Origin of the sequence: Leptospira yanagawae serovar Saopaulo str. Sao Paulo = ATCC 700523, assembly GCF_000332475.2 — a bacterium.
Classification (GTDB): domain Bacteria; phylum Spirochaetota; class Leptospiria; order Leptospirales; family Leptospiraceae; genus Leptospira_A; species Leptospira_A yanagawae.
Window position 1 is genome coordinate 344,392 of sequence record NZ_AOGX02000015.1, and the last position, 57,671, is coordinate 402,062.

General features: G+C 38.6%; 55 protein-coding genes (2 of these 55 only partly in view). 32 read left to right on the forward strand and 23 right to left on the reverse strand.

The window, feature by feature from the left end:
- Together LEP1GSC202_RS05255 and LEP1GSC202_RS05260 are read left to right on the forward strand one after the other, a co-directional pair.
- Nucleotides 1-1,488 carry the 3' portion of a [protein-PII] uridylyltransferase family protein gene (locus tag LEP1GSC202_RS05255; protein WP_015676840.1) on the forward strand. 1,065 nt of this gene lie to the left of the window's left edge, so only the last 1,488 of its 2,553 coding nucleotides appear in the window; the start codon falls outside the window, past its left edge; it ends in the stop codon at nucleotides 1,486-1,488.
- Between the two features lies 1 nt (nucleotide 1,489).
- Nucleotides 1,490-3,118, forward strand: a complete 1,629-nt coding sequence (locus tag LEP1GSC202_RS05260; RefSeq protein ID WP_015677573.1) for an alpha-glucosidase — start codon at nucleotides 1,490-1,492, stop codon at nucleotides 3,116-3,118.
- Between the two features lie 87 nt (nucleotides 3,119-3,205).
- Here the strand turns inward: LEP1GSC202_RS05260 and LEP1GSC202_RS05265 are convergent, their stop codons facing one another.
- From LEP1GSC202_RS05265 to LEP1GSC202_RS05275, 3 genes are all read right to left on the reverse strand, one after another.
- Entirely contained in the window at nucleotides 3,206-4,966 is a 1,761-nt protein-coding gene (locus tag LEP1GSC202_RS05265; RefSeq protein ID WP_015676729.1) for a hypothetical protein, read from the reverse strand.
- Nucleotides 4,967-5,308: 342 nt separating this feature from the next.
- On the reverse strand, nucleotides 5,309-5,725 hold the full coding sequence (locus tag LEP1GSC202_RS05270) for an acyl-CoA thioesterase (RefSeq protein WP_015677039.1): 417 nt from the start codon (nucleotides 5,723-5,725) through the stop codon (nucleotides 5,309-5,311).
- Between the two features lie 12 nt (nucleotides 5,726-5,737).
- Nucleotides 5,738-6,073 (reverse strand): Zn-ribbon domain-containing OB-fold protein, encoded by a 336-nt coding sequence (locus tag LEP1GSC202_RS05275; protein ID WP_039928208.1) that lies wholly within the window; start codon nucleotides 6,071-6,073, stop codon nucleotides 5,738-5,740.
- 161 nt (nucleotides 6,074-6,234) lie between these two features.
- Between LEP1GSC202_RS05275 and LEP1GSC202_RS05280 the strand changes: the two genes are divergently transcribed.
- On the forward strand, nucleotides 6,235-6,441 hold the full coding sequence (locus tag LEP1GSC202_RS05280) for a hypothetical protein (RefSeq protein WP_015677189.1): 207 nt from the start codon (nucleotides 6,235-6,237) through the stop codon (nucleotides 6,439-6,441).
- On the forward strand, nucleotides 6,438-8,072 hold the full coding sequence (locus LEP1GSC202_RS05285; protein ID WP_015676779.1) for an N-6 DNA methylase: 1,635 nt from the start codon (nucleotides 6,438-6,440) through the stop codon (nucleotides 8,070-8,072). The genes LEP1GSC202_RS05280 and LEP1GSC202_RS05285 overlap by 4 nt, the downstream gene beginning before the upstream one ends.
- Here the strand turns inward: LEP1GSC202_RS05285 and LEP1GSC202_RS05290 are convergent.
- From LEP1GSC202_RS05290 to aroC, 7 genes are all read right to left on the reverse strand, one after another.
- A complete protein-coding gene (locus LEP1GSC202_RS05290; RefSeq protein WP_208597385.1) occupies nucleotides 8,069-8,797 on the reverse strand; it encodes a hypothetical protein in 729 nt (242 codons plus the stop codon). The two genes, LEP1GSC202_RS05285 and LEP1GSC202_RS05290, sit on opposite strands and share 4 nt — an antisense overlap.
- 327 nt (nucleotides 8,798-9,124) lie before the next feature.
- A complete protein-coding gene (locus tag LEP1GSC202_RS05295; RefSeq protein ID WP_015677350.1) occupies nucleotides 9,125-10,339 on the reverse strand; it encodes an acetyl-CoA C-acetyltransferase in 1,215 nt (404 codons plus the stop codon).
- A gap of 71 nt (nucleotides 10,340-10,410) precedes the next feature.
- Nucleotides 10,411-11,373: a hypothetical protein gene (locus LEP1GSC202_RS05300; protein WP_208597386.1), complete on the reverse strand. Its 963-nt coding sequence runs from the start codon at nucleotides 11,371-11,373 to the stop codon at nucleotides 10,411-10,413.
- A 157-nt stretch (nucleotides 11,374-11,530) separates the two neighbouring features.
- Nucleotides 11,531-12,058 carry a NuoI/complex I 23 kDa subunit family protein gene (locus tag LEP1GSC202_RS05305; protein WP_015677382.1) on the reverse strand — a complete coding sequence of 176 codons (528 nt, stop codon included), beginning with the start codon at nucleotides 12,056-12,058 and terminating at the stop codon, nucleotides 11,531-11,533.
- A complete protein-coding gene (locus LEP1GSC202_RS05310) occupies nucleotides 12,045-13,493 on the reverse strand; it encodes an NADH-quinone oxidoreductase subunit G (protein WP_015676635.1) in 1,449 nt (482 codons plus the stop codon). Before LEP1GSC202_RS05310 ends, LEP1GSC202_RS05305 begins: the two co-directional genes overlap by 14 nt.
- 54 nt (nucleotides 13,494-13,547) lie before the next feature.
- Nucleotides 13,548-14,288, reverse strand: a complete 741-nt coding sequence (locus LEP1GSC202_RS05315; protein ID WP_015677385.1) for a response regulator — start codon at nucleotides 14,286-14,288, stop codon at nucleotides 13,548-13,550.
- A gap of 15 nt (nucleotides 14,289-14,303) precedes the next feature.
- Complete coding sequence (gene aroC / locus LEP1GSC202_RS05320; protein WP_015676808.1) at nucleotides 14,304-15,440, reverse strand: chorismate synthase; 1,137 nt, start codon at nucleotides 15,438-15,440, stop codon at nucleotides 14,304-14,306.
- On the opposite strand from aroC, the gene LEP1GSC202_RS05325 reads away from it, so the two are divergent.
- From LEP1GSC202_RS05325 to LEP1GSC202_RS05340, 4 genes are read left to right on the forward strand one after another with little or no spacing between them, the layout of a single operon-like run.
- Nucleotides 15,434-15,997 (forward strand): LIC_10042 family TonB-like protein, encoded by a 564-nt coding sequence (locus LEP1GSC202_RS05325; RefSeq protein WP_015677171.1) that lies wholly within the window; start codon nucleotides 15,434-15,436, stop codon nucleotides 15,995-15,997. The two genes, aroC and LEP1GSC202_RS05325, sit on opposite strands and share 7 nt — an antisense overlap.
- Nucleotides 15,984-16,523 (forward strand): UpxY family transcription antiterminator, encoded by a 540-nt coding sequence (locus tag LEP1GSC202_RS05330; protein WP_015676434.1) that lies wholly within the window; start codon nucleotides 15,984-15,986, stop codon nucleotides 16,521-16,523. Before LEP1GSC202_RS05325 ends, LEP1GSC202_RS05330 begins: the two co-directional genes overlap by 14 nt.
- The gene (locus tag LEP1GSC202_RS05335; RefSeq protein WP_015677040.1) at nucleotides 16,520-17,494 is read left to right on the forward strand and encodes a KpsF/GutQ family sugar-phosphate isomerase; all 975 of its coding nucleotides are present in this window, start codon (nucleotides 16,520-16,522) and stop codon (nucleotides 17,492-17,494) included. The genes LEP1GSC202_RS05330 and LEP1GSC202_RS05335 overlap by 4 nt, the downstream gene beginning before the upstream one ends.
- 6 nt (nucleotides 17,495-17,500) lie before the next feature.
- Nucleotides 17,501-18,217 carry a type I 3-dehydroquinate dehydratase gene (locus LEP1GSC202_RS05340; RefSeq protein WP_015676582.1) on the forward strand — a complete coding sequence of 239 codons (717 nt, stop codon included), beginning with the start codon at nucleotides 17,501-17,503 and terminating at the stop codon, nucleotides 18,215-18,217.
- Nucleotides 18,218-18,353: 136 nt separating this feature from the next.
- On the opposite strand, the gene LEP1GSC202_RS05345 is transcribed toward LEP1GSC202_RS05340, so the two are convergent.
- The 3 genes from LEP1GSC202_RS05345 to LEP1GSC202_RS05355 are packed head-to-tail and all read right to left on the reverse strand — an operon-like array spanning nucleotide 18,354 to nucleotide 22,106.
- A complete protein-coding gene (locus tag LEP1GSC202_RS05345) occupies nucleotides 18,354-19,937 on the reverse strand; it encodes a tetratricopeptide repeat protein (RefSeq protein WP_039928214.1) in 1,584 nt (527 codons plus the stop codon).
- A gap of 44 nt (nucleotides 19,938-19,981) precedes the next feature.
- The gene (locus LEP1GSC202_RS05350; protein ID WP_015677203.1) at nucleotides 19,982-21,589 is read right to left on the reverse strand and encodes a GMC family oxidoreductase N-terminal domain-containing protein; all 1,608 of its coding nucleotides are present in this window, start codon (nucleotides 21,587-21,589) and stop codon (nucleotides 19,982-19,984) included.
- Nucleotides 21,590-21,599: 10 nt separating this feature from the next.
- Nucleotides 21,600-22,106, reverse strand: a complete 507-nt coding sequence (locus LEP1GSC202_RS05355; RefSeq protein ID WP_015676772.1) for a hypothetical protein — start codon at nucleotides 22,104-22,106, stop codon at nucleotides 21,600-21,602.
- Between LEP1GSC202_RS05355 and LEP1GSC202_RS05360 the strand changes: the two genes are divergently transcribed.
- The 4 genes from LEP1GSC202_RS05360 to LEP1GSC202_RS05375 are packed head-to-tail and all read left to right on the forward strand — an operon-like array spanning nucleotide 22,048 to nucleotide 26,805.
- On the forward strand, nucleotides 22,048-23,472 hold the full coding sequence (locus tag LEP1GSC202_RS05360; protein WP_039928590.1) for a peptidoglycan recognition protein family protein: 1,425 nt from the start codon (nucleotides 22,048-22,050) through the stop codon (nucleotides 23,470-23,472). The genes LEP1GSC202_RS05355 and LEP1GSC202_RS05360 overlap by 59 nt on opposite strands.
- Nucleotides 23,473-23,485: 13 nt before the next feature.
- Nucleotides 23,486-26,128 carry an aminopeptidase N gene (pepN, locus tag LEP1GSC202_RS05365; RefSeq protein WP_015677414.1) on the forward strand — a complete coding sequence of 881 codons (2,643 nt, stop codon included), beginning with the start codon at nucleotides 23,486-23,488 and terminating at the stop codon, nucleotides 26,126-26,128.
- A 12-nt stretch (nucleotides 26,129-26,140) separates the two neighbouring features.
- A complete protein-coding gene (locus tag LEP1GSC202_RS05370) occupies nucleotides 26,141-26,464 on the forward strand; it encodes a TRL-like family protein (RefSeq protein ID WP_015676911.1) in 324 nt (107 codons plus the stop codon).
- Nucleotides 26,461-26,805 carry a TRL domain-containing protein gene (locus tag LEP1GSC202_RS05375; protein ID WP_015677278.1) on the forward strand — a complete coding sequence of 115 codons (345 nt, stop codon included), beginning with the start codon at nucleotides 26,461-26,463 and terminating at the stop codon, nucleotides 26,803-26,805. Before LEP1GSC202_RS05370 ends, LEP1GSC202_RS05375 begins: the two co-directional genes overlap by 4 nt.
- Here the strand turns inward: LEP1GSC202_RS05375 and LEP1GSC202_RS05380 are convergent.
- On the reverse strand, nucleotides 26,802-27,725 hold the full coding sequence (locus LEP1GSC202_RS05380) for a glycerophosphodiester phosphodiesterase (protein ID WP_425256018.1): 924 nt from the start codon (nucleotides 27,723-27,725) through the stop codon (nucleotides 26,802-26,804). The two genes, LEP1GSC202_RS05375 and LEP1GSC202_RS05380, sit on opposite strands and share 4 nt — an antisense overlap.
- Nucleotides 27,726-28,120: 395 nt before the next feature.
- Here LEP1GSC202_RS05380 and LEP1GSC202_RS05385 point away from each other — a divergent pair, with 395 nt between their 5' ends.
- A complete protein-coding gene (locus tag LEP1GSC202_RS05385; protein ID WP_015677067.1) occupies nucleotides 28,121-28,609 on the forward strand; it encodes a helix-turn-helix domain-containing protein in 489 nt (162 codons plus the stop codon).
- Between the two features lie 14 nt (nucleotides 28,610-28,623).
- Here the strand turns inward: LEP1GSC202_RS05385 and fliG are convergent, their stop codons facing one another.
- On the reverse strand, nucleotides 28,624-29,637 hold the full coding sequence (gene fliG / locus LEP1GSC202_RS05390) for a flagellar motor switch protein FliG (RefSeq protein WP_004785217.1): 1,014 nt from the start codon (nucleotides 29,635-29,637) through the stop codon (nucleotides 28,624-28,626).
- Between the two features lie 175 nt (nucleotides 29,638-29,812).
- Here fliG and LEP1GSC202_RS05395 point away from each other — a divergent pair, with 175 nt between their 5' ends.
- Nucleotides 29,813-30,388, forward strand: coding sequence for a TetR/AcrR family transcriptional regulator (locus LEP1GSC202_RS05395; protein ID WP_039928593.1), 576 nt, complete (start codon nucleotides 29,813-29,815; stop codon nucleotides 30,386-30,388).
- Nucleotides 30,389-30,518: 130 nt separating this feature from the next.
- Nucleotides 30,519-31,574, forward strand: a complete 1,056-nt coding sequence (locus tag LEP1GSC202_RS05400) for an MBL fold metallo-hydrolase (protein WP_015677520.1) — start codon at nucleotides 30,519-30,521, stop codon at nucleotides 31,572-31,574.
- 9 nt (nucleotides 31,575-31,583) lie between these two features.
- Here LEP1GSC202_RS05400 and LEP1GSC202_RS05405 read toward each other — a convergent pair whose 3' ends face one another.
- Nucleotides 31,584-32,207: a hypothetical protein gene (locus LEP1GSC202_RS05405; RefSeq protein WP_015677361.1), complete on the reverse strand. Its 624-nt coding sequence runs from the start codon at nucleotides 32,205-32,207 to the stop codon at nucleotides 31,584-31,586.
- Here LEP1GSC202_RS05405 and LEP1GSC202_RS05410 point away from each other — a divergent pair.
- Nucleotides 32,206-33,246 (forward strand): hypothetical protein, encoded by a 1,041-nt coding sequence (locus tag LEP1GSC202_RS05410; RefSeq protein WP_015676567.1) that lies wholly within the window; start codon nucleotides 32,206-32,208, stop codon nucleotides 33,244-33,246. The genes LEP1GSC202_RS05405 and LEP1GSC202_RS05410 overlap by 2 nt on opposite strands.
- Here the strand turns inward: LEP1GSC202_RS05410 and LEP1GSC202_RS05415 are convergent.
- A complete protein-coding gene (locus tag LEP1GSC202_RS05415) occupies nucleotides 33,226-34,200 on the reverse strand; it encodes a M23 family metallopeptidase (protein ID WP_015676754.1) in 975 nt (324 codons plus the stop codon). The two genes, LEP1GSC202_RS05410 and LEP1GSC202_RS05415, sit on opposite strands and share 21 nt — an antisense overlap.
- 12 nt (nucleotides 34,201-34,212) lie before the next feature.
- Complete coding sequence (locus LEP1GSC202_RS05420; protein ID WP_039928222.1) at nucleotides 34,213-36,669, reverse strand: sensor domain-containing protein; 2,457 nt, start codon at nucleotides 36,667-36,669, stop codon at nucleotides 34,213-34,215.
- 238 nt (nucleotides 36,670-36,907) lie between these two features.
- On the opposite strand from LEP1GSC202_RS05420, the gene LEP1GSC202_RS05425 reads away from it, so the two are divergent.
- Genes LEP1GSC202_RS05425 through LEP1GSC202_RS05440 form a run of 4 tightly spaced genes read left to right on the forward strand, consistent with a single transcriptional unit; the run spans nucleotide 36,908 to nucleotide 40,915 of the window.
- Entirely contained in the window at nucleotides 36,908-37,453 is a 546-nt protein-coding gene (locus LEP1GSC202_RS05425) for an LIC20153 family lipoprotein (protein ID WP_039928594.1), read from the forward strand.
- Nucleotides 37,454-37,459: 6 nt separating this feature from the next.
- A complete protein-coding gene (locus tag LEP1GSC202_RS05430; RefSeq protein WP_015676926.1) occupies nucleotides 37,460-38,119 on the forward strand; it encodes an HmuY family protein in 660 nt (219 codons plus the stop codon).
- Nucleotides 38,119-40,296: a TonB-dependent receptor plug domain-containing protein gene (locus LEP1GSC202_RS05435; protein ID WP_015677029.1), complete on the forward strand. Its 2,178-nt coding sequence runs from the start codon at nucleotides 38,119-38,121 to the stop codon at nucleotides 40,294-40,296. The genes LEP1GSC202_RS05430 and LEP1GSC202_RS05435 overlap by 1 nt, the downstream gene beginning before the upstream one ends.
- Entirely contained in the window at nucleotides 40,271-40,915 is a 645-nt protein-coding gene (locus tag LEP1GSC202_RS05440) for a hypothetical protein (protein WP_015676660.1), read from the forward strand. Before LEP1GSC202_RS05435 ends, LEP1GSC202_RS05440 begins: the two co-directional genes overlap by 26 nt.
- On the opposite strand, the gene LEP1GSC202_RS05445 is transcribed toward LEP1GSC202_RS05440, so the two are convergent.
- Both LEP1GSC202_RS05445 and LEP1GSC202_RS05450 read right to left on the reverse strand, forming a co-directional pair.
- Entirely contained in the window at nucleotides 40,912-41,436 is a 525-nt protein-coding gene (locus tag LEP1GSC202_RS05445; protein WP_015676467.1) for a DUF3015 domain-containing protein, read from the reverse strand. The two genes, LEP1GSC202_RS05440 and LEP1GSC202_RS05445, sit on opposite strands and share 4 nt — an antisense overlap.
- 14 nt (nucleotides 41,437-41,450) lie before the next feature.
- Nucleotides 41,451-41,672 carry a hypothetical protein gene (locus tag LEP1GSC202_RS05450; RefSeq protein WP_015677108.1) on the reverse strand — a complete coding sequence of 74 codons (222 nt, stop codon included), beginning with the start codon at nucleotides 41,670-41,672 and terminating at the stop codon, nucleotides 41,451-41,453.
- 188 nt (nucleotides 41,673-41,860) lie between these two features.
- On the opposite strand from LEP1GSC202_RS05450, the gene LEP1GSC202_RS05455 reads away from it, so the two are divergent.
- Together LEP1GSC202_RS05455 and LEP1GSC202_RS05460 are read left to right on the forward strand one after the other, a co-directional pair.
- On the forward strand, nucleotides 41,861-42,784 hold the full coding sequence (locus tag LEP1GSC202_RS05455) for an FAD-binding oxidoreductase (RefSeq protein ID WP_015677197.1): 924 nt from the start codon (nucleotides 41,861-41,863) through the stop codon (nucleotides 42,782-42,784).
- 1 nt (nucleotide 42,785) lies between these two features.
- Nucleotides 42,786-43,007: a transcriptional coactivator p15/PC4 family protein gene (locus LEP1GSC202_RS05460; protein ID WP_015677575.1), complete on the forward strand. Its 222-nt coding sequence runs from the start codon at nucleotides 42,786-42,788 to the stop codon at nucleotides 43,005-43,007.
- 16 nt (nucleotides 43,008-43,023) lie between these two features.
- Here LEP1GSC202_RS05460 and LEP1GSC202_RS05465 read toward each other — a convergent pair whose 3' ends face one another.
- Nucleotides 43,024-44,670, reverse strand: a complete 1,647-nt coding sequence (locus LEP1GSC202_RS05465) for an anti-sigma factor antagonist (protein WP_015677148.1) — start codon at nucleotides 44,668-44,670, stop codon at nucleotides 43,024-43,026.
- Between the two features lie 75 nt (nucleotides 44,671-44,745).
- Here LEP1GSC202_RS05465 and LEP1GSC202_RS05470 point away from each other — a divergent pair, with 75 nt between their 5' ends.
- From LEP1GSC202_RS05470 to LEP1GSC202_RS05510, 9 genes are all read left to right on the forward strand, one after another.
- A complete protein-coding gene (locus LEP1GSC202_RS05470; RefSeq protein ID WP_015676672.1) occupies nucleotides 44,746-45,456 on the forward strand; it encodes a 7-carboxy-7-deazaguanine synthase QueE in 711 nt (236 codons plus the stop codon).
- Complete coding sequence (locus tag LEP1GSC202_RS05475) at nucleotides 45,456-48,299, forward strand: DEAD/DEAH box helicase (protein ID WP_015677447.1); 2,844 nt, start codon at nucleotides 45,456-45,458, stop codon at nucleotides 48,297-48,299. The genes LEP1GSC202_RS05470 and LEP1GSC202_RS05475 overlap by 1 nt, the downstream gene beginning before the upstream one ends.
- A 44-nt stretch (nucleotides 48,300-48,343) precedes the next feature.
- On the forward strand, nucleotides 48,344-49,612 hold the full coding sequence (locus tag LEP1GSC202_RS05480) for a dicarboxylate/amino acid:cation symporter (protein ID WP_015677175.1): 1,269 nt from the start codon (nucleotides 48,344-48,346) through the stop codon (nucleotides 49,610-49,612).
- Nucleotides 49,612-50,463, forward strand: coding sequence for an SGNH/GDSL hydrolase family protein (locus tag LEP1GSC202_RS05485; protein ID WP_015676659.1), 852 nt, complete (start codon nucleotides 49,612-49,614; stop codon nucleotides 50,461-50,463). Before LEP1GSC202_RS05480 ends, LEP1GSC202_RS05485 begins: the two co-directional genes overlap by 1 nt.
- Before the next feature lie 2 nt (nucleotides 50,464-50,465).
- Nucleotides 50,466-51,278 (forward strand): hypothetical protein, encoded by an 813-nt coding sequence (locus LEP1GSC202_RS05490; protein ID WP_015677084.1) that lies wholly within the window; start codon nucleotides 50,466-50,468, stop codon nucleotides 51,276-51,278.
- A gap of 6 nt (nucleotides 51,279-51,284) precedes the next feature.
- Nucleotides 51,285-51,611, forward strand: a complete 327-nt coding sequence (locus tag LEP1GSC202_RS05495; protein WP_015676419.1) for a TRL-like family protein — start codon at nucleotides 51,285-51,287, stop codon at nucleotides 51,609-51,611.
- A complete protein-coding gene (locus LEP1GSC202_RS05500) occupies nucleotides 51,608-51,853 on the forward strand; it encodes a hypothetical protein (protein WP_015677476.1) in 246 nt (81 codons plus the stop codon). Before LEP1GSC202_RS05495 ends, LEP1GSC202_RS05500 begins: the two co-directional genes overlap by 4 nt.
- Before the next feature lie 85 nt (nucleotides 51,854-51,938).
- Entirely contained in the window at nucleotides 51,939-52,283 is a 345-nt protein-coding gene (locus tag LEP1GSC202_RS19605) for a TRL-like family protein (RefSeq protein WP_244147639.1), read from the forward strand.
- A 21-nt stretch (nucleotides 52,284-52,304) separates the two neighbouring features.
- A complete protein-coding gene (locus tag LEP1GSC202_RS05510; RefSeq protein WP_039928227.1) occupies nucleotides 52,305-52,727 on the forward strand; it encodes an Ig-like domain-containing domain in 423 nt (140 codons plus the stop codon).
- Nucleotides 52,728-52,861: 134 nt separating this feature from the next.
- On the opposite strand, the gene LEP1GSC202_RS05515 is transcribed toward LEP1GSC202_RS05510, so the two are convergent.
- Complete coding sequence (locus LEP1GSC202_RS05515; protein WP_015677209.1) at nucleotides 52,862-55,009, reverse strand: sodium-translocating pyrophosphatase; 2,148 nt, start codon at nucleotides 55,007-55,009, stop codon at nucleotides 52,862-52,864.
- A 209-nt stretch (nucleotides 55,010-55,218) separates the two neighbouring features.
- Between LEP1GSC202_RS05515 and LEP1GSC202_RS05520 the strand changes: the two genes are divergently transcribed.
- Nucleotides 55,219-56,250: a tetratricopeptide repeat protein gene (locus LEP1GSC202_RS05520; protein WP_015676528.1), complete on the forward strand. Its 1,032-nt coding sequence runs from the start codon at nucleotides 55,219-55,221 to the stop codon at nucleotides 56,248-56,250.
- Nucleotides 56,251-56,259: 9 nt separating this feature from the next.
- Here LEP1GSC202_RS05520 and acs read toward each other — a convergent pair whose 3' ends face one another.
- A protein-coding gene (gene acs / locus LEP1GSC202_RS05525; RefSeq protein WP_015677285.1) for an acetate--CoA ligase crosses the window boundary here: on the reverse strand, nucleotides 56,260-57,671 show its 3' portion. 553 nt of this gene lie beyond the right edge of the window; only the last 1,412 of its 1,965 coding nucleotides appear in the window; its start codon lies off the right edge, out of view — the gene reads right to left on this strand; its stop codon occupies nucleotides 56,260-56,262.

The following is a 57,671-nucleotide window of genomic DNA, read 5'->3' on the forward strand; positions in this document are numbered from 1 at the left end:
GATGATTTTAAAAATCAAAAATCTGTACTTGATTGTTTTTTAGGAATGCTTCGACACAAAAAACGCATAGGACATACCCTCACTTTAATGCATGAATGCAATGTATTAGGGAAATTGATTCCGGAATTTGGAGCATGTACAAACTTTCCATTGTTTAGTTACCACCACCAATACACAGTTGACGAACACACCTTACTCATCTTACGAGAATTAGATGTTTTGATTGCTGATTTATGGGAAGACCCACAAGTCCAAGAAGTATTTAATGTCTGTGAAAAAATCGAAATTTTAGCACTTGCTATCCTCATCCATGACGCAGGGAAAGTGAAAGAAGGGGACCATTCCCAATACGGAGCAGAACTTGCTCTCATCATTGCAGAACGATTCCGTTTATCAGAAGAAGATACAGAACTCCTACGTTTTTTAGTCGCCGAACATATCATCATGTCGGAACTTTCTTCCAAACGAGATATCTATGATCCAAACCTCATCTCATCGTTTGCAAAACAATTTTCAAACCAAAACACCTTACGTTTATTATATGTGCTTACCATCATAGATACAAAATCGGTTGGCCAATCCGTCCTCACCAATTGGAAAAAAGAAATTTTGCATTTTTTATTTACCTCAACCCTCACTTACTTACAAAACAAAACCAATGTATCCGACACCCAAGAGAGGATCGAAACTACTTTAGAAACATACTTAATCGAAAAAGAAGGACTCACATCCGAACAAGCGGAGCAAATCGTAAACTTTGGCATGCAAATTCGACCAAGTTCCTATTTAAACTACAATACACCTCGTAGAGTGTACCAACATTTTATTTTATTACACGAATGGATTCAGTCTGGCGCACCGTTCCGATTGTTATCCGAAAAAGAACCAGCTTTTGTAACCTTGTCGATTTTTGCCAATGCAGACAAACGAATGTTATTGTATCTTTCGGGAATTATTTCTTCACTTGGGCTCAGTTTGGTGGGACTCCGGCTTTTTCGCACAAACAACGAACATCTAATTTTACAGGCACAAATCACAGATGAATTTGGAAGTGGGGAAATCGCCGAACTACAAATAAACGAAATTGAAACCACTCTTGGACAATGCATCGAAGGCAGTGTAAATATTGAAGACTTGGCATCAACAACCAATATATGGAAAACATTACCCCAAATTCCAGATGGAATGGTGGAAGAATTGGTTAAGTTTGCAAATGACTTATCGGATACGTATTCTGTTTTAGAAGTAAGAGTCCCCGACTCAATTGGGTTAGTGTATCGAATTTTAAAAACATTAATCGATTTTGAATTGGAAGTAATCTTTGTTAGAATCTCAACCAGTGCTGATTTTGCATATGACTCCTTTCACATCCAAACTAAAAATGGTAAAAAAATAGAAGATACAGGCCTTCTTCTTGCAATCAAAGAAAAAATTCTTTCTGTTGCAAGAGTCAAAGAAAACCAAGGTATCATGGAGATTAGTTTTTAATATGGCATGGTGGAAAGAAGCAGTCATCTATCAGATTTATCCACGAAGTTTCCAAGATTCTAATGGTGATGGAATTGGTGATTTAGATGGAATCACCGAACGATTGGATTATTTAGCTGGTTCCAAAGATTCCCTTGGGATTGATGCCATATGGTTATCACCAGTGTATCCATCTCCAATGTTTGATTTTGGATATGACATTTCTGATTACGAAGAAATTGATCCTGTATTCGGAACCATTCAATCGTTCAAACGTTTGTTAAAGGAAGCCCACAAACGAGGAATCCGCATCATTATGGATTTGGTTGTCAACCATACTTCACACTTACATCCATGGTTCATTGAATCCAGATCTTCAGTCAACAGCCCCAAACGTGATTGGTACATTTGGAAAGAACCTAGCCATAATGGACCACCTAACAATTGGTTGGGTGCCTTTGGGGGTTCAGGATGGGAATATGACAAACGAACTGGTGAATATTACTTCCATTCCTTTTTAAAAGAACAACCTGATCTCAATTGGCGTAACCCCGATGTGGAAGACGCCATCTTTCGTATGATGAAGTATTGGCTAGATATGGGAGTTGATGGGTTTCGTTTGGATGTTGTTAATTTATATGTGAAAGATGAATTCTTTCGAAACAATGCTTCTTATTTTATGAAAGGCCCAAGGCCTTACGACAAACAAGTACATACTTATGACCGGGACCGCCCAGAAATGCACGGCATTCTACGTCGCATGCGAAAACTTCTAGACTCTTATTCCGAAAAACGCATGTTTGTTGGTGAAATCATGCAAGATTTCCCTGGAAATGTTTTGTTACCAGCTACATATTGTGGCCGCAATGACGAACTCCACCTTGCATTTAATTTTATGTTTTTATTTTCATCTTGGAAAGCAGAACGATTTTTCCAAATTGTAAAAGATTTTGAATCTGCATTAGGAGAAGACAACTGGCCTAATTATACATTATCCAATCATGATTTCCCTCGTCACATCACTCGTTACGAAAAAGGGGAACATACATTGGATCGAGCAAAACTTGCCGCCTGTATGATGTTAACCTTACGGGGAACACCTTTTCTGTATTATGGTGAAGAAATTGGAATGAAACGCCAAAAAGTTCCATTTAATAAAATCCAAGACCCTGTTGGAAAACGGTATTGGCCATTCCATCCTGGCCGAGATCCAGAACGTATTCCAATGCCATGGGACGGTTCCGAAACGACAGGTTTCACTACCGGAAAACCATGGTTACCCCTTTACGCTGAAGCAAGTACTGTCAATGTAGAATCACAAAAACAAAATCCAGATTCTCTATTTTATACTTATAAAAAATTAATCCAAATCCGAAAAGATCGCAAATCACTTAGAAAGGGAAAACTAAAAATCTTACTAAGTGCCGACAAACAAGCATTATACTACAGAAGGAGAGAAGGAAAGGAAGAAACTTATATTTTTTTGAACTTTTCTTCCAAACCAGTTAGTGTTTCGTATCCGAGGAAATGGACACTCAATCAAATTTTATTCAGTTCCAAGAATCGAAATGCATCCTTTGAACTAGATAAAGAGCTCGATACAGGAGATTTAGTATTACTTCCCAATGAAGCAGTGATTTTTGGGAAGTAATATCCTTACACTACAAAGAAAGTTTTGGTATCACAACTTCCTGTGCAAATTTATGGGTTTCATCATAACAAATAGTGTGGAATCCAATCATTCACCACCACTCTCACCTTTGTATTTTTTTGAATCGAATACCAAACGATTGATGTACTGGCAAACGGAAGATTCATTCTGAAGCTCTATATCAATCCTCGGTTTATCAGATCGTAAGTCCGAGGCAGGAAAGGTGATATAAATCGTATCAGGACCCAATTCTTCAAAACACAACTCTTCTTCCCTTTTCGGAGTTTCTCCACTTTCCCCATTACATCCCGCATAAACTCCTGATACATAAAATTGACCCTTTGGTTGACGCCACTGGAAATCATTAAAACAAGTTCCATCACTAGCACTTCCATAACTTGTCACAAAAGAACCACTGGATTCTTTATCACGTTTGATATTGGGATGTGACCGAACAATTTCATAAACCATCCAATAACGATCCTGTGTCGACAAACGATACTGCATTTCACCAATCTCTTCATTGAAGCCACCTTCACCAAATTTGGCGGCAACGAGTACAACTGCTTTTTCATAAGGATTGGTTTTAAAAATTTCTTTGTAATCTTTTGGGATGGTTGCCAAAAATTCTTTGAAACCTTGGCCCGAAGTGAGGAGATAATCTGTTGTGGCAAGGGGTGTTAGGATCACTTCTCCTGCTTTTAATTTGATGCGAAATCCAATGGATCCACCTGATTCTTCTGCTATGATCGAAAGTACTTCTAATGTTTCATCCGAACCTAAATTGCCAGATCCATCCATTTGTGTGATGTGTAAAAAAACACCTTCGTTCTCTTTGAACTCTAACTTTCCATTGGCGACAACAGACAATGGATCAAAGTTTGTTTGGAATTTTTTCACAATGTCCATTGCAGATTGTGAAGAGTCTGAAAGGGAAAGGTATTGGAATGGCAAACCCTTTGCCGAATACGCACCATCTTTCGCAATCAATTGGAATAACATCTCGGGGATTAGATAATGATTTTTGAATTTATTAAACTGAACCACAAGACCCTTATATGAATTTGCTCTTACAGCAAACTCTGAATAAAGTTGTTTTTCCATTACATCTTTTTGGAGTTTCCAATTCTCAATTAAATAAGATTCAGCTTCAGGTAATATCAATCCCGATCCATCTTTTCCTGTTTCACGTAGTGCCGCGAAACGTTTCACAACGGCTGCATGCCTCGGATCTTTCGGTGAAGTTTGGCCTACTAAATTGGGCAACAAAACCAATTCGTTCACAACTTTTAATCGATCATCTGGTTTAGGAAATTCCAAAGCCAAGGCAATGTTAAAAATTCCCGCATTTACTTTTGATAGATCAATTGATTTGATTTTTTCTGGAGTTAGCAACCACTGTCTGATAGAATTGATCACCTCATAATCCGTTTTACCAACAATCGTTCCCGCAGCTTTTTCAGATACAAAAGCTTTCCCCGAGTCAAGAAGCCCTGCAACATAATGAGTATCCACTCTGGATGTACTCGGAAAATAAGCCTTACCATCCTCACATTGTGCTTTCAATCTGTCTGGACAATTCACTTGGAAGTAAGTGAACGTAGTATCTTTTTCTGTTACCTCTACATAAGCCGTAATTTCCACGTTGTCTTTGGCGTTTACCTTACCAATTGCGATTCCTGGTAACTTTGTTTCTTTGATTAATTCCAATTCAAGGTTCGATTGGAAAAAGTAAAAACGCATCGCCGGTTCCACTGGCTTTACTTTTCGTTTAGAACAATTGGAAAATGCCAAAAGTAGAATGGCACTTGCGAACAAAGATCGCATGACAATGGAAGAATGGTTCATAGGGATATCCTGTGATGATAAGTTTGTCACGCATCTTAATCTGAAATAAATTGACAAGTCAAATCAAAAACAAATTCTGAACAATTTGTCCAGTATACCAGATTGTATATAATTGATTTCGAATGAAGTGATCTGAACTTTCTAATATAAATTTAATTAGTATGGATTCATGAATCAGGACGATTTGTTTCTATGGGGCGCCTCGAAATGGTTTTCGCATTTCAATTCATTTGTATCACGATCCCGCTTTCCGCTGCAATCTTTCCCATTTGCTTATGCATTAAAATTACTTTGTGTAAGGAAAGGATTTCCGCTCCAATCGGTGGCGCATAAGATCAATTTCTATTGTTCTTTTTTTTTCCATTGCAACAATTGGATCACTTCCTCTGGTATTGATACAATTTTTTTAGTTACATGGCTCACAGTGATATAAGTTAAGATGCCAGAACAAATTCTTTTTTCACCGATCTTCATCTGGAACTCCCAAAATACTTTAGAAGATTGGTAACTTGGTTCCAATTGCACTTCCATTACTTCATCAAACTTTGCTCCATTGCGATAGTCAATGAGCGATTGGATCACATGGAAATCCAACTGGTATTTTTCCATAAATTCAGTGTAGGAAATCCCTTTTGCACGAAAGTACTCGGTGATGGCCACATCTAGATAATTGAGATAATTGGCATTAAAAACAATGCCTTGGGTATCGACTTCTGAATATCGTATGCGAAGTTGGTAAACAAATTGATTTTGTTTCATAAGAAAATTAGTTTAGTATTGAAACAAGGGACCGATCGCTTCATCATTCGTTTTGAATCGAACTTTATCACCAATTTTTACAGAATTAAAATCAAGGACACCATCAATCACAGTTGTGAGTTTTACATTTTCTTCTGTTTGAACGATGGCAAGTACATAAGGAGCTCTTTTCGCCATATGCCCAAATCCAACGTGCACAACTGTAAAAGATACAATACTTCCCGTCTGTTTGAGTTCTACAGTTTCGATCGATTCGCTACCGCAAGATGGGCATCCATCTAACACTTCTGCTACTTTGAAGTTACATTGATTACAAATTGTGCCGGCGAATGTTTGAACTATGCTCATAGTACATTTCTCATATTTTCATAAAATAAAAGCAATACGTTAAAATACCCATTTGCTGTGACTTCACGATCATTAGATAATCGGTAGCAGAAAGTTTAAGTTAATAAAAACCTTATTGACAAAATCCCTATATTACATATGTTATATTACAAGAGATTCAGATGTCTAGAGGAAATTCAGGTAGAATAGTTTTAGAAATTGATCCTGCACTAAAAGATAAGTTGTACATTGCATTAGCTAATGAAAAACTTACACTTAAAGACTGGTTTTTAAAGCAATGCAATGAATATTTAGATAACGTAAGCCAACCTAAATTATCTTTTGGAAAGGTTACTAAAAATACTAATAAAAATAGAAAAGATAAATGAATACAGCAAAAGTCATATTAGAAAAGAAATTTCGCGGAGGTTATTATACTCCATCCGATGTGGCATCGGCTATTACTAATTGGGCAATAAATTCACCAAATCAGACTATATTAGAACCTAGCTTTGGGGATGGTGAGTTTATAAAAGCAATCATTTCAAGAAAAAAAACATTAGGTGAAAATATAAAGGAAATTAATAAATCCTTATTTGGAGTTGAGATAGATTTCAATGAATTTGCAAAAGTTAAAAACTTTTGCAAAGATGTTTATAAAACTAAACTTGAACATCTTTACTTCCAAGATTTTTTTGAATGGTATAAAAATTGCGGCCGTGAATTTGATGTAGTCTTGGGGAATCCTCCATTCATACGATTTCAAAACTTTCCAGAACCATCTCGAACCAATGCCCTTTTATTCTCTGAATCAAATGGAATTAAATTGAATCGACTCACAAATATTTGGGTACCCTTTATAATACTCTCAGTTGCTCTGTTAAAAGAAAATGGACGTATCGGGATGGTTGTACCTGCTGAATTACTGCAAGTTAGTTATGCGGGACCATTGAGAAAGTATTTAATTGATTCGTTTCAGAATATTGCTATTTTTACTTGTAATGAGCTAATTTTTGAAAATGCTGAACAAGAAGTTGTAGTAGTTTTAGCAAGCGGAAAGAACCAGAAAATTTCAGGCGATGAAAATATTGAGGTTCTTGAAACTAATTCAAAGACTGAACTCATTACAAGAATAAAAAATTATAAACAAGAACGAAAGCATAAATATGTAAATCATTCCACTGAAAAATGGACCAAATATTTTTTGAACAACTCAGAAATTGAATTCATGAGAGGATTAAAAAGTGATCATCGTATATGTAGATTTGGTGATTTTTTTGAAGTTGATGTTGGCATAGTGACAGGCAAAAACGAATATTTCTTAATCAATAAAGCTACAGCGGAAAAATATAAATTACAAAATTATATAAAACCTATTGTTGGTCGTTCTTATCAAATTAAAAATGAAATATTCTATTCGAATGATTGGAGACATTTATGGAATGAAAATAAACCAGTTGGGCTTTTAGATTTTAATAAGTTGAATGGCCATATTCCCCAAAATGTGAAAGAATATATCGAATATGGAGAGTTGCTTAATATTCATAAAGGTTATAAATGTTCGAAAAGGAAACAATGGTATAAGGTGCCATCTATTTGGGCACCCGATGCTTTTATGTTCCGACAAATACACGACTTTCCACACTTAGTAATTAATAATGCAAAAGCCGTTTCTACAGATACAATTCATCGCGTTAGAAAGAAGAAAGAAAGACAATTCCCGCAAGTTCTCTTTTACACATACATAACAGCTGCTTCAGCAGAGATTGAAGGACGTAGTTATGGTGGAGGAGTTTTAGAATTAGAACCAACCGAAGCAGAAAATCTTCTTATCCCAAATCCAAATTTATTACTTGATAAATCATTTAATTATGATGTATCAAGAAAAGAAAATGGTAAATTTTTGTTAAAAAACTCTCAGTTTGTACTCAAGGAATTGTTAAGATTTAAAAAGTTAGAAGTCGATATGCTTGAAAATATTTATACAAAATTATTTTTAAGGAGAAAAAATAGAAATTAGTCATGAGGTGGAAGACCTTTATATCTATCTAAATAAAGTTCTTCGATTATTTTATGAACTTTTTCAAATCTTAGAGGTGAAGTTTGAGGTGGACTGTTTGCATCGATATGGCCTGTTTCAGGATCCCAAACAACCATTGATATAGCTTCTGCTAAATGGTGTTGATCTAACACACTAACGCGAGATCCTAATCGTTCAAGAGTTCTAATTAGATCTCTTTCTTGTTTAGGATTTAATGCTGGTTTCGGGAGGACAACGAAAAAGATAACTAACGCATATGGAAATCTGGTATGGACAGTAGTTGCCTCTGTGCCAAGATCATTGATCATATTTTGCCAATTTTTCCCTATACTTTTTTCTTCGTTGAGCGTTTTACTATCAAAAACAATTCTAGGTCCATCAGGTCTATAAGCAGCATCAAAATTTTGTGGGCGAACACCACCAACAATGCGTACTGGGCCAACTTCAACGGCGTCTGGTTTTGCAGGTAAAAGAGAACTAAAAGTAGGAGTAACAACTTCGATGTCACCCAACATCTTAGATATTGCATGTCCAAAAGCTAAATCGATAAATTGAGCAAAATTCACCGATTGTTGTCTATCGAAACTCGACTCCTCTTTCCTGTTACCGTTTTCTTCATTTTTATCGGAAAGCCAACGGCTTCCCCATTTTTTGAGTTCTTCCGTGTCAATTTTAATAGGGGGCATGTTTTGCAGATCAGCCATAAACCTAACGAATTATATTGAGCTTCTATGATAAATCTTTTTTTTAAGCGTCTAAAACATCTTGAAATGCATTTTAGGAGCTAACGCAAATAAGTAGATGAACTATGTCACTCATAGCCCTTTATTGTTGAATTTCTGCAAAATTAATTCCTATATTTAATGGAGAATTTTCTACGGGATTCACTACTCAAACAAAAATGCTTTGCGCATTACTTATTAATCTGATGAGGTAATGACAGGAAATTTAGCGGTAGATGAGCCATAAACGAACCAAGTTTAAACCCCAATACACGGGGTCTAAACTTGAAAGTTTTAGAAAATTTGGTTTTACTTCAATCGTTCGATGATTGTAGCAATCCCCATACCACCACCAATACAAAGAGTGATAAGGCCGTAACGAAGGTCTCTTCTTTCCAACTCATCAAGTACGGTTCCTGTAAGGATTGCGCCTGTTGCTCCGAGTGGATGTCCAAGAGCAATCGCTCCACCGTTCACATTGATTTTGGATTCATCAATTCCGAGTGTCTTTTTTACATATAACACTACAGAGGCGAAAGCTTCATTGATTTCCCAAAGGTCGATGTCTTTTACGCTGAGTCCTGCTTGTTTCAAAGCTTTTTGCGAAGCAGAAACCGGACCAGTTAACATAATGGTTGGGTCTTCACCAGTTGCAACAGTTGCAAGGATTTTCGCACGAGGTTTCAAACCGTATTTTTTCAAACCTTCATCGTTAGAAACTAAAATCGCAGCAGCACCATCAACGATTCCGGATGAATTTCCGAGTGTATGGATGTGATTGATTTTTTTAACTTCTGGGTATGAACGAAGTGCAATCGCATCGAGTTCTTTTTCACCGATTGTTTTGAAAACAGGACCAAGTCCCGAAAGGAAAGCATAATCAGATTCCAATCTTGGATTTTCTTCTTCCGTTACAACGGTTCCATCATCCAAAGTGATAGGGAGCACAGATTTTTTGAAATATCCATTTTGGATCGCTGCATGTGCTTTTTGTTGTGAAGATTCTGCAAAACGATCTGCCTCTTCACGAGATATATCATACTTTGTTGCGATCAAATCAGCGGAGATCCCTTGTGGAACTAAATTGTAATGAGCAGCAATTTTATCGTTACCAACGTTAAAATCACGACCGATCATATCATCACCCATTTTCACTCGGCTCATGGATTCCACTCCACCACCGATTCCAAGTTCCATTGCTCCCGAACCAACATGGTTTGCAACGTTGTTGAGTGCTTGTAATCCAGATCCGCAGAATCGATTTACAGTGTAACCTGGAACATCTTTTGGCCAATGAGCCGCCATTACCGCATAACGTGCGATACATGCTGCTTGGTCAGCAACTTGGGATACACAACCCATTACAACTTCTTCTACCGTTTTTGGATCGATTCCTGTACGGGATTGGATGGCTTTTAATGTGGCAGCAGCTAATTCTTGTGGGTGGACGGATGCAAGTGTCCCGCGTTTTTTGCCCTTTCCTCTCGGAGTTCGGACAGCATCAATAATATAGGAATTCCCCATGGGTTTACCTCTCTCTGGGTGTTCTAGGAAAAACGTACAGAGTTCGCCTCACAAGAAAAGTAAAAAAATCATCATTTCGTCATAGTTTTTGTGAATTTGTGACGGTAGTACTTCATTTTCGCTTGGATTTGGCAAGAATACCCCGAAATCATCGCATCAAACTTGTCTGCTTTGCTCTCATTCCGTTCGTCAGCGATCCGGATGTACCGAAAATTAGGTTCGATAGCCTCCGAAAATTCCCGTTTGTTCCAGTCCACATACCGCCAGGCGCTAAAACTATGGTTCACTCCTACCTTTTCGTCGATGGTCCCAATCAGCTGGAATTTAGATTCACAGGGTGTCCGGAAGAAAATGTAACGATTGAAAAAATACAGAATGGTCCTGTGAGGGTTGGCATCCAAAACGGATCGAAAGTGTTCCTTCATTTCTTCCACAGTGTAAAACAAATCGGGTCCAGAATTGGTGCTGCGAAAGATCACGGGCGAAAACTCATTCGGAGTATAAAGTTTTGTCAAAATGCGAATGTAGGAAGGGTCATCCAATCGATAGGGAATTTCGTTAAAGGCAAACGGAAACGGATCCCGTTCCGTCAGATGGATTTCGATATAACGGGTATGATCGTATTCAGGGTCATTGATGTCGGTAGCGACAATTTTTTTGATGTAACGAGAGAGGAATTGGTCTTCATACAAATCTCTGACTGTCACTGCTCCTTCTTCATAGAGAATGGCACTTCCAAAATCAATAAAACTAGCACCATCTAACAGACGTCCTATGGATCCATACTGGTGGTGTAAAATGCGATTCCGAAAGATTGATCGTAAAATCAAATTATGATCATACAAACGTTTACGACCTGACCTTTGTTCTACGACTGTATTTTTTGTTTTTTTGACTTTGTAATAATGGATGTGATTGGCTAGACCAAAACGTAATTTTTCAAACGCATGGTTTTCTAAAACACGTTTTTCATCTTCTTCATTTTCAATGATAGTGGTTTCCGCGACCAATGGCAAAACAAGTCCAAAACCCATACTAATTTGGCAGAGGATTAAAATGAAAACGAATCGTTTTGTTAAGAATGAAGAAAATTTGAAAAACACAACTGCTGAGATGAACTGATTCGGTTAAAAACCCGGATGTATTTTGAACATACAAGCCGGGTATCGATTTTGTAGATAGGTTAGAATTTTAATTCCTTTGGCCGAGGATAGGACCACCTGTTTTTTCCATCATCCTTTCTTTGGTTAAAAACAAATCCTCTCGGTTGTCTGCTGCCATCTCACCAGTTCCATCCAAATAAATGGCACCTTTTGGACATGCCTCTTCGCATAACCCACAGAAGATGCAACGTAGCAAATTGATTTCAAATTTTTTCGCAAACTTATCTTCTGGGTGAAGGTGTTGGCGTTCTGCTGGTACTTCTGCGGCCTCAATATGAATTGCATTGGCTGGACAAATCCACATACAACAAAAACATGCTGTACACCTTTCTCGGCCTTGTTCATCGCGTTTCATCGAGTGCATTCCACGAAATCGTGTTGAGTATTGTCGTTTTTTGTCAGGGTATTCTATTGTGACCTGTTTATTAAAGAAGGCAACCCTTACAAAATGTTTGAGAGTGATCCAAAGGCCTTTACCAATGGACCAAAAGTAAAATTTTTCATACCAAGAAAACTGGTGTTTTTTGGCTACGTTGACGACATTAACGGTTCCCAACGGATGCCTCCATTTTATTTGTCATGGATTTTAAAATCAAACCTACAACACCTGCCGACGAAAGTAATCCTTGGATGGGATTCATTGACTTTTCAAAATTTTGTTTGAGGCCGTTTTTATTGGTAAAACTTCCTTCCGCTTCACAAAAAATTTGAATTGGTGCCGCCAAACTTGCGCTCTTCGCAGCTTCGGTCAAATTGGTATCGAAACAAATCACTTTGTTTGGATCAATGCCATCAGGAATAGCTTCTTTTAAAAGGATCACCAAATCAATTGATCCTTGTTTTACTGCAGAAACAATCCCTGAAATCCCAGAAGCAGTGGTAAGACCTAAGTCAATGGCTCCCTTTGTATTCGGGTGATTGTCTTTTGTGAGTAAAAAGTCAACTTGTTCGGTTTCTTTATTTTGGGCAGCCGTGACAAGTGTTTCCCATTGGATGGATTTTTCACCTAACTCATGTGAGAGTGTTTGCAAATTTTGTTTGAGTGCTTCCAAGGTTTCGTTGGATTCGTGAGCACCACCGAGAACTGCGATTGATTTGGCTTCTTTCAATCGATCAATGATTTTAGAAACCACAACTTGGGATGTTGAGTTTTTTCCATTTTCTAAATAACTGAACAAACGATTTTCATTCATCCAATCAATATCGAATCGACCTTTGTCACATAGAAAAAACATTCCTTGTTCAAAGTTTTCACGCACCATATAACGATACATTTTATTGTCTCGCACATTCGTTGTTACATTACATCCTGTAGAACAACCATGGCAAACGGATTTGTGTGATTTGTACCACCAAACTCGTGATTTAAATAATGTTTTGTTATTGAGTAGGGCTCCTACGGGGCAAATGTCTGCAAGGGCACCTTGGTAGTTGTGAGCAATCGGTTCTGATTTGGCAAGGCCAATGATGGAATGGTTGCCTCGTTCAAAAAGTCCTAGGTTTGATTCTCCCACTTTTTCTTCTTCAAAGCGAACACAACGGTAACAAACGATACATCGATTGTGGTTGATGATGAGATTGGTTCCAATTTCTTCTTGAGGGATATTTCGTTTCTCAAATTCAAAACGCGAATGTCCAGTTCCCGATCCAAAGGCATTGTCTTGCAAACGACATTCCCCAGCTTTATCGCAAACCGGGCAATCTAACGGGTGATTGGCGAGAAGGAATTCCATTGTACCAGCTCGTGCTTCTTTGACACGATCGGATTTTGTAATGATACCCATTCCCTCTTTTACAGGAGTATTACATGCGGCTTGTAAACGCGGCACCCCTTCAATCTCAATGAGACACATGCGGCACATACCGACAATGCTTAGAGCTGGGTGGTAACAGAAGTAAGGAATTTCGACTCCTACTTCTTTTGTTGCATCAATGAGGTTTTTCTTTTCGTCGACTTCGTATTCGACTCCGTCTATCTTTATCTTAACCAAAGAACAGACCCCCTAGGTTTGATTAGACTTAGGTCTTTTGATTTTGTCAAACCTTCATTTGGAAATTATATTTACCTCGGGTAGATAGGCGTAGGGTTGTAAGTCGACAACATGATTGGAGAAAAATTCGGAATCCACAAATAGGGAACTGGCTCTGATATTGGTCTGTTTTAGAATTTTGGCGATCAAATCATCTAAAATCTGTAAGGCACGGACTTCATAAAAAAAAGCATTATCGAGATTGATTCTCAAATTGGTGAAAGAACCTCGCCCCGCTAGCGTCAACATAAAACGGTCGTAAATTTCCTCGGTTGATTTTTTGCCAGGACAGCCTTTGATATCCAATTGGATTTGGGAAATGGAAAGTTCGGTCACATTCACCTGCAAAGGGAAATCTTTTTTGTCGATGATGTTTTCGGGTTTGAGTTGGAGGACTTGGGCGATTTTTTCGAGAAGGGCAGCATTTGCAATGGGTTTGAGCAAATAAGCTGTCACATGGCTGTATGCAGCACGTTTCACTTGGTCTTTTTCACTTACGGCAGTCACCATGATGACAGGAGTGAGTTTTAACATCTCCTTACCTTTTTGAAGAAAACTGATCCCATCCAAATAAGGCATGTTCACATCACTGATCACCAAATCATAACTATTGTTTCGAATTTTGGTAAGCCCAGACATCCCGTCCACAACATGTGTTACGTCAAAATTATATCTCTCTAAAGTATGTAATAAAAGTTTGGCACTACTCTCATCATCTTCTAAGAGTAAAATTTTGTAAACTTTGGGACGATTCATTCGATTATAGATCCTCTATTGGTTTGGAATGGCGTTTAAATTCGCATACTTCATAAACCATTTTGGTTGAAGTGCTCTTTGGTAAAGGTATGCATCAACTAACACTAAATTTACGACTGCTTCCACTATAGGTACTGCCCTAGGCAATACACAAGGATCATGACGGCCTTTCGCTTTGAGAATGGTTTCTTTGTTTTGGTCGTTCACGGTTTTTTGCTCTTTTTTAATCGTAGAGGTTGGCTTAAAAGCAGCACGAATCACAAGATCCATTCCATTGGAGATTCCACCTTGGATCCCTCCTGAACGATTTGTCCGTGTTTTCACTTTGCCTGTACCTTCTTCAATGTAAAATTCATCGTTATGTGTACTACCTGTTTGGCGAGTGCCTGCGAATCCAGATCCTACTTCAAATCCTTTACAAGCAGAAATCGATAAAATTGCTTTTGCTAAATCTGCATCTAACTTATCATATACGGGATCACCAAGTCCAGGTGGAAGGTTACGAACTACAACCTTTACCACACCACCAACCGAATCCCCTTCATCCCTAAGTTTGCGAATGAGAGTTTCCATTTCTTCATTGGCAGATACTTTTGGACAACGTGTAGGAAATTGGTCCACTGTGTCTCTTGAGATAGGGTATTCGTTTTCAGAGAGATTCGAATCAATGGGACCAATTGAATCCACAAATCCTACGGTTGAAATTCCCAATTCGTTTTCTAAAATCACTCGGGCAAGTCCAGCAGCGGCCACACGACCTATCGTTTCACGAACAGAAGATCGTCCCCCACCCACATGGGCTCTATGGCCATATTTTTCAGAATAGGTATAATCTGCATGGGAAGGTCGGAAAACATGTGCCATCTCATCATAATCACTGCCAATGGTATTTTGGTTGTTCACCTTCATAAGAATGGGGCTACCGGTGGTTTTGCCTTCAAACACTCCCGATTCCACAACCATACGATCCTTTTCATCTCTCGGAGTTGTCAGATCATTTTGGCCTGGCCTACGGCGTGTTAGATCTTTTTGGATCTCTTCTTCCGGAAATGGAAGCCCTGCTGGCACTCCATCCACAACAACTCCAACGGAAGTTCCGTGAGATTCTCCATAGGTCGATACTCTAAAAATTTTTCCCCAACTTGATGGCATATACGGACAATGAAAATGGAGATTGCATTCTCTCCAATAAAGTTTTTCATGAACTTGGAATGCACTCTCTCTTCAATGGACCCAAATACAAGGCACTTGGCTTTAGCATCGGGATTCACATTATGTTTCTAGTGCTTACCTTGGCAAATCTCTACAAAAGTGACATAGATCCTTCAATGTTCCAACTGCGAAAAGGGGGGAGTATTTCTTCCTTTCAATTGAATCTGTCAACGGGACTCGGCGAAAAAAAAGATTCCGTTTCGGGGACCCATTCCCCAAGTGAAGGAACCAAAACCACAAACGATGAAATCTCCGATTTCCAAAATTGCCTCAGTTACCCCAGTTTGGCTTTGGAACAAAAACTGGAAGACGATTGTGTTTACAGGCTCACTGTAAAAGAAGATGGCTCTCTGGAAAAAATTGCAGTGGTCACCGCATGTAGGTATGCGGTTTTTGATCAACAGGTACGACGCCAACTCTCTGAATGGCAATTTTCGTATTCCAAAGGCAAAGAATTTGTACTCCCCATTAGGTTCCGTTTAGATGTCCGAGACTAACCCACATTCCGAAGAGAGTGCATGGTACATTGTTTATACCAAACCTCGTGCGGAAAAAAAACTCAGTGAACTCCTCCGAAAGTACAATATCGAGAATTATTTACCAATCCGTAAGGAACGTAAAAAATGGACGGATCGTTTTAAGTGGATCCAAGTCCCCATTTTGCCTTCTTATATTTTTGTGAAAATTGTCTTTTGGAGGGATAAAAATAAAGTCCTCCAACTCCCAGGTTCCCTACATTTTGTTTTCCATAAAGGGCAACCTGCAATCTTGGAACAAAACGATTTGGATGTTTTGGAACAAGGCCTAAAAGAATATGCGGAGTCTCTCAAAATGAACCCTGAATTATTATTCCAAAAAGGCAAAGTGGTTAAAATCATCGATGGATCTTTCCGTGGTAAAACCATGGAAATCGTGAAAGTGAAAAACAAAACATTGGTCGTTTGTAGGATTCCAGGTGTGGAAACGATTTTTTCATATGAAATCAATATGGATCATATAGCCTGGGAGGAATTGATACAATGAAAGAAAAAGATATACTGACAATAGTTAAACAAGCCTTAGATGACGAAATTTCATCCCTTATTCATTTTAGAGAAAACTTAGATCCTTCTGTAAGAAACTGTGTCGAGTTAATCCTGAAGTCAAAAGGGAAAGTCATTGTCACTGGTGTTGGAAAGTCTGGCGATATTGCGAAAAAAATTTCCCATACACTTTCTTCCACAGGGACATCTGCTTATTTTTTACACCCTACAGATGCCTCCCATGGAGACTCAGGAATTGTTGGACCTGACGATGTTGTGCTTGCCATCGGAAAAAGTGGTGAATCTGAAGAACTCAATTATATTTTACCAACCCTTCGCAAAATTGGAGCAAAAATTGTTGGAATCACTGCCAACAACAAATCGAAGTTAGCGGAACTATCTGATGTTGTCATCATTACTCCAGTATTAAAAGAAGCTTGTCCTTTGGACCTCGCACCCACTTCTAGCACTACCATTGCTCTTGTTTTGGGAGACGCCATTGCGGTTGCTCTTATGGAATTAAAGGAATTCAAAGCAGATGACTTTGCATTGTACCATCCAGCAGGTCGACTGGGAAAAAGGTTATCCTTGTATTTATCCGATGTCATGCGAAAGGGAGAACGTAATGCTTCCATACCAATTGATGCCAATCTCGAAGTGATCCTAAAAGAAATCACCGAAAAAGGAATTGGGGCAACAGGTGTAGTGGATAGTAAAGGAAATTTGGTTGGTCTCATCACAGACTATGACATACGAAAGTACCTCACCAAACATACTTTGTCTCCCAACGTAACTGCAAAAGAAATGATGAATCCAAATCCCAATAGTTTCCAACCAAATGAAAAGGCATATGATGTTCTCATCAAAATGGAAGGACGCGAAAGACCAATTTCTGTGGCTCCAGTAGTCGATGAAAAGGGAGTTTTTGTTGGGATGATTTCCCTCCACGATTTATTACAAAAAGGATTATAAACAAAGATGCCAGATTCTTATAAAATTGTTGCTTCTGTCGGCGAAGACGAACTCCGCCACTTACAAAAAAAAGATGTAAAAGATGTAGATGTAATCGAAGTCCGCTTGGATTTATTTTCTAGAAATTACATCCAAAAAGAGATGAAAAAAAAGATCAAAGCACTGGGTCTTCCTGTTCTTTTCACTTACCGCCGTGCAGAAGATAGTAGTGTTCGATCCTATGTGAAACTTTTCCCAGAGGATGTAGAAGGGATCATTAAAGATTTTAATGACAACGCAAATTATTTGGATATAGAATTAAACCGTGAAGATACAATTTTTCGAAATTATGAAACTTTGAACTATCGAATCATTTATTCTTATCATTCGTTTAAAAAATCAATTTTAGCTAATGAAATGAACCAATTCATTGCAAAGTCAAAACCCGTTAAGAAAAAAAATCCGATTTATAAATTTGCCATCACTCCAGAAAACATCGAGGAAACTGCTGATTTTTTAAACGATATCAAACTTCTTTCCAAAACACATACTATGATTGGAATTTGTATGGGAGAGCTTGGAATCATTTCACGTGTGTTTGGCGACAAATTCAATTCGTCATTCACTTATATGACGCTCGGTGAACCAAAAGCCCCTGGTCAAATTTCGGTGGATACGTTTAAAAAAATGCGAGCAGACCTTTTCAAAAGTCCACAATCGGCCAAAGAATCGAAAGATGACTGATCAGGAGAGTCGTTAAAAGTTCACAAAAGGCAGAGTGTAAACGAATTTATCTAACGAATCATTTTTTTGCCAAAACGTGAACTCATACCTATTGTAAAGAGTTGTCTCAATACAAACTTTACAATATTCCTTGCATCTAAGGAACTTTACCTGCTTTTGTTCGCAAAAATTCTTGGAAAGAATGATCTTTCCATACTTCTTTAAAATCTTTTTCTAAATTGGCAGAAGTCCAGTACTCTGGTTTCAAATCAGCTGCCAATTGGAACTCTTCTTTCGTTTTGGTGATGTCATTTTTTTTCGCATAACAACGTGCAAGTAGGTAATGGGCCGCAGAAGAACCTGAAGTTTTTTGCAAATACGGAATGGCAGAATCAATTTTTCCACCGTAGAAATAATTTCTTCCTCGATAGAACAAATACTCACGACCTGAAGAAATGGTTGGGTCTTTTTCTAAAACAGCAAAGTATAAGTCAGCCGTATCAAAGGCATTGTTTTCCGTATATTTACGAGCTAATTTTAAAAATCCAACCTGATACTTTTCGGGAGTTTGTATTGGATCAGGGAATTTGTTTTTGATGAATTCAGAATATTTGGCAAAACTTGATTCAAATTTTTTGGTTTTGTTTCCCACTTCGAACATACAAACAAATCGAAACATATGAGATTCAACTTGGTTTGGATTAAAGGAAAGGGCTTTGTCAGATGACTGTATGCATTTTTCCCAATCCGATTTTTGTTCATACAATCTTGCTAGGGCTAAAAGAGGTGTGTCCTTTGGAACTTGTTTAAAGGCCTCTAAAAAAGAAGATTCTGCCTTATCAATTTCTGCTAATTTTTGGTAAGCAATTCCCTCATTCAAATAAACATAATACAAAAACACATTTGTATCTTTTGAAAATGGATTTTTTTTCGCTCTTTCAAAAGATTCAATCGCAGCCTTAGGATCATCTAACCGTAGTTTAATGATACCCATTTTGTAATGGTATCTAGAACGTGTTGGATTTTTTTCGATGAGTACGTTTAAATTGGTTTCTGCTTTATCGTATTTTTTTTCATCAAAAAGTGCGAGAACATAATCCCAACGTACGTCTTCCAAATTGGGTTGGTTTGCCAAAATCTGTTCGTAAGACTCACTCGGTTTTGTGGTTTCCTTGTCTTCTCCAGGTTCATCCACTTTTTTGATTGGATCTTTTTTGGAATCGGGTTGTTTCGAGTCTGTTTGTTTGGATTCGTGTTTTGGTTCAACTTTTGTTGGTTGGGTATATGTTTGCGTTGTAGAAGAAGGATTTCCTTTATTTCCTACAGCTCGGTTATAAATTTTTTGTACTTCTTCGTTTTTAGGGTCATACTTTAAATAACGAGAAGCATACGTAGCTGACAAATTCCAATCTTGGTGGTAATTAAAGAATAAAGCCAACTTCAATAAAACAGTTTTTCTTTGGTCTTTGTCTAAGTCAAGATCCGCTGCTCTTCTAAAATTTTGAATGGATTTTGGATAATCTTTTTTGTATTCGTAGATATATCCCAAATACATATAAGCCTCACCGTCTTGCGGGTGTGAGTCGGCGTGTTTCGTAAATTTTTTAATGGCTTCGCCGTATGCTTTTTTTGAAAAAGCCTTTTTTCCTTCTTTCATTGCATCGCTGTCAATGGCGAAGACTGTAGTATGAAAGATGACAAAAGTGAATAGAAAGGAAAGATATTTCCGCACGGATTCCAAACTAGTTGGAACCCATGGGAATGAAAGGGATTTTTGGAAAAAAGTTAGATCTTCGTTCTTTCTTCTTTTTGTGAGGCCAAATTACGCGAGGCTCTGAGAACGATACTCATCGTCGTTATTTGTGGGTTCACCGAAAGTCCTGTAGGGTAAACTGAGGCATCCATGACAAATATGTTTTTATGACCATAAATTTCCAAATTTAAATCAACTGCACCCTTCTCAGGATCATTTGCAGATTGGATGGAACCATGTGGGTGAGCAGATCCGACTGTTAGATCACCCGGTCTTGTGCTCTCTTTTAAGATCCAATCAAAGTTATCGTTACCGGTAACCTTGTATGGTTCAGTGAACCTGGTGAATGGAAAGATGAGTTCTTTCGCACCTGCAGCCACTGTGACTTCCGCTAACGCTTTTAAACCCTTTAACATATTCATTCCATCAGTTGGGGTAAGCTCAAAATAAACCTTTCGTCGTCCAAGACTGTACTTCACACTTGCATTCGCTTCGCCATCCGCACCATCCCGTACGAGAACAATGCCTGCATTGTATTTGGTATAATCTTTCATCACATCAAACTGTTGTTTGCCGTAAAAAGGAACTAGGGATGAAGCAAGCGTTGGTCTGTAAGGAGCGGCTTCTAACCAATACCCGTAACCAGTTCCATTTTGGTTATGACCATCTTTGATCACAATGGATTGTGGTGGTCCTTGGAACATTTTGATTTCAGAATCAAATTTACCAAAGATCGTAGAAGTGGGATGGACTTTTAAATTCCTTCCGACCCAACCATTTCCGATCCCACTCCTTTGCAAAAGAGCAGGTCCTTCTATGGCACCAGCACTGACAATCACGACAGGTGCTTTGATTTCCATGGTTTCGATGATTTCATTAGGTGCCTTTTCGTATGCATCAGGTGTAAACTCTGCCACAACCGTTTTGATTTTTCCATCACGGATTTTCACTGCACGCATATTGGAAACAACAGTGGCGCCTGCTTCAATGGCATCTGGAATCCAAGTAAGGAAAGTGGATTGTTTTGCATTGATTGGACATCCGAGTCCACAACGACCAAGGCCAATACAACCTCTGTTATTATTGCGTAAGACTTGTGGAGTGAGGCCTATTTTTTTCCCACCAACTCTCAAAACATTATTGTTTGCATTGATTAAGTTATCAGGAACTTCGTGGACTCCAAGCCTTTCGTGCACTTCAGAAACATAAGAATCCATTTCTTCTCTCGAATACCCTTGCCAACCAAATCGTTCACTCCATTCGTTGGTTACGTAATCTGGTGGATACAATGATGTTTGCCAATTGACCGTTGTGGATCCTCCGATCGACTTTCCTTGTAAAATCGATAACGTTTGTTCTTCGGTCACGATGAACCCAGCGTCACGGTAGAGTCTTGCTTGTGATAAAAATTCGTCTGAATTAAACTGAGCTGGAGTGAAATAACTTCCCTCTTCAATAAGCACTACCTTCCATCCATTGGATGCAAGTTCTTTTGCAGCTACAGCACCGCCTGCACCAGATCCTATGACCACAACATCTGCTGTGAGTTCCCATTTTCCATTTTTGATTTGGTAGGTTTTGATCGTGTCTGCGTGTTTTTTTGGAGTGATGATTTTTTCGTTAAATGTAGGAATTCCCATGTTGTCCGCCTTATAGGGTATAACCGACAAATTTTTGGTACTCTTTGTCGGAACTGAGAAGGAAAAATGAAATTTGTCTTAAGATTGCATATACACCACGTTTGAGTCCAAGCGAAGAATGTTTCCATTCATGTAATCGTTTGATACGTTCTTCAGGTGGGAGTTTGACAATCGGAGTGAAGGAAAAATCAAGAGCAATTGCTGCCAAAATTGAGGAAGGCACACTAGCTAACAGCTGTATAACGCTTTCTGTTTCAATAGGATACGGATGACCATATACATAATTATCTAATGCAAGTCCTAAATCAAAATTGGGAATGGGATTGTCATGCAAGAAGACTTCTTGCAAACTGCGAAAACTATGGTATTGTTCTGGAGAAATTCCCCTTAGAGTGGGAGTGTTCACTCCTGGACCACAATTCACTCCCTGTATGGATACAGCAGTTAAGGCAAAACATTTGAGAGAAAATTTTAAGAAACGATTTCGTGAAAGTAGGAATGGTGTATGTGGCTCCAAATCTCATTTCCTTCAGTTAGATTTGAGCCCATTGTGTCAGAATCTTGTAAAAATATCACTCATTTTCCTTATTTTCACAGGATGTACTCGTTTTTTTGTAAGGACACCAAACTTTGAATCCATTCAAGTTCCAAATTTAGTACCTTTCCATGAAGTGGAAGGGATACGACAGACCCAATGGCAAAAATTGGCAAAACCAAGAGACCCAAAGTCTATCTCGGCAATCATCCTTCACAATTCTGGCAAACGAAAGTTTGCAGATTTCTTTCGTTTATCGGTGGAGAACCAATTTCTATTTCATATTTATATCGATAGCAATGGAACCATTTATGGTGATCCCAATTTTTTAACAAGGGAATGGACGGCTGCACCAGGAATTGATACGGAAGCCATCCATATTGTTTACGAAGGGACTCAAGGGACTCTTTACAATCAGAAAAAACAAACGGAAGTTTTACAAAAGACCATCGATGCATTGGCCGAAGACCTGTACATTCCCAAAACCAATTATGACATCATTTCCAAAAAAGGAATTTTCACTCACAACCAAGCAAAACGTAGGTTTGGTGGTTTCGTCGATTTTTCATCTTGTGGAAGTGAGTTAACACTCAACCAAATCCTCTCCAACATTGGAGGAAAGTTTTATGAAGAAGATGATTGGAAAGACAGATTTGTCACAGGTTGGGTCTTAAAAAAAGAAAACAAAGATTTGCTTAAGGATTCGTTTCATCCTACAAATGGACGGGGCATCACCAAAGCAGAAAAAGTGATCTTCAATCATTTGGAAAAAACAGAGAAAGGATTCACACCTGAAGAATACCGTGTGAAGTACACCTTCCGTGGAAAAATCAAACCAAGTTGTGTTGTCCTCCATTACACAGCCATTTCAGAATACTTTAAATCGCTTCGCACCTTAGAAGCAAGAAACCTTACGGCATCGATCATGATTGATTCCAATGGTAAAGCCTACCAACTCGTGGATGTGATTGAAGACCGCGCGGCGGCGGCCACAGGGACCAATGACAATTGTATCCAAATCGAAATTGTAGCCAAAGACACTGAAGAATTATTAAAACAACCGGAACAAATCCAAAAAGTAAAAGACCTTGTCTTAGAACTGACAACCAAATACAAAATTCCATTGTCCAATGAAAAGTTGGAAGACTTAAGTGGGGTTTTTAGCCATACCCAAGCCAAAAAAAAATGGGGTGGATCGATTTTTCTCAATGCGAAGGATTTTGATCCGGGGGAAGATTATATGGAACTCATTTTAAATTCGATTGGTGGAAAATACTTTCCAGAACCAGAATGGAAAAATCGAAGGACCATGGACTGGGCCATATTGTACCGCAATTTTCAACCATAATTAGGAAGATTTTATGAAACAAACACTCACCGCTCTAACTATTGGATTCTTAATTTTATTCCAACATTGTCGATTGGCCAAACCCACTTACCACCTAACAATACAAGAAGCTGAATCCCGTTACGAAACAATCGAAAACATAAAATACAACTTAGAGATTCAATTAACAACAAAAGAAAGTTTTACGGGAAAAGTAGACATTCACTTTGTTGGTAAAAGAATTCGTGACCTACGTTTGGATTATTTCCAAGGAGTGATCAAATCCATCATGATGAATGATGAAGTTCTCTCCGGGTTTGAGTATAAAAATGGACACATCCAATTGCCTTCTGATCGAATGATGATTGGAAACAATAAAGTATCGGTAGTCTTTGAAACTCCTTATGCCAAAACTGGAAATGGATTACACAAATTCGTTGATCCTGATGACAAAGAAATTTATCTCTATTCGCAATTTGAAGCCTTTCATGCAAATAAAATGTTTCCTTGTTTTGACCAACCCGACCTAAAAGCAACGTTCCAACTCCAAGTCAAAGCACCAAAAAATTGGAAAGTCATTTCCACAACCCTTACTTCATCACAAAGTAAAACAGAAAATCCAGAGGAAGTACTCCACCAGTTCCCAGAAACCAAAAAGATTTCAACCTATGTATTTTCTTTACACGCTGGTCCTTACCAAGTTTGGGAAGACAAGTTTGAGTCCATTCCCCTTCGTCTTTTTGTTCGCAAATCACTCGCCAAATATGTTGATCCGAAAGATTGGTTTTCATTTACGAAAGAAGGTTTTACGTTTTTTAATTCCTATTTTGGAATTCCCTATCCATTTGAAAAATACGACCAAATCATTGTACCGGAATTTAATTTTGGTGCGATGGAAAACGTAGCAGCTGTTACTTTTTCAGAACGTTTTGTGTCCCGCTCTCCGATGACTCGTTCCCAAAGAGAAAATCTTTCAGATGTTGTTTTACATGAAATGGCACATATGTGGTTTGGAAATCTTGTCACAATGAAATGGTGGAATGGTTTATGGCTTAACGAAAGTTTTGCAACCTATATGGCAAGTTTGGCCCAAGCTAAAAATTCTGAATTCCAAGAAACATGGATTAGTTTTTTTGAAAAAATGAAACAATGGGCTTATGAAGAAGATAGTTTTAGTACAAACCATCCTGTTGAAGCAAAGGTAAACAATACAGAGGAAGCCTTCACTCAATTTGATGGGATCACATATGGAAAAGGTGCTTCTGTCTTAAAACAATTGGTGTTTTTTATCGGTGAAGAAAGTTTCCAAAAAGGTGTTCAAAATTATTTACGAAAGTATTCGTACTCAAATTCTACACTCGCCGATTTTTTAAAGGAACTCGAATTTGTAAGTGGTTTCTCCATGAAAAAATGGTCAAAAGATTGGCTGGAAACAAAAGGTACAAACCAAATCGAACTCACAACCATTTGTGCTGACAACAATCTCTATGGAAAAATCATCCAATCGGCCCCAGGACCAGAAAATAAATTCCGCGACCATAAAACAAATTTAGGAATTTATTATTTTGATAAATCCAATCTCTCTTTGCGATTTGAAGAGTTCCCAGTCGTTTACTCAGGTCGTTCTAGTGAAGCCATCATTCCTCTTACCACTTGTCCTGACTTTGCCTTTATCAATTCAAATGACCATGACTTTGCTATATGGAAGTGGACGAATACAAACAAAGAAAATTTAGAATATGTATTGGAACATGACAAAGATCCAATGCGAAAACTCATTTTGTGGACGGACTATTTCAGACAGGTGACACTTGCAAATCTAACATTCGATGATTTTAAAAACAGTGCGGTTCGATTGTACAAAACGGAAAACGATACAAAAATCAAACGATGGATTTTATCGAAACTCGCAAGCGATTCTGGAGCATCTTACTTCACCAGTCGATTTTGGTTTCCCGAAGGCAAACGAAACGAAGGAATTGAAACCCTTCAATCCTTTCTTTTGGATGAATTAACAAAAGCAAAGGCGGGATCAGACGAACAAAGGTATTTAGTTTTATCTCTCATCGATTCTACATTTACGGAACCAAGTCAAAAACGATTGTATGAAATATTAGAAAACAAACTTAGTTTTCCTGGTTTCAAAGTAGACCAAGATATTCGATGGAATATGATCACAAAACTGAGTTCACTCGAAAAGGACCGTAATAAAATCCAACCCATTATTGATCGTGAAAAAAAATTAGATCCATCGAGTCGTGGTGTGAATGCAAGTTTGGCGGCAGAAGCAGCTGAACCAAATGCAAACGTAAAAGAAAAATGGATTCATATATTACTCAATCCAAAAGCAAGTGAATACTCTACTTCCACATTACGAGTGGTCTCTTATTCCTTATTTCCTGAATACCAAAGAGACATCCAACTCCAATTTTTGGATTTGTACTTTAATGCTTTGGATCAGTTCCAACATACGGATGATGAAAACTATTTGGATGCATTTGCAAAGAGTATGGCTCCGGATTTTTGTACGGATGAAACACTTCTCATCTTAAAAAAATTCACAGGCAATCATCCAAAATTACCTGCACCTGTGAAAAAAACACTCTTCAAACAAATTGATTTAGAAGGTAAATGCATCCAAATGAAACAAAAACACAAACAAATCATTGGGATGTAAAGGTTACCGGATTTGTCTCAATTCAAAAATTTACATTTCCGATTTGTGATTCTATCGTTTTTACTCTTTGTGACTTGTGCCTCCCCTGGGTTTGGACCCAGAGGGCTCCTCTTCACCAAAACAAAAATTGGTGTGTTTGGCACGGGCGAAACTTCCAAAAGGAGAGTGACATCTTGTGCACACTCCATCCTTGGTTTCATATCCTACGGAGATGCATCGTTTGAATTTTTAAAATCTAGATCGAAAATCCAAACAGTCACAGAAACCAATTGGACTACATTCGCGATTCTTGGTCTTTATGCAAATTTATGTGTCGAAATCTCAGGTAACGAATGAAATCATTCTTAGTGAAAATCCAAATTTTTTGGGCGTTTTCATTCTTTATTATTTTTCATAGTTCTTGTGCCAATTTCGGACAACCCCAGGGAATTGGACCAACAGGACTGCTCTATGCATCTTATACTCTTGCAGTTTCGGAAAGACCTCTCCCCAAACAACCGTTAAAAGTTGGGAAATCCTGTCTCAAACGAATTGGTTTTTTCTATGTGACAGGAGATGCCAGCATCTCCGCTGCTGCAAGTGTTGGAAATATCCAGGAAGTATTTCGAATCGAAAAAGAGGCAACGAATTACCTCTCTCTCTATTCTACGTTATGTACAGTGGTCGGAGGAATTTAGTTTTTTCGGGGTACCACTTTATCTAACAAATCGGGATAATCGGAAATGATCCCATCCACACCACACGAAACCAATCGATTCATTTCTTTTTCTGCATTCACAGTCCAAGGGATCACCATCATCCCCTTGTCATGTGATGATTTCACAAACTTAGGTGTTACGTATAAAAAATAAGGGGATATGATATCAGCTTGTTTCTCTTTTGCTTTTATGATGATGGATTCACGATACCCATTGCCAAATCCAATGGTCATTAGAAATCCTTGGAAATATGTTGGAACAAAAAGAGCACTGGTTTTGATTTTTGGATTTTTTTGTTTTGAGACAGTAAGTGTTCGTAAGTCAAAGGATTGTATTGTCGAACGATCTACTACTTTGTATTTTTCGATCACCTGAATCAATTTTTCCGTATGTTCTTTCACCAAACTATCAGGAGCCGATCCATCATCTGGGAATTTTGTTTCGATATTAAATTCATACACTTCTTTCGATTTTTTTTCGTGTTTTTGAACTAAGTCAAAAAATTCCTCTAACGATAATAACTTGGTTCCAGGAACTGGAACTTGTTTCGGAAAACTAGGATTTTGTTTTTTACCACAGTCTAACGTCTGCAATTCGGCCAAAGTTAAATCATACAATGATTTTTTTTGGATTTCTGATCCATCTGCATTTTGGCAAATGACTGGGTTCGTTTCAGAATCGTGATGGATAACAATTCGTTTGTCTTTTGTCAAAACAGTATCCAGTTCCAAAGTCACCATTTTGTATTTGATTGCTTCTTCGAAGGCAGGCCATGTATTTTCAGGTTTTAAACCACGTGCCCCGCGGTGGCCTTGTAAGTCGATTTCCTTACGCAATCGGTTTGGTGTTTCAACACTGGCACAATTCATAACCAACAAACTCATCAAACCTACTAACATGTAGATTGAATACAACGAACGAATCAATTTCATCAAAGTTACCCTACTTGGGCAAAATTTCATCCTTTCGATTTTATTGCATCAAGTAAGAAAAAAGTTTCGAAATCAGAAAAAAAAAGAAAGGAGCAGGATTTGGACGAGGAGAAACTTCACATCCTTTTTGTATGCTTTTGCCACCTTCCGTTTATAAAAGGATGGAAAAAACGAGCACACCACCTACGGTAACATCGGTGGTGGCTCCAGAAAGGAAATTTAGCGTAATTTCAGCCTAACGCAGATTTCCCAATCTAAGTCAACCTTATCCATGCGAATCTTATTCATCCAAACCGTTGGAAACGTTTTTGGAGCCTTTTCAGAACGTTATTAACGGTTTTTTAAAATTTTTTTTGGAGCACATGGAAAAAGTTAATCATTTCAGAAATTATAGGGAACGAAGGAACCTCACACGCATTCAATTATCAGAAAAATTGAATATTCCTAGGTCGGCCATTGAGTTACTAGAAACCGAAGATTGGATGCGGTCCAAATTTGATTATGTCGTTTTGGTAGCGAAGGAACTCGGACTTTCACTCATCGATTTGATCCGAAACGAATTTGATTACGATTTAGAAAGAGAGTTCTTCAATGAGGAAGAATTTGAAGAGATCGTGGCACGATATGCGAACGCTAGGGTGACTTTGATCCTTTCCGAGTTAAAATTATTCTGTCGGAATGCAAAGGTGAGGTTGGATGATTTTGATGTGACCGAACTTTCTTTTTCCATGGGAAGTTTGCACAAACTCATCACCCTCAACCAAAAATTGGAACGGGGGGAAATTAACCCAAAAGATGCCCTTGTTGAATTTCCACCGAAATGGGGAAAGTTTAGCAACCGTAATAACTAAAAACCACTTGTGGTCTATACCACAAGTTCGTCTTCTCCCGCACGTGCCACAACGATCTCTCCCGCTTCTTCCAGTTTACGGATGATGTTTACAATTTTTTGTTGGGCATCTTCCACGTCTTTCAATCGGACTGGACCCATAAAGTCCATATCTTCCCGGAGTAGGTTTGCCGCACGTTTGGACATGTTTTTGAAAATTTTATCTTGTACCTCTGAATCCACAGATTTTAGCGCTTTCGCCAAATCGGTGTTATCCACTTCACGCATAACCTTTTGGATGGCACGGTCATCCAGTAACACGATGTCTTCGAATACGAACATCCGTTTTTTGATTTCTTCGGCAAGTTCAGGGTCTTCCTCTTCCAAGGCTTCAATGATGGTTTTCTCTGTTCCCCGGTCGACAAGGTTCAAAATTTCCACCACAGAATCAATACCCCCAGCAGAGGTATAATCTTCCGATGCCAAAGTGGAGAGTTTACGTTCGAGAACTCGCTCTACCTCACGGAGAACGTCCGGTGACACTCGGTCCATCGTTGCAATTCGTTTGGCCACTTCCGCTTGGATCTGGTGTGGCAAGTTTGATAAGATATTGGATGCTTTTTGAGGGTCCAAATACGATAAAATAAGGGCGATGGTCTGCGGGTGTTCCCCCTGGATGAAGTTGAGGAGGTGGGCCGGGTCTGTTCTACGAATGAAGTCGAAGGGCCTTACTTGTAAGGAAGAAGTAAGTCGGTTGATGATATCGATTGCTTTTTGGTTACCGAGTGCCTTTTCGAGTAGGCCACGGGCAAAGTCGATACCACCATTGGTGATAAATTCTTGGGCCATCATGAGTTCATTGAACTCAACGAGTACCTTCTCTTTGTCTTCCGGAGTGATCTTATCTAAACGAGCGATTTCGAACGTGATTTGTTCGATCTCGTCTTCACGAAGGTGTTTGAAAATTTCGGAGGCCACTTCGTTTCCAACCGCAACCAAAAAGATGGCGGCTTTTTGTCTACCTGTGAGCGATGGCTTCTTATTGATCATACTTCGTCCCGAAATCCGTACTACTTACTGTATCGGCGAACTCATAAAAAAACAATGAGATTTATTCGGATGGAAAATTAGAATGTAAATGCCTCTCGGCCTCTCATTCCTTTCCCATTGCCTCTGGATCATTTTTTATGTTGACCGGTCTATTATTTTCAAGGAAACTGGTTTTGTGGGCAAAAAGGGATTTGATACCAAACAAAAGATGATCGAAGTGATGGCTTCCCTTTTGGAAGGGTCTGGGTATGAAGCAACGGGTCTAACAGAACTTGGGAAAGAAACGGGAACACCGAAAGGTTCGCTCTACTTTCACTTCCCAGGCGGAAAAGACGAGCTCACAAGCCTTGCCATCGAATATTCGGGAAAACAGTTAAATGATTTTTTTCTCACAGTGTTTGGGAAATGTGAAACCCCATCTCAAGCCATAAAACAAGTGTTTCATGCTTTGGAAAATAGAATTGTTTCCAGTGATTTTAAGAAAGGATGTCCCATTGCAACCACTGCCATGGAAACAGCAGGCAAATCTGTTGTAGTCGCCAAAGCATGTCAAGATGCGTACACCCTTTGGTTGAAAACATTTGAATCCTATTTGGTTTCCAATGGTTACACTCCGCGAATTGCAAAAAACATTTCGTTTTCCATCCTCTCTTTATGGGAAGGGGCCTTATTACTTTCCAAATTACAAAAATCGCCAGAACCTTTGCGTATGGCAGAGAAAACAGCTGAAAGTTTGTTAAAACAAAATTGAAGGGAATCAAGGTATGGGAACGCAGACATCGAAACATTGGATTCATTTTGTTTTTCACATAAAATGAAAAAAACGAATCAAATTTGCAATGAATGATCTCAAATTTAGAATTTAAATTAGGACAAAAAATATGAAAACAATTTCAAAACGAAAAATCATCACCTTATTTCTATTTGGTGCAATTACCGGTTTCATTGTATACTTTTTGGGATACCCCAATGAAAAAATCCTTTCAAATGCAATCAAAAATTCTAGTGCAGAAGAGAATCTAACAGAAACCAAAGACGGTAGTAATCAATCGGACAAATGGAAACCTAACAAAGATTCCAATCTGATTCCCAAACCAAAAGGGAATTCTCATTTGGTTTTTTCCATTTTGAAAACAGGGGAAGCAAAAACACTAGAAGCTTTTGTTATCGAAGGGGGATCGGTTTTAAAACTGGTTACGGTCAACCATTCTGCTTTTTACATCCAACACCCAAAGGGTAATTTTTTATTTGATACTGGGCTTGGGACTCAGATCAAAGATCAGTTTGCCGTTTTTCCTTTTTATCTAAAAGTTTTGATGGAATATAAACTCATCGAAACAGCAAAGACACAATTGGAATCCAATGGAAATGAACCCGAATCCATTCGCGATGTATTTTTTTCCCATTTGCATTGGGACCATGCAAGTGGATTAAAAGACTTTCCGAATGCCAATATACATAGTGGGAAAGACGAATTGAACCATGCAAAAATTGAACTTGGTTACATTCCTTCACAATACGATGGTAAGGAAGTAAAATGGAAACACCTTCAATTCACAAACAAACCTTACGCATCTTATGCACAGAGTTTAGATTGGTTTGGGGATGGAACCGCTGTGTTTGTACCAATGAAAGGCCATAGTGAAAGTTCGGTGGGATTATTTTTGCACACAGAAAATGGTGAAGTGTTTTTTTTAACAGGTGATATCGTCTGGAGAAAAGAAGGGTTTGTAGAACTTAAACACAAACCAAGAGGCGCAAGATGGATTGTGGATTATGATGTAGAAGAACTGGGAACAGAAATTGCCCGGGTGCATGAACTGCTAAACGTAAATCCGAATCTAAAGGTGATCCCTGCTCACGACCATGATACACAATCGCCATTTGGATTTTTTCCTAAGGTTATCGGAGCAAAGCATTTAATGACAATGAATTGATTGGGATTTTTATTCAGAGGTACCGTTTGGTTGTTCTTCCTTGTGATCCAATGATTTTTTTTTGTTTAACAAGGATTTGATCCCTTGAAGGGAAGTTTCCAATTGTTGGATTTCTGATTCAATGGATTCACGATTTTCGTGAATTGCGTTGTGATGGCCATGTAATGTTCCCATCAGTCGGTGGTAGTCAAGTGCAATTTGGTGGAGAGCCAAATCCCAAGCCTTGGGTGAGATCCTTCTTTTTTTCCAATAGATTTTTTTGCCAAAACCATAAAGCCACATACTGACGCCAACAGCATGTAAGGGTACAAGGATATACAAAGAAGCAACGATTACCTTGCCATAGGAAACTTCTTTGGAAAACAACCCCCAAAAATAAACCCAAAGGAAAGCAAGGAATACGACTGCCAGAGTCAAATTGGCCTTTGGTGTGCTCGGTGAGATGGAGTTAAAAATAGAAAGGAGGATGACAGAAAAGATGAGTAAGAGGAGAACTTCCCAAGGGACTAATGTAAAAAACAAATCCCAAAACTTTTGAAAATTCTCCCAACTCGTTTTGATCTGGTTGATGGTGGTTTGGATTTCAACAATTTGGTTTTGGATTTTTTGAAAGAAGTCTGTAATCGCCGACATGAACCAAATACTAAGCAAAATCAAAAATCAGGCAAGTGGTTTCTTCACTCAATTTTTCTCACCTAGCACCACTCGAAATCTGCTGCTCCTTTACACAATCCTCGTGGTGCCATTTTTCGTTTACCACGAATCACACCTTCCTTGGCATTATATCTTCGTTTTGTGTTTTATATCCCTTGTTGTAGGACTTTTGATTACCTATGTAAGTTTGTATTTGATTCAATTGTATTGGAAGGAAACCTTTCACCCTTTCATCGAAATCGGAGTTTTAATCCTTTTTATATTTGCATTGTGGTTAACAGAAATATTAGTTTTTGAAGCAGGGACTGTATTTTTATTTTTATTCATTACTCTTGCTTTTTTCATCCGAATCCTCCAACTCACAGAATATGCTAGATTATTGTTAGCCTTTTGTCTTGTCGCAAGTAATGCTCTCATTTCTTTCAAAGCATTACAAGGCGCTGAAATATATTCAGCTTATCTATTATTCAAAAACAAATACCATATCGAAGAAAAAGATTTAAACAAATGGGAAATAACCAATAACAACGATTATTGGAATGAAGAACTACAAATTGGTTTTACCTTACCTGAAGGTATGTTTTTTTACAAACCAGAAGATCTTACATTAGAAAACAAAACGGGAGTTGGTCAAATCGCTGGATTACTTTCTTTTAGTGACCATGACGCAGAAAGGTATCCTTTTGTTCGGATTTTTTATTTTCCCGATTATGTTGGATTCCAAAAAGAACAAGCAATACAAGAGTTTTCTGAATTTTTAAAAATCCAAGTCAGTAAAGGTGACATTGAAGACTTACAGGAAATCCAACAGAAAGAAATTCAAGATTTTATCTTGGTTTCAAAGTTTTGGACATTTTATGACCTAATGAGACCTAGGTATTCCAAAACCGGATTTATGATTTTTGAAAACGCAAATCACGACAAACTTTTATTACACATTACCGAAAACTTAGAAAAGGGTGAAATTCACGAACAAGTCATCCGTGAATTTTTAAGTTCAATTCGATTCCGAAATTGATTGTAAAGCAATGAGTGATAGTGGATCCACTAATACTCCATTGATCTTTGCGCCTAAATGCAAATGAGGTCCCGTTGACATGCCAGTAGATCCAACAGTTCCAATTTGTTGGCCTTGTTTCACGACTTCACCTACTTTCACTTTGATTTCATCTTGGTGCATATAAAAAGTGAATATTTTATTTCCATGATCGATGATGGTAAAATTTCCCTCGTAATATGTTTTTTGGGCTAAAACAACAGTTCCATCTTGGATCGCATAAATGGGTGTTCCCGTTTTTCCACGAAAATCCACACCTCCATGGGGCCTACCTTGTTTGTTATTATAGTCTCGCCTAACATAAAATTTACTAGTGATAAATATTGATTCTAATGGGTTTTTAAAATTCTTTTGGAATTGTAATTGGCTTGATTTCGAGAATGCCAATTCTTTTGCATTTTTACATTCCTGGATAAAATCTAAAATTTCTTTTGGAAGTTCCTTTGTGACAAATTTTTCATCCACTTTGATTTGTTGGTTTTTTTTGATCACTTGGAATTTTGTAGGTTCTAAAATGATTTGGTATTGTTTTTGTCCACGTTTCACAAAAAAGATTTTCGATACAATTTCTAAGGTCATCGCACCAGCAGGTGTATCCGGTGAAATCGGTAAAAAAGCGATCAAACTATTTTCTCGTTTGGTAAGGATAACATCTTTACCTAACCAACTAACCTTGTATGATTCATTGATCCATTTTTTATCTTTTGGAGTGAGTCGTAAAAAAATAACTTCTCCTCGAGTGAAACGACGGGCTTCCATCAATAGGGAAAAGTTTTTCTCTTCCTTTTTAACAAAATAATTCCCCGTTGTTGTAACCTGTTTCTTTGATTTTTTTTTGACCTCACGAGATTCCGCAGGAACAGCTTGGACAAAAAAGAAGATAAATGATAAGATCGAAATTGTACGGACCATCATCCTAAATTTCGGCTATTTTGTTTTTGTGGATTCGTTAAATTTTTGTACAAAGGCAACAAATTCTTCCGCAGGCAGAGGTTTGCTATATAAATAACCTTGGATCATATGACATCCCAAATCATGTAACAAATCCCTTTGCGCAGCATTTTCGACACCTTCTGCAATCACTTCTAATCCAAGAGAATGGGCCATATTGATAATGGCCTTACAAATTGCTCTATCATCTTCATTGAGTTCTAAATCCACAACGAAGGATCTATCAATTTTGATGACATCAGCATCAATTTTTTTTAAGTAACTGAGTGAACTATATCCTGTTCCAAAATCATCAATGGAAACTTTGATTCCTAACTCAGAAAGGTATTCAAAGGCTTCTATACTTTTTTCTGGATTTTCCATGATGGAACTTTCAGTGAGTTCCAATTCAATTTCTTCTGGATTGATTCCATACTGAAGTATGGTTGCTTGTACACGGTGAGACCAATTGGATCTGGCCAATTGTTTTCCACTTACATTGATGCTTAATGGAAAACTGGGTAAGTCCATCTCACACCATTCTTTTTTCAAACGGCAAGCTTCTTCCAAAACCCAATCCCCTATCCTTTCGATGATCCCAGAGTCTTCCGCGACTGGAATAAACTCAATGGGCGGAACCCAACCTCGTTCTGGATGTTTCCATCGAATGAGGGCCTCTGCTCCACAAACTTGATTTGTGATTGTCGAAATTTTAGGTTGGAAAAATAAAATTAACTCTTCGTTTTGAATCGCTTTTCGTAGTGAGTTTTCAATGTACAAACGTTTTTCGGAACGTAAAATGAGTTCGTTGGTATAAAATTTATAATTATTACGACCAAGTTCTTTGGCTTTGTACATCGCCATATCTGAGTTTTTTAATAACTCAGCTGAGGTGATTCCATCGTTTGGTGAAAGTGCAATCCCCATACTGATGGTGGTGAACAAATCGCGACCCATGATATGAAACGGTTGGCTTAAGATATCCAATATTTTTTGTGCAAATTCTGCGGCGGCACTTTTATTTGGAACATCTACTTTTAAAATGGCAAATTCATCACCACCAAAGCGAGCCACTGTATCCACTTCCGTCATCACTCGTTTGAGCCTTGCACCGACCATTTGTAAAAGAATATCACCTTTTGTATGGCCTAAACTATCATTAATGAATTTGAAGTTATCGATATCGAAAAAATAAAACGCTAATAAAGATTCGGTGGATTTATGATTTTTTAAGGCTTGGTTGGCATGATCAATAAACAAGGTTCGATTGGACAAACCAGTTAATGCATCATAATAGGCAAGATAGGTGATTCTTTCTTCAGATAGTTTTCGCTCTGTGATATCCACCCCAAAACTAATGAATCGTTTTTGTTTTGTTTCCGAATCATCTATTGGGATATACTTTCTTAGTAAATAAGTAACTTTGTCGTTATGATCTTGAATGAGTTCTTCAAACTCAACGATCTCATTTTCTTTAGCAGCAACTTCCAAATATTTTTTTCTGGTTTCATAAAACTCAGGAGCTAAATCTAATTTTTCGGCAAGATCCACATCAGTTTTTTTATACAACCACTTACGAATTTCTTTATTTGTTAAAAAAACTGGGTTTGTGTATTCATATTCAAAATTTGAATTTAATACTGCAATGTCAGAATCTAAATTATCCAAAATGAATTCATAAAATGCTTTTTGGTTTTTAACTTGTTCTTGGCTACGTTTACGTTCCGTGATATCTCGAAAGGTTGCCCAAATTGCCATCTTACCATTTACAGGAAAAAGTCGAAACGATGATTCTGTAGGGATCAATCTTCCGGATTTCGAACGGAGTGCCGTACTCTCAATTAAATTTCCTTGGAACTCTGCATCTTCATCGATTTCCACAGGTGGCATAAAAAAAGAAAACTCTTTGCCCAAAATCTCATCCAAACCAAATTCCAACACAACAACGGCTTGTTTATTTGCATTGATAATTTGTTTGGTGGTCGGATCAATTTGCATTAAGATATCTAATGATTCTTCAAATACGTTTTCTAAAACCACAACCTTTTCGCGAATTTTATCATAGGCTATTGATCGGTTCATGTCCTCTATCAAACGTTCTGCGAAGTTCAAAACTAAATCCAAATTTCCTACGGAATAACTTGGCTCTGCTAAATGTAAAAAAGTAGGGTGTGCTACTTGAGAAAGTGTGTCAGGAGACAGACTAACGGTTGATAGGATAACGTAGGGAGACTCAGGAAAATGTTCAAAAACAAATTTTTGTTTCTCCATTGCCTTTGAATCATTCCAAAAAAGAAAAACAGCAGACTCTTGTATGGATCCAGGTTTGATTTTTAAGATAGATGGAAAACTATGCACATGGCATGTTTCTATGTTTGTTATGTCACGAAGTAGTCGGTTGTAGAAGTCATTCTCCGCTTCTTCAATGTAGATAGTGATCTGCTTGAGTGACATGACCTAGGCATAGTAGACGAAAAATCCTTTTCCTTACAATAGATTTTTTACACCATACGCGTATGAGGGTGCTGTCATTCGATCTCCATTGCAAGAGAAAGAAATTGACCAATGGTTTTGTACGAATGCCGCTCCTGTCACAGAAATGTCAGCGACTGAAAAAAAGAACAGTTTCTCTAAAATGAAATTGATTCTCAATAACAGTACAGAAGTTTGGATAAAAAAGACCGAGGTTCTTATGAAATCCCTTGAAAAAAAGATTAGATTGTTCGCTTTACTGGCAATTTTGGGTGCCGTTACCCTCCAGTGCGAAAAAAAAGAAGAGAGTAAAGACTTAGAAAACCTTCTCGCTCTTTCGATCATTGCCAGTGCTCAAGGTGATTGCACTGTGAATGCGCCTCCACGAGCGAGTATCAATACCTTTCAAAATGTTGTGACAGCAAATGGTGCTGGGACGATCACAAAAACCGGTTCAGTAGCCATTGTAGGACACCAAACAGCTGCATTAAAATTAACCGCAAAAAATGGCACGAACGTTGCTCTGACTGGAAACTCCTTCGTGATTGTGTACCAATCCTCTTCTTGTCCTTTGACAACTTCCACTCGAAATGGATTCACTCCGTCGTCACTCACTGATTCCAATAGCGAATTTACCAATTCCTTCCAACTTTCAGGATCAGGATCGATCGCTTTCGATACGGCGGGAGATTATTATTTATTCTTCTATGCCATTCCTTCGAGAGGACAAGCAGCAGCAGTTTCTTATACCGTTAGTGGATTATAAAAAACATTGAAGTATTTCGTCATTGGGATCTTGTTTGGTTTTAGTTTTTGTGCTCGGCAGAAGCCAGCACTGACTGACCAAGATTTGTATGTAAACAATCTCATCACAAGTATTGTGAATGCAGGAAATCCCAATGCATTGGATAAAATTGTATTCTCTCGTTCGAATGGGGATGGGAGTTTTACAACTCGGTTCAATGCTACCAATTTAGATTTTTACATCTACTTTCATTTTGATACAAATAAACAAGTCCCTTTGTCTCAAAAGGATACACTTACTTGGGACATAGCATTTAATCGTTATAAGGCGGCGACAAATTCTGGTGACACCAATCGATTTGGATTGGGTGGCGCTTGTCTTGTGAATAGTTCTGATTTTGAATCAGTTAGTTCAAGACCATCATCTTCCCCTGGTTGTAGTCCTTTTGTCACCGATACTTCCGCCACAACACAAGGAATAGGTGGTGCAGGAGCTGTTTATGTCGGTAACACACTTGTTACTGAATGGTATGATTATACGATTGGTTTCTTAACTCCAACAGCAAATAAAATCTTTCTTATCAGGTCTGGCACAGGGTCAGCAATTTATGCTGTGAAAATCGAAAATTATTATAGTGATGCTGGTACCTCAGGTTACCCAACCATCCGTTGGAAAAAACTTCCCTAATGTTATCCCAATTATTTCGTTTTAATATCTATCTTTCTGTTTTCTTTTTGTTTTGGGTCAACCTCCATTCCCAAACAAAACCCACTGGCAAACAAACAAAGCCAAATGGAAAAACGGAGACTCCAACCCAAACACAACCGATCACACCTGTTGATCCAAATATGGAGCCAAACGAATCAAAAGAAACCAATCCATCAAAAGTCCAAGAAAGTTCTGAAACAGGAAAAACCGAAGAACCAAATGAGGATGATCGCTTCAAAGACTTGGATCATAAAAATGGAATTGTAGTCACTGGATCTCGTGGGGAACGCCGTCTCAAAGATTCTGCTGTTGCCACTGAAGTGATTTCACGCAAACGAATAGAACAAACGGGTGCGCGTAACTTAGGTGAGGTGCTTGATACACAACTTGGGATCAACGTTACACCATTTTTTGGTGGTTCCCAAGTTCAAATGTTGGGACTCGATTCTAAATATGTTTTATTTTTGGTTGATGGGCAAAGAGTTGCAGGAAGACTCAATAACACGATTGATTTAACACGTTTCAAAGTGCAAAACATTGAACGGATTGAAATTGTGAAAGGAAGTAGTTCTTCTTTATATGGAGCGGATGCCATCGGTGGTGTGATCAATATCATCACCAAACAAGCCGAAAAACCAGAACACTACCAATTTCGCACATCCTACGGGAACGGCCGACAAATGAACTTTGGCTCACAAGGCGAAAAAAATATGATCGCCGATGTTGGTTTCAAAAATGATTTTGTGGCCACTAATTTTTTTGGTGGGTTTAACCAATCGGCAGCATACGACTTGGACCCAAAAACACCAGCGACCACTGGGAACTCTTTCCAAGACAATAACCTTGGTGGGAATATGACGTTTAACCCAGATGGACAGTTCAAAGTCAAAACAGGTATCAATTATTTAAATCGAAACCAGGCAGGGATTGATTCAAGAGCGACCGGTGGTGTATTTGATCGTACCAATATGACAAACGACTTTTTGGCGTTAGGTGCCTTGGAATATACTTATGGAAAACGAAATATGGTTTCCCTTCGTGGAAATTTTTCACGTTGGGAAAACCATTACAAACTAGACCAACGAAATTCGAATGAACTTGATGTAAAAGAAATCACTATCGAATTTTCATCTCAAGGTGTAGCACAAATTGATCATGAAGTCCATAAGGACCATATGATCACGGCAGGTGTGGAATCTTTTTCTGAAGAATTACAAACGGACCGATTGGCAAGAAGAAATGCATACCGAACAAGAAGGGCTGCATTCATCCAAGATGAATGGGTGATTTGGCGCCAAGGCTTTGTTTGGCGGCTAGTGCCTGGGGTTAGGCATGATGTGGATTCCCAATTTGGGGGACAAACCACTCCTAAAATTGCAACAAAAATTGACATCACAAGTGATTTGGTTTTTAGAGCCAGTTATGGAAAAGGATTTCGTCCACCATCCTTTCGTGAATTGTATTTACGTTTTGAAAACCCAGGAGTTGGGTATACTGTAGAAGGAAATGACAAACTAAGGCCCGAAAAATCCACAACAGTTAATGCGGATCTTGAATACACACCTTTCAAATTTTGGACCTTATCTCTCAGTGTTTTTCGAAATGATATCACGGATCTCATCCAATACAGTTTTGGGACAAGAACGAGTGAATTTGCAACCTTCCAATTGAAAAACGTCCAACGAGCCTACACAAGGGGAGTGGAAGCAGGATCTCGTGTTCGTTTTTTAAAGTATTTTGCTTTAGAACTTGGATACAACCAAACAGACACTAGGGACCTAACAACGGATAGACCTCTCGAAGGACGTGCCCTCCACCAAGGTACAATGAATTTTTTTGTGAACGCTCCAGGTGGTTGGGAATTTGCACTTCGTGCCAAACGATTAGACAAACGTCCCTTTTATAGTACAACTAATGATTTTACTGCTGGTACGAGTACGGCACTCATCGACCAACAAACTCGCACTCCAGAAGAGAACAATAAAGTGGTATATGGGAAACCGTTCACCCTTCTCAATGTGCGTTTAGAGAAAAAATTTTTTGAAGGAAGGATGTCCTTATTTTTCGGAGTAGACAACCTTTTGGACCAATACGAGCTTACTTACAATCCTATTCGTCCAAGGTTTTACTATGGCGGACTCCAAGCCACATTCTAAATTAAGTGTTCAAAAACTGGTTTTAATTGGATATTTGATTTTCTCTTTCGATACAAACTCAGTTTATTCCGATGAATCAAAGTTATCTGCCAAACAATCCAAAACATTAAAAGAAACCTTTTTGTATTTGGAAACATTAGAACCTAAAAAAATCAAAATCGATAAAACAACTTACAACCGCCATACACAATTTGAATCACATTTCAAATTTCCTTTTTCGGGGAAAAAAATATCACGTTGGATCCAATCCCGAATCAAAAAGTACAATTATGGAGCTACCGGTGACTATGTGGCAATGTACCGAGAAGGTGAAGTGTTACTTGGTCGAGGTTTTTTTACTTTAAATCGTTTGGACCGAGTTTTGATTTTGTTACACGAAGCGAGGCATGCCGATGGAAAAATATATAGCCATGTAATTTGCCCTGATGATTTTCCTTACCTAAATACACGTGATTGGAAAATCCACCCTGCTGGAAAAAAAGGATGTGACTCTGTTCCTGATGGAGGTTACGGAATCACAGCTTCATTTCTTTTTGAATTGGGTGCTTATGGATATTTAAGTCAAACAGAAGCTGCGTATCGTTATAATTCTGAGATATCGAGAGTCATTCGAGATTAATTGTTACAAACTAAACTCAAATTTGTATCCGTTGCAATTTGTGTTTTCAATCGAGTGAGGATTTCTTTGGAACGAGTTTCTAAAGAAGAATTCGATTTTGCAAAAAGAAAGGAATGGTTTTCTTTCATTAACTTACCTAATTCTACTGCATGTTTTGGACAACCTAACAAAGACGCGACGGCTCGAATCCGTTCCCCTTTCCCAACTGAGGTTTCTAATTCTAAGGGTTCTTCGTTATATGCAATAAAAACTTCTTGGGCAATCTCCCTTTTGACGAGTCCATCAGTTGTGCAATTGGAAGTACCAGAAGTGATACCAAAGGTTTGCGAAGAAAAACTTCCGTTTGTAGTTGCCGCAAGGATTTGACCAATATCGTTTTTCCAAACAGGCACCATAGAACCTAAACCACATCCCGCCATTCCATAAGGTTCTGCCGAAACTGATCTTACACTTGTTAGAAAAATTAAACTAATGGTTGTTATGTGAAAAATGGATATAATGAATCGTTTGATTATTAACATAAAAAACTCCTGAATTAAAGAGAAAATAGGGAATCGGAACTTGGGTCTATGTGGGGGTGTTTGGAACCTTGTGCCAAAACTTCTCCCTTCATCGTGATCACAGCCCAAGTGGTTTCGTGTTTGGGTTGGTTTTCGAGAGAAGCAAGCATGGTGTTCGTAAAACTTTCCAATTTTTGGTGAAGGACGGAGTTCGGAAATGGATAGGACTTCTTTTCTTGTACTTCTGTCGATCTCATGTAACTTGTTTCCCTTATGGTTTAAGGATCGGCGGGAGGGCCGGAATGACTAAAGTTTAAAAAATCCAAATTCTGAGTCAAGGAAGAGACATAATTCTCGGAACGAAAAATGAAAGATCCAAGTTCTCCTTTTCCCGAAGGCCAACCTTGCCAAACTTGACGTAAAACCACCTGTTACGAGGACGACTTTGCTTACCCCTCAGATCAATTTATTCAAAAAATCCAACCCCATCCAAGCCCAAGTTTTAGCAAACACCCGTTTGACTCCAGAACTTGGTAAGGGAAAACGCCAAACAAAGGAAGGCGATGCGGCAGTCCACCGGATCACAATCGCCATAGACCATTCCGTTTATCCCTATATGATTGGGCAAAGTGCTGGGATCATCCCACCTGGAATTGACCCAGAAAAACAAGCAAAAGGACTGGTTGATGCCAGTTATACGGTTCGCCTTTATTCCATCGCTTCCCCTTCTTATAGTTTTGGCCAAACCAAGGACAATATCGAATTCGTCGTGAAGCGGGACAATGTGTATGATGAAAATGGAAATCTACTCCATAAAGGGGTTTGTTCCAACTACCTCTGTGACTTAAAACCCGGGGATGTTGTGACGATGACGGGACCTGCAGGAAAAAAATTCCTTTTGCCCCAAAATGATTTTTCTGGAGATATTTTCTTCTTTGCCACAGGAACCGGGATCAGTCCATTTTTTGGAATGGTAGAAGAATTACTAGTGCAGAAACTCATTCAGTTCCAAGGGAATCTTTGGCTTATCTACGGAGCTCCCTATTCCGATGAAATTGTCCTTCGAGATTATTTTGAAGAGAAAGCCAAGGAACACTCCAGGTTTCATTTTGTAACGGCGATTAGCCGTGAAGAAAAAAATAGTTTTGATGGGGGTAAGATGTACATCACCCACCGCGCAAAAGAAAATGCCGAAGCCATTAAAAATGCTGTGAATGGAAACGGTAAGTTTTATATTTGTGGCGGTCCGAAGGGAATGGAAAAAGGAGTGATTCAAGAAATCATGTCAGCTTGTGGCAATGATTTAACGTATGAATCCTTCAAAAAACACCTGGAAGAAAAAGAACAATTATTTGTAGAGACGTACTAACATGGCAAAAACTGGGATCATCCGAGACATTGATAAAGGCAGAGGGGAAGTCATCCGCGTTGAGATTTCCGAATACAAAGGACAAACGTTTTTTAACATCCGAGTGTGGTATACAGATCCAAATGGGGAATTAAAGCCCACCCAAAAAGGAATCGCGATTGCACCCACTCTAGTAAGTGACTTAAAAGAGGCCATTGAAGAAGCAGAACGTTGGTTAGCATAAAGATACAATTTGTATCTTAAATGATTTCGTCCCCTTCCTTTGCATACACAATCCTCTGTAACACTTCGTGTGCAGAGGACAAACTTTCTGCAACTCTGATGTGATTGTACAACCGAGTGATTTCAAAAATTTTTTTTACAGAGTGACGTATATTGGTCACCACAAGTTCTCCACCCCTCCTACGCAACCATCCAACAATCTGAATCACCATTCCAATCGCTGAAGAATCGATATGAGATGTATGAGAAAAATCAAAAATCATATACCGATACCCTTCCGCCATTTTTTGTTCCATCAATTGTTTGATCTCAGGGCATTTGTACAAATCAATATCTCCAATTGTATGGTATTCGAAAATTTGGTTGTGAACAACTACATCCTTTAGGTCAATTTTTTCTGGTCCTTTTGACAACATTTGTGAATTCATAAAAAGATGTTTGTGTAAATCTTCTGATTTTGTATCCATTTTTGATTCTAATGTTTGCAGACGGCTAAGTAACGAGCCGAGGGCATTTGGTGCAAAATGAACATTATTGCGAATATCCTGAATTAAGCCATATAACATCGCTTTGGCGTCTTCTTTTTGGCCTTTCTTCACAAATTCAGTGATCTCCTTGATTCCAACGGTAGCGTTTGCAATTAAAATTTCCACAAGGACATCTGGGTCTTGTTTTCCTCGGTTATTTCCCCGCGCAAAAGAGAAAGATTCTTTAACGGATTCTAAAACATTTTGTTTCAACAAATTATAATACGAAACATTAACTTCGCAAAATGGAGTATTGGTTTGGTGGACACGGTCATCTATTTCCAATCTTAACACCAGATTGCGAAGGTCATCAGCACGTAAGTCTCCTAATTGCAAATTTATTTTTTGACGAGAGATTGTTTTAGCATCTCCTAAAAATTCATCAAACTCTTCCAAAACTTGGTGCGAAGTTTCCGATAACACTTGTTTAAGGCGCACTCCAGGTGCCATTTGGAGTTCTACATCAATGGCCTGGGCATATAAGGCACCAATGTCTCCAAATTCTTCAAAAAAAATATCAGATGCATTTTCAGGATTATCAATGTAATAAAAATTCCCACCACCTGCTTTCGCGATCTCAACCAACATCTCTTCATTGAAATCATTCCCGACACCTATTGTAGTTGTTGATATACCCATCGCCAAATGGTCACTTGCTATGGTAACCAATGCATCCTTTTCTTTGATCCCTAATGTAGGATTGCCATCCGTCAATAGGATCACTCGTTTATAGGCATTGGGGATTTTGGATTGGCTAAGGCTTTTTAATGCTGACAACCATCCACCACTTAAATTGGTAGAAGTTGCCACTTGGATGTTACGGATTTTATCCGTAACAGAAACTTTTTCTGTTAGGTGGGTGACAGGTTGAATGAGTTGCACATCAGAAGAGTAAGCAATAATGGAAACGGCATCATGTCGAGTTAACCAATTGACCAGTGCAGAAGAAGCATCGATTACAGCTTCCATCTTTTCCCCTTTCATCGACCAACTTTTGTCGATGGTAAGTCCAATCACGAGGGGTTTGCGTTCTTCAACCTTGGGATTGGCTGGAGTTCGAAATCGTAATAAGAGATGATTTTCTTGGATTTCCTTCTCTTGGATGATCGGGTATTCCAGTTTTGCTTCTAAAAACATGACCCTAAAAGCAAATTCCGAATTAATGTTTTCGCAAGAACAATTTCAATTAAACTGACAGGAAGGGAAAAAGCCATGTTCGGAAAAATTCATGAAATCTATTCTTCTATTTCGGGTGAAGGTATTTCACAAGGGATCCCTACTGTATTTGTTCGGTTTGCTGGATGTTCCTTACGTTGTGGAAAAACAGAAACAAAATCCCTTTGGTGTGATACTCCTTATGCTCTCGGACCAAACCAAGGGGAAACAAAAACAGTTTCCGCCATCTTGGATGAAATAAAAGCCTTAGACCAAGGTCATGGATTCCAAATTTTATTAACGGGGGGAGAACCACTTGAGGGAGAAAACCGAACCCTTTCCATTGCCATTGCCGAGTCCCTCTATTCCTTTCGCACAGAACACAATAAACCGTACCCCGCATCTCGCGTGGAAACCAATGGTAGCGAAAAAATCACATTGGATCCGTTTTTTATTTTTACCATGGATTACAAACTGCCAGGTTCTGGGATGGAAAATCGAATGGATCTAGAAAATTTCCAGATCTTAGAAAAGAGACATAATTCACTTGACGAAATTAAGTTCGTTGTGCGAGATAGAATCGACTTTGAAAGAAGTATCGAAGTCATTCGCGAACAAAAAATACAGACAAATATATTGTATTCGCCAGTCCACGGTGAAGTGGATGCCAAAGAACTAGTTGAATGGATCAAAATAGACAACCCACCTAAGAGTCGTTTGTCGCTTCAAATTCATAAAGTGCTTTGGGGAAATCAGAAAGGAGTTTGATGGATATCCCTACTCAGTTAAGTTTAGATTTTGAAACTACGGTTGAACCAAAACTAGCAATAGAGTATGGGTTTCTAATCGACGAACCCGAGTTAGGTCTTGCAAAAATCACAAAAGAAACGGCTACTTCCGTTGAATTATTTTTTGAATCCAAAGAAATTTTTAGAACAGTAAATAAATCCAATCGAAATTTACATTTTTTAAACCAATACCCTGAATCGCTAAAAGTTTGGGAAGAATTCCCAAAAGCAATGGAACTTGCTCTCACTGCAAGCCAACTCAAACTCACATATAATTTTAATAAACTCTCCTCCCTTTCCAATTCTAGAACACGTTTATTACCTCACCAAATAGAATCCACATTCATTGTGGCCAACAGTTTAAAACCACGATTTATTTTGGCTGATGAAGTTGGTCTCGGAAAAACAATCGAGGCGGGTCTTGCTGTAAAAGAATTGATGTTTCGTCGTGGACTCAAACGAGTTTTGGTGGTTGCACCTTCACCCTTACTTGTGCAATGGCAACAAGAGATGAAAAACAAATTCAATGAGGAATTTGCAATCGTTCGACGTCGCAATTTTGTGACCAATGGTCCCGATCATTGGAGGAATTTTAATAAAATCATTACTTCTATCGATTTCATTAAAAATCCAAGGTATGCAGAAGAAATATTAGGTACAAAATGGGACATCGTTGTTTTTGATGAAGCTCATAGGCTTCGTCGTGATTATTCGAAGATCACACGCGGTTACCTTTTTGCAGAAAAAATTGCCCGAAAAACAGAATGTTTACTCCTTCTCACTGCAACTCCATTCCGTGGCAAATTAGAAGAATTATTTTACCTCATGCACTTAGTGGATCCAAATATTTTAGGACCCTATCATACCTTTATCAATGACTATGTGGTAGGTCAAAAAGGGGACTTAAAAGAAAAGATTTCTAAGGTATTACTCCGCCGTCGTAAAGTTGAAGTAGGTGGATTTACCAAAAGATTTGCCAAAACCGTTCGGATTGATCTATCACCCATTGAACGAGCGTTTTATGATGAAACCACTGAATATGTAAAACGGGAATACAATATGGCATTGGGAACTAAAAACCGTGCCATTGGATTCGTTATGGTTGTATTCCAAAAACTTTTGGATTCATCGGTCATTGCCTTATTATCTGCATTACAAAAAAGAAAATTTATGTTGGAATCCAAATTCCATTACATGAAAGAACATGAAACCAATTTGGACGATTGGGATTTGGATGAAACAGAAGGTGTGGAAGACTTTATCACAGAACTGGAAGACGAAGAGATGTCGAGCTTCCAAAGAATCAAACGTGAATTATTCACACTCAATCGTTTGATTCATTTGGGTAAACAGATCAAAGAAGATAAAAAAACCCAAAAACTAAAAGAAACTCTTTATCGTTTGAAAAAAGAAGGTCATAAAAAATTTATCATCTTCACACAGTTTAGAACTACACAAGACCACTTACAATCTGTACTTGAACCCGACTTCAAAGTTTCTCCGTTCCATGGTTCGTTGAGTATGGATGAGAAAGAAGTTGCGATACAAAAATTCAAAGAAGACTATGAAATTTTAATCTGTACAGAAGCTGGTGGTGAAGGACGTAACCTTCAATTCGCCAATATTTTGTTTAACTATGATCTTCCATGGAGCCCCTTAAAAATTGAACAAAGGATTGGTAGGATCCATCGATTTGGACAAAAAGACAATGTTTACATCTTTAACTTTGCTTCAAAAGACACAGTTGCAGAACGAATTTTAGAAGTTCTTACAAATAAAATCCGTTTGTTTGAAGAATCTATTGGTGCCTCTGATGATTTACTTGGTACAATCGAAGAAGAATTGGACTTTAACTCAAGTTTGATGAAGTTTATCACAGGCACAAAAACAAAAGAAGAATTAGAAACAGAATTTGATTTACGCATCCAAGTGGCACAAAAGGGATTTGAAAAATTAAACGCACTTGTGACCCCAAAAGTTTTAGATTTTAATTTAAAAGACTATTATGATCACACCCTTGAAGAAAGAGAATGGAACAATAGCCATTTAGAAGAGGTGGTATCAGAAGGTAGTAAATTTTTTCAAAATCAATTGCCTGGTACACTAACGGCCATTAGCAAAGGTTCATATGAATACAAAAATATGGATGGAAAAGTCAAAAAAGCTACCTTTGATTCTGATTTGGCTCTAACCAATGATTCTTTAGAATTTATGGCATTTGGCCATCCATTTGTAGAAAAAGTAACAGAGTTATTAACACAAAGTAATGTTGGACGTAAGAAAAAATATTTATACTCTGAAGAATTAGGTCAAAAAATACTTTTTGTTTTCCAAGTGGAGTTTGATTTTTCCCTAAAACGAAAAGACTTATTTTTCATTGAATATGATGTAAAGAAAAAGAAGACAGTCTTACACACGGATAAACCCAAAGAATGGATGGATGGGAAAACCTATGTTCCTGAGAAAGAAATCCCACTCTCCAAACTCGAAGAAGCCTTTATCCAATGTTATCCATTAGTGGAAAAGGAGGCGGAAAACAAAAAAGAAATTTTAAGAAAAGAAACTCTCTCCATTTTCCAAAAGGAAGAATACAAAGTAGAACTTTCACACCAAAAAACGATTCGCCAATTGGAAGAAAAACTGATGAGACAAGAAGCTGCTTACAAATGGGACAATCGACCTGAAAAAAAAGCAGTCCTTCATAAAACAATGAAAGAAATCCAAAGAGCCAAGGATGAATATACCGTCGAGATGCGTAAAATTAAAAATGGAGCCAAAATCTTTCATAAAATCCAACTCTTTCAGACCTACATCAGCATTTAATTAAATTTCATTTACATAGAATTTCCAAATTCCAATATTTGGGAATGTCCTTAACCAAAATCGCCTTTTGGAAACAAATCCTCATCGCTTTAGTGTTAGGTTTGTGTTTCGGTATCTCACTTAACCCTGAATTCGGTTTGGTAACCTCCGAATCCATACAGCCTTATTTAGTTTGGTTTAAATTACCTGGGGATATATTTTTAAACCTTTTACAAATGATTATGATCCCACTTGTGATTGTATCGATTGCACTAGGTGTATCAAGTTTAAAGAATTTAAGAGATCTTTGGAGTTTGGGCAGTAAAACGTTACTTTATTTTATTTTTACAACCATTGTTTCTGTAAGCATTGGAATTCTATTAACAACAACCACGAAACCTGGATTACAAATCCAAACAAAAATCCAAAATCAAACTTCTGCCAGTACCACTACATCATCTATAACAATAGAAAAAAAAGAGAAAGAAGATTCAATCCCAGAAATCATCGCCAACATCATTCCCAAAAATATTGTAAACGTTTGGTCCAAACAACAAATGTTATCCATAGTCTTTTTAGGAATGATCCTTGGAGTCTTTTTTTTGACCTCGAGAGAATCCGGAACTGCACTCAAAGCCTTTTGTCATTCCTTAGAAAGTTTTTGTTTATGGGTCGTTGCTTTGGCCATGAAACTAGCTCCACTTGCCGTACTTGGCCTTATGACTTACGCAATGGTACAAATAGGTTTTTCATTGGTTTTTGGGCTTATAAGTTATATCCTTACAGTGTTAGGTGGCTTATTACTAATCCTTTTATTTTATAGTTTGATGATTGTCTCTTTTACCAAAGAAAATCCGATTCGGTTTCTCATCCAAATTAGAGAGATACCAATTCTTGGATTTTCCACCTCAAGTTCGAGTTCTGTTTTGCCTTATTCCTTAAAGGTTGCGAAAGAAAAATTGAAACTAAAAGAAACAGTTTCCGATTTTGTTTTGCCATTGGGAGCTACGATCAATATGGATGGAACGGCTCTCTACCAAGCAGTGGCTACCGTATTTTTAAGCCAAGTTTACCAAATTGAACTTAGTACATTAGATTTATTTTTGTTAGTTGGAACGGTCACAGCAGCTTCTATTGGAACAGCTGCAACACCTGGTGTTGGACTCGTCATTCTATCTTCAATTCTGTATACCTTTCACATTCCCATTGAAGGAATCACCATCCTTTTTGGTGTTGACCGGTTTTTGGATATGTGTAGAACTTCAGTAAATCTGACCGGCGATCTCTCGTGCGCTTATATCATGAACCATATCTGGAAGGAAGAAAACAAATAATGAAAACGTTCAAAATATTTCTGACAATTGGAATCTGTTTCGTACTCATCCACTGTGATACCAAAAAAGATCCCCTCACCGACTTTGAAGCAAATCTACTGTGTACTTCCTTTGGCGTATGTAATGGGGAAACCCCGGCAAGAACTGGGATCATCGGTGATAGTTGGACTGATCTTTTATTTGGATACCCGTTTGTGGAAACACTCAGGCCTCAGTTAGAAAACCGATTCCAATACAAATTTGCAGGTGCCACTTTAGGTGGAAAAACCCTCCAACAAGTGGTAAGCCAAGGCCTACAGTTCCAAGTCATCGATCAAGGTGGGGCTGATATGAAAGTAGTGATCCTTTCCTTAGGTGGTAATGACATCCAAGCCAATTTGGCCGAATACATCGGAAACGTAGAAACTGTTCAAGCCCAAAGATTTGGTACCATCAAAGCAAATTTAAAACAACTCATCATCACCGGAAATGCATATAAAATTTCTAAATATGGAGGAGCTCCGTTAAAATGGATCATCCATGGATATGATTATCCAAATCCTCTTATGACACCTGTTATCGCTAGTTCTGATGAAGGATGTAAATCAAAATTTGATCGAGTTGGTCTTGTTTTACCTGATGCTGCTGCCTTTACTTCTACGCAACTTGATGCATTCAATAATTTGTTAGTTGATATTACGAGAGAAGAGCCAAATTTAATTTATGTTGACCTACGTAATACTTTAGGTGGAAAACCTAGTTCCCGTCCTGAGTTTATGTTGGATTGTATCCATGCAAATAACTTAGGTTATACTCTTCTTACTGACAAATTTGCAAGAGCCATTTACCCAATCACAAATGTAGGTTTTTAATCATGAAACAGACTTATTTATTCATCACGATTTTTTTCACATCCATATCGGCGGTCTTTGCACAACACAATCAAAACGGTTTTGCCCATCCATTGCAAATAGAGCCTGTAGCTGTTTATTCTAAGATTAGAGGTAATATAGGTTATTGGGATAAAAATTTTAATTCTGTTAAAGAGATTAACAAAATCTTAAGTGTAGAAGGTGAATACAAGTTCAGTGATTCATTTTCCGTGATCTCATCTCTTGGACGCACCGAATATTCCCAAACCGATTCTGCTAAAGAAGTCACTTGGGATAGATACAATGTTGGTCTCAAATATGGAAAAATATTCGAATCTGGAAGTTCCCAATTTCTAATTGGTGGTGGTCTACGAGTTTATGATAAAAAAAGAAATTCTTTATTTCGTGAATATGAGAATCCGGAGTATTACTTAATTCGTCCTAATTTTGGTTTGGGGTATAAATCCGGTATCTTTCAAATCATGACGGAATTCCGTTTCCAAACAGAAACAAACCGCCATGGTCGAGAATCAAAACTAGAAGAGTTCAAACGTTATTACCAAGTAGGAATTGCTCCGTCCTTTGCCATCGCAGAATCCGTTCGCATTTTTACTGAGCTCGAGTACAGAGAACCCATTGATAAAAGCGCAGATAAAAATCTAAGATACTTTAATTTTTATCCCGGTATCTCGATGAACACAGAAAGTTTTGGAACTTTTAGTTTTAGTTTATCCTTTGGAGTACTTCCAAAAGCGGACAATGCGATCGATCGAGGGATTCGATTTTCCTATTTTTACTTTTTTGATACCAAATAATTTGGGATGAAGTATCGTTTGCCTTTTGTTTTGTTTGGTTGGTTATTTTTTCTTGGTACTTGCGTCAGCATCCAAGTTGGGAATCCATCAATCACAATCTTGCAAAACAAAGGACAATCAGGGTGGTATACGCCGGGAAAAATTCCCGTTCCCGGTGATACGTTTGTGGAATCTTGTACTACAAACTATTTTGGACTTGTGAGTATCGGAGATGCCAGTTATGATTGGATTTCAAAAAATTCTCGATTAAAAGAAATTCATAGCGTAGATCATTTTTATAAGAACCAATATTTTTTTTTCCAAGAACTTTGTTTACGAGTCACTGGCAAATGAATCAAAACATCGAATCATTAAAAGAGTTTTCAAAAAAATTGAAGAGTGGTTTGATTTATGAAGAGATCGAATCGAAACTCAAGGAATTTCATTCTAAAAAAACAAACAAACCGAACAAATCTCTGGATGTACTGACAGATAAAATTCGAAAAAAAGAAGAGCAAATCGAAAAACTCTATGATGACATCATCCAATTACAAAACAAACTATCGAACCTCTTGGATAAAGAGCTCCAAAAATAATCCATATCATCAAATTCTTTCCGTGTTCCCTCGCTCCATTTCCATAAACAAATTCAATTTTAGACCGCCCTTTCCCTTATTCTTTATGATGCAAAAACTCCTTCTCGCAACATTCCATACTTGGTTGTTTCGAATTCTATGTTTGACCACCCTCACTGTAACCTTTCAAAATTGTGCAAGTTCCGGTTTTGGTACCCAAGGCCTTTTGTATGAAAAACAGAGAATCTCACTGATGGAGACTGGTAGTTTTGCCACGAAGGAAGGATTTTCCTGTGCGAAATCATATCTTGGGCTCATTTCTTTCGGCGATGCTTCCGTCGAAGAGGCGCAAAAACAAGGAAACTTAAAGGAAATTACGTCCATTGAATTAGAAACCTACAATTTCCTCGGGATTTACGCAAAACTATGTACGGTAACAAAAGGAAATTAGTCGAAACTAAGTATAGAGCCAATGGTCATGTGGAAAAAAATCAAAATCCTATTTGTTTTTGTTTTTCTAACATTCCATTGTGTTCCTAAACCTTCTCCGTCCTTACTCGGCATTTTCGTATTGCCATTAGTCACACAAACTTCGGAAACCTTCACAATTGAATCCACATCTCCGACAAATGGAGCAACTGGAGTGAGTGTAACACCGACCATCACCATCGTGATGACACAAGCGATTGAAACGACTTCGCTCAATACCAATATCACTTGTTCCCCGTCATGTCCAAGCCTAACGGGAGGTTCATCCAATAGAACCATCACCCTCACTCCAACAAGTGCTCTTACTTCAGGGGTGACCTATACGATCACACTCAACCAAAACATCCAATCCATCTTCGGTCTCACACTGGGGACCAATACCAGTTTTAGTTTCACCACACTCTAAAACAAAAAAGCCGACGTTTCCGCCGGCTTCTCTATCTGCAATCTTTACAAACTATATGGACCTTGTCCTGTGCAAAGATATGAGTTGGTGTTATCCATCGGGATCACACCAACTCTATAGTATCGTTTCCTTTCTTATTTAAAGAAATTTAAAACAATCCCACCTTTTGTCACAAAAAACTCAGCAAACACGAGTGATGTGATCGCCATCAGTTTGATCAGAATATTGATCGCAGGACCAGATGTATCTTTGAACGGATCCCCTACTGTATCACCAACCACTGCTGCTTTGTGTTTTTCAGAACCTTTTCCACCAGCAGTTTTTTCGATGTATTTTTTCGCGTTGTCCCATGCTCCACCAGAGTTCGCAGAAGAAATCGCAAGAACCACACCAGAAACAAGAGCTCCAGCAAGAAGGCCTGCAAGGGACTTCACACCAAACAAATATCCAACGACAATTGGGCTGAGAAGAACAAGTAAACCTGGAGGGATCATTTCCCGAAGCGCTGCAGAAGTGGAGATATCCACACATTTTGCATATTCAGGTTTCGCTTTTCCTTCCATAAGACCAGGGATCTCTTTGAATTGGCGACGCACTTCTTTTACCATGTCAAGAGCTGCTTTTCCAACAGACTTCATTGTCATCGCAGAGAAAATAAAAGGTAACATGGCTCCAAAAAGAAGACCACCAAATACCAATGGATCAAGGAGCTCGATGGATGTTAAATCGATCGCACCTTCTCCCATTTCTTTGGAAGCATTTTGTGTTCTTGTGATAAAGGCCGCAAAAAGAGCTAAGGAAGTAAGGGCTGCAGATCCAATCGCAAATCCTTTTCCAACAGCTGCAGTTGTGTTTCCCGCTGCATCCAAGTTGTCAGTGCGGTCGCGAACTTCTTTTCCGAGTTCGGCCATCTCAGCAATCCCACCTGCATTATCAGACACAGGACCGTAAGCATCAATGGTCAGACCAATCGCGATGGTAGAAATCATACCAATGGCTGCAATGGCAATTCCATACATACCAGCAAGGATATTGGAAACCACAATGACAATCACAAGTAAAATCACTGGAATGACAGTAGACTTATAACCAAGTGCTAATCCGTAAATGATGTTGGTAGCAGCACCTGTATCACAAGCATCTGCTACTTCACGAACTGGTTTGTAAGAGTGAGATGTATATATCTCAGTGATCCAACCAATGAACATACCAGCAAACAAACCTAATGCGACTGAAGTGTAAACATCCCATTTAGTAATGGTTTTGTCGCCGATTTGGAAACTATCGATCATAAAGAGGTCAGTTGCAAAATACAAGGCACCTGCAACGATGAATGTAGAAATCCAAAGTTGGAGTTTGAGAGCCTTTTCAACATTTCCACCTTCTTTCACGCGTGCAAAAAAAGTTGTGATAAGAGAAGCAGGGATTCCTATCGCAGAAATCAAAAGTGGGTATAAAAGAGCAGAATTATTGTCAGCGAGGGCTGATGCGGTAGCACCAATCACTAGGGCCGCACAAGTTGCTTCTGCAGCAGAACCAAAAAGGTCAGCACCCATACCAGCGATATCACCTACGTTGTCTCCCACGTTATCAGCAATGGTTGCTGGGTTACGTGGGTCATCTTCTGGGATTCCTTTTTCTACTTTTCCGACAAGGTCAGCACCAACGTCAGCGGCTTTCGTATAAATACCACCACCCACACGACCAAAGAGGGCAACAGATGAACCACCAAGACCAAAACCGGCAAGGGATTCCATCAGGATGTGTTTTGCGACCGAAGGATTGGCTCCTGTGAATAAAAGGAAAAGTCCAATCATCCCAATGACAGCAAGACCGATGAGACCGAATCCCATAACCGCTCCGGAGTCATAGGCCACTCGGAACGCTTTAGAAAGGGAAGTTTTTGCCGCTTGTGCCGTTCTTACGTTTCCGGCAGTTGCGATTTTCATTCCGATAAAACCAGAAAGGCAGGAAATAAGGGCTCCCGAAACAAAAGCGATCGAAGTGTAGATCCCTTCATTAAATTCGGTGTTTGGGTTATCTAATAAAAGGTAAATGAGAACCGTCATGAAGCTGATAAAAAGCAGAATGACTCGGTATTCTCTGAGAAGGAAGGCCATAGCCCCTTCTGCGATCGCGGCTGAGATTTCTTTTAATTTGGCGGTTTCTTTTTCGTTGCCACCCTCTGCGCCCACTTGGATTCGAACGACCCTAGCGGCGTAGAAAATCGCCGTGGCTATGGAGACAAGCGCCATGACGATGATGATTAACTCTACATTCATGAGATCCTCTTTTGAGATTGTTTATTTGTATTTCTAAGATATTTTAGAAGATGACCGATGAGAATCCATAGATGATACTTCGGTCTAGGAGAATATGGCAATTTAGTGTTCTGGTAACAAGTCTATTTCTGTCCTTGTACCCAATTTTAGCAGAACCAGAGGTGATCAATCCCGTAAAAGCTTTCTACAGCTATGAGGACCTTCTGCGTATGGCTGAGGACAAAATCATCCAAGAAACTCCCGCCAAAGCCTTTGATTTTCTCATCAAAGCCAAAGAACTAAACCCAGACCCAGATTATCGCTATTATAATTTATCAGCTGAGGCCTACATGAAACTGGGTCAGGTATTTGATGGGATCCATGCCTATGAAGAATCCATCAAACGTAAGAAAGACCAATTGGATTTGGTTTTGTACATCGCCGATTTTTATGAAAAAGAAAAAAAACCAAGAGAAGCCCTCCATTATACCAAATTTTACTTAGAACAAAAACCAAATGCAAAGTACAGACTGTATCTTGCTGCCATCCTTTCTCGGCAATTGGGGTTAGAAACGGATTACGAATCCTATATGAACCGTTTGGAATCCGATAAAACCTTTGATTCTGAAAAAGATGCCCTACAAACAAGCCTTCTCAAAAACATCAAAAATAGAAAATGGAAAGAAGCGGATGATCTGAGCCTTCGTTATCTCGTTTATTTTCCAAGAGAAGAAGGGATGTATGAAACGTTAATTCTGGCGAGACGGGGTCGCAATTCAGAATTTTTAGAACAAGCCTACATCTGGACATTCACTGTATTTTTAAAAGAAACGAGGTACTTCACTCGGTATGGCGTGTTTCTACAAGAGAAACAAAGGTATTTAGAAGCATTGAGTTTGTTTCGTAGAGGATTTTACAATCTACTCAAGTATGATCCTAACTCAGATGCAAAAGAAATTTTATTTCTCATCCGCCAAAGTTATGCGAATCTCGGAAAAGATCGGGATACATTGGCGATCGATTCTCTTGTCAAAGATTTTATAAACCAAAAATCGCTCAAAGCGAGTGAATTGGAAAACCATGTAGCAACCTACCGTAAAAACAGAGAGTACTTACTATTTTCCATTTATTGGTTTTCGACCAGAGATAAAGAAAAAACAAACGAATATAGAAAACGACTTCGAGAAAGAGATTTGGAATTTGAGGAATCAGAATTCCTGCGAGTGATGGGACCCTTTGCCGCTCTCCCGCAGGAATTATAGTTTGTTTCTCTAACTGTGATACTTTTTTTTGTCATCTATCAAAGATTGAACAACGGATGGGTCGGCAAGTGTACTAATGTCACCTAACGTATCAAATTCGTTGTTGGCAATCTTACGTAGAATCCTCCGCATGATTTTTCCGGAACGTGTTTTTGGAAGGCCTGGTGCCCAGTGGATCACATCGGGCCTTGCAATTTTCCCAATCACCTTTTCCACCATCGCAATGAGTTCTTTTTTCAATTGGTCGTTTGTGACAACCCCTTGTTTCACAGTGACATAGGCATAAATCCCTTGCCCTTTGATGTCATGTGGGAATCCAACAACGGCAGCTTCCGCTACTGATTTGTGTTCCACAAGAGCACTCTCCACTTCGGCAGATCCAATGCGGTGTCCTGAAACATTCAGAACATCATCCACCCTACCTGTGATACGAAAGTATCCCTCTTTGTCACGATTGGCACCATCCCCAGTAAAATAATAACCTTTGAATTGGGAAAAGTAGGTATCAAAAAAACGTTTCGGATCCCCATACACACCACGCATCATCGAGGGCCAAGGTTTTGCGATACAGAGATTTCCTGAAATTTCGCCTTTCTCTTTGATCTCCACACCTTCATTGTCAACTAACACTGGCTTGATGCCGTAAAATGGCCAACTAGCCGAACCTGGTTTTTGTGGGATGGCACCAGGGATTCCAGAAATCATAATCGATCCCGTTTCCGTTTGCCACCAAGTATCAACAATAGGGCATTTGGATTTACCAATATTGGCATAATACCATTCCCATGCTTCCGGATTGATTGGCTCTCCCACCGATCCGAGTAACCGCAGTGATGCGAGTGAACGTTTTTTGATCGGTTCCAACCCCTCTCGCATCAGAGCTCGGATGGCCGTTGGAGCAGTATAAAACACTGTGACTTTGTACTTATCAATGACGTCCCAAAAACGCCCCATGTCAGGGTAACTCGGGACCCCTTCAAACATTAGAGATGTGGCTCCATTGGAAAGCGGTCCATATAAGATATAACTATGACCTGTAATCCAACCAATGTCAGCTGTACACCAATAGGTATCCGTATCTTTATAATCAAAGATGGTGGCAAATGTTAAATTGGCACCTAACAGATAACCTGCGGTTGTATGCAATACTCCCTTCGGTTTACCAGTGGAACCAGAAGTGTATAAAATAAATAGTGGGTCTTCCGAATCCATTGCAACGGCAGGGCATTCTTTTTTCACCTCAGGGTCCTTCATTAGGTAATGGTACCAGTGGTCACGTCCTTCTTTCCAATTCAGATTTCCTTCATCACCCGTTCGTTTGACAACGATGACATCGTTCACTTTGAATTTGGTTTCCGCAAGAGCCGCATCCACATTTTTTTTCAGTTCGATGGGTTTGCCTCCACGGTAACCACCATCGG

Coding starts and splice junctions, on each gene's coding strand:
- LEP1GSC202_RS05260 (WP_015677573.1), top strand. CDS start 1,490: ATGGCATGGTGGAAAGAAGCAGTCATCTATCAGATTTATCCACGAAGT.
- LEP1GSC202_RS05265 (WP_015676729.1), bottom strand. CDS start 4,966: ATGAACCATTCTTCCATTGTCATGCGATCTTTGTTCGCAAGTGCCATT.
- LEP1GSC202_RS05270 (WP_015677039.1), bottom strand. CDS start 5,725: ATGAAACAAAATCAATTTGTTTACCAACTTCGCATACGATATTCAGAA.
- LEP1GSC202_RS05275 (WP_039928208.1), bottom strand. CDS start 6,073: ATGAGCATAGTTCAAACATTCGCCGGCACAATTTGTAATCAATGTAAC.
- LEP1GSC202_RS05280 (WP_015677189.1), top strand. CDS start 6,235: ATGTCTAGAGGAAATTCAGGTAGAATAGTTTTAGAAATTGATCCTGCA.
- LEP1GSC202_RS05285 (WP_015676779.1), top strand. CDS start 6,438: ATGAATACAGCAAAAGTCATATTAGAAAAGAAATTTCGCGGAGGTTAT.
- LEP1GSC202_RS05290 (WP_208597385.1), bottom strand. CDS start 8,797: ATGGCTGATCTGCAAAACATGCCCCCTATTAAAATTGACACGGAAGAA.
- LEP1GSC202_RS05295 (WP_015677350.1), bottom strand. CDS start 10,339: ATGGGGAATTCCTATATTATTGATGCTGTCCGAACTCCGAGAGGAAAG.
- LEP1GSC202_RS05300 (WP_208597386.1), bottom strand. CDS start 11,373: ATGGGTTTTGGACTTGTTTTGCCATTGGTCGCGGAAACCACTATCATT.
- LEP1GSC202_RS05315 (WP_015677385.1), bottom strand. CDS start 14,288: ATGAATCGTCCCAAAGTTTACAAAATTTTACTCTTAGAAGATGATGAG.
- LEP1GSC202_RS05325 (WP_015677171.1), top strand. CDS start 15,434: ATGGCATATACGGACAATGAAAATGGAGATTGCATTCTCTCCAATAAA.
- aroC (WP_015676808.1), bottom strand. CDS start 15,440: ATGCCATCAAGTTGGGGAAAAATTTTTAGAGTATCGACCTATGGAGAA.
- LEP1GSC202_RS05330 (WP_015676434.1), top strand. CDS start 15,984: ATGTCCGAGACTAACCCACATTCCGAAGAGAGTGCATGGTACATTGTT.
- LEP1GSC202_RS05335 (WP_015677040.1), top strand. CDS start 16,520: ATGAAAGAAAAAGATATACTGACAATAGTTAAACAAGCCTTAGATGAC.
- LEP1GSC202_RS05340 (WP_015676582.1), top strand. CDS start 17,501: ATGCCAGATTCTTATAAAATTGTTGCTTCTGTCGGCGAAGACGAACTC.
- LEP1GSC202_RS05350 (WP_015677203.1), bottom strand. CDS start 21,589: ATGGGAATTCCTACATTTAACGAAAAAATCATCACTCCAAAAAAACAC.
- pepN (WP_015677414.1), top strand. CDS start 23,486: ATGAAACAAACACTCACCGCTCTAACTATTGGATTCTTAATTTTATTC.
- LEP1GSC202_RS05375 (WP_015677278.1), top strand. CDS start 26,461: ATGAAATCATTCTTAGTGAAAATCCAAATTTTTTGGGCGTTTTCATTC.
- LEP1GSC202_RS05380 (WP_425256018.1), bottom strand. CDS start 27,725: ATGTTAGTAGGTTTGATGAGTTTGTTGGTTATGAATTGTGCCAGTGTT.
- LEP1GSC202_RS05385 (WP_015677067.1), top strand. CDS start 28,121: ATGGAAAAAGTTAATCATTTCAGAAATTATAGGGAACGAAGGAACCTC.
- fliG (WP_004785217.1), bottom strand. CDS start 29,637: ATGATCAATAAGAAGCCATCGCTCACAGGTAGACAAAAAGCCGCCATC.
- LEP1GSC202_RS05400 (WP_015677520.1), top strand. CDS start 30,519: ATGAAAACAATTTCAAAACGAAAAATCATCACCTTATTTCTATTTGGT.
- LEP1GSC202_RS05410 (WP_015676567.1), top strand. CDS start 32,206: ATGAACCAAATACTAAGCAAAATCAAAAATCAGGCAAGTGGTTTCTTC.
- LEP1GSC202_RS05405 (WP_015677361.1), bottom strand. CDS start 32,207: ATGTCGGCGATTACAGACTTCTTTCAAAAAATCCAAAACCAAATTGTT.
- LEP1GSC202_RS05415 (WP_015676754.1), bottom strand. CDS start 34,200: ATGATGGTCCGTACAATTTCGATCTTATCATTTATCTTCTTTTTTGTC.
- LEP1GSC202_RS05420 (WP_039928222.1), bottom strand. CDS start 36,669: ATGTCACTCAAGCAGATCACTATCTACATTGAAGAAGCGGAGAATGAC.
- LEP1GSC202_RS05425 (WP_039928594.1), top strand. CDS start 36,908: ATGAAATCCCTTGAAAAAAAGATTAGATTGTTCGCTTTACTGGCAATT.
- LEP1GSC202_RS05435 (WP_015677029.1), top strand. CDS start 38,119: ATGTTATCCCAATTATTTCGTTTTAATATCTATCTTTCTGTTTTCTTT.
- LEP1GSC202_RS05440 (WP_015676660.1), top strand. CDS start 40,271: ATGGCGGACTCCAAGCCACATTCTAAATTAAGTGTTCAAAAACTGGTT.
- LEP1GSC202_RS05445 (WP_015676467.1), bottom strand. CDS start 41,436: ATGTTAATAATCAAACGATTCATTATATCCATTTTTCACATAACAACC.
- LEP1GSC202_RS05450 (WP_015677108.1), bottom strand. CDS start 41,672: ATGAGATCGACAGAAGTACAAGAAAAGAAGTCCTATCCATTTCCGAAC.
- LEP1GSC202_RS05460 (WP_015677575.1), top strand. CDS start 42,786: ATGGCAAAAACTGGGATCATCCGAGACATTGATAAAGGCAGAGGGGAA.
- LEP1GSC202_RS05465 (WP_015677148.1), bottom strand. CDS start 44,670: ATGTTTTTAGAAGCAAAACTGGAATACCCGATCATCCAAGAGAAGGAA.
- LEP1GSC202_RS05470 (WP_015676672.1), top strand. CDS start 44,746: ATGTTCGGAAAAATTCATGAAATCTATTCTTCTATTTCGGGTGAAGGT.
- LEP1GSC202_RS05475 (WP_015677447.1), top strand. CDS start 45,456: ATGGATATCCCTACTCAGTTAAGTTTAGATTTTGAAACTACGGTTGAA.
- LEP1GSC202_RS05480 (WP_015677175.1), top strand. CDS start 48,344: ATGTCCTTAACCAAAATCGCCTTTTGGAAACAAATCCTCATCGCTTTA.
- LEP1GSC202_RS05485 (WP_015676659.1), top strand. CDS start 49,612: ATGAAAACGTTCAAAATATTTCTGACAATTGGAATCTGTTTCGTACTC.
- LEP1GSC202_RS05490 (WP_015677084.1), top strand. CDS start 50,466: ATGAAACAGACTTATTTATTCATCACGATTTTTTTCACATCCATATCG.
- LEP1GSC202_RS05495 (WP_015676419.1), top strand. CDS start 51,285: ATGAAGTATCGTTTGCCTTTTGTTTTGTTTGGTTGGTTATTTTTTCTT.
- LEP1GSC202_RS05500 (WP_015677476.1), top strand. CDS start 51,608: ATGAATCAAAACATCGAATCATTAAAAGAGTTTTCAAAAAAATTGAAG.
- LEP1GSC202_RS19605 (WP_244147639.1), top strand. CDS start 51,939: ATGATGCAAAAACTCCTTCTCGCAACATTCCATACTTGGTTGTTTCGA.
- LEP1GSC202_RS05510 (WP_039928227.1), top strand. CDS start 52,305: ATGGTCATGTGGAAAAAAATCAAAATCCTATTTGTTTTTGTTTTTCTA.
- LEP1GSC202_RS05515 (WP_015677209.1), bottom strand. CDS start 55,009: ATGAATGTAGAGTTAATCATCATCGTCATGGCGCTTGTCTCCATAGCC.
- LEP1GSC202_RS05520 (WP_015676528.1), top strand. CDS start 55,219: ATGGCTGAGGACAAAATCATCCAAGAAACTCCCGCCAAAGCCTTTGAT.